The following is a 55,562-nucleotide window of genomic DNA, read 5'->3' as shown; positions in this document are numbered from 1 at the left end:
CGCCCCTGCCGCCCTCCCCCAGGACGCCCAGGCCGTGGGCGTCGTCGACGACGAGTCCGGCGCCGTGCTCCCGGCAGGCGCGGGCCAGCTCCGTGAGCGGGGCGGCGTCGCCGTCGACCGAGAAGACGGTGTCGGACACGGCGATCGCGGGGCCGTCGTGGGTCATGAGTGCCTTGCGCACCGCGTCCGGATCGCCGTGGGCGGCGACCTGGGTGGTGCCGCGGGCCAGCCGGCAGCCGTCGATCAGGGAGGCGTGGTTGCCGGCGTCGGAGACGATCAGGGAGCCGTGCGGGGCGAGCGCGGTGACGGCGGCGAGGTTGGCGGCGTAGCCGGAGGAGAAGACCAGGGCCGCCTCGGCACCGCAGAAGTCGGCCAGTTCGCGTTCCAGCTCGGTGTGCAGTTCGGTGGTGCCGGTGACGAGCCGGGAGCCGGTGGCGCCGCCGCCCCAGGTGCGGGCGGCCCGGGCCGCGCCCTCGACCACCTCGGGGTGGTGGGCCAGCCCGAGGTAGTCGTTGCTCGCCAGATCCAGCAGGGGCGAGTCGGCCGGACGGGGGCGCAGCGTCCGGACGAGTCCGGCGCTGCGGCGCCGCTCCGCCTGCTCGTCGAGCCAGCCGAACGCCATGGGTGGTCCTCCGGGGAATTTGTAGGCAGTGCACAGACACTAGCCGGACGACCAGCGGGTCACTGTGTGGCAATACCCACACGTCGAACCCGATTGCTTGTGTGAAGTCTCCTTGGCCCGGAGCGGGTGCGTAGGACAGGATCGGCTCTCATGGACCTGCTGAACACGCTGGTGGACAAGGGGCTTCGGCGCGAGACGCCGACCCGTGACGAGGCACTTGCCGTCCTTCGGACGTCCGACGACGATCTGCTCGATGTGGTGGCCGCGGCCGGGAAGGTGCGCCGGCACTGGTTCGGCCGGCGGGTGAAACTCAACTATCTCGTCAACCTGAAGTCGGGCCTGTGCCCGGAGGACTGCTCGTACTGTTCGCAGCGGCTCGGCTCGACGGCCGGGATCCTGAAGTACACGTGGCTGAAGCCGGATCAGGCGTCCGACGCGGCGGCGGCCGGAGTGGCCGGGGGCGCCAAGCGGGTGTGCCTGGTGGCCAGCGGGCGGGGCCCGACCGACCGCGACGTGGACCGGGTCTCCGAGACGATCAGGACGATCAAGGAGAACAACGAGGGCGTCGAGGTGTGCGCCTGTCTGGGACTGCTCTCCGACGGCCAGGCGGAGCGCCTGCGCGAGGCGGGAGCGGACGCCTACAACCACAACCTGAACACGTCCGAGGCGACGTACGGGGACATCACCAGCACGCACACCTACGCCGACCGTGTCGACACCGTGAACAAGGCGCACGCGGCGGGGCTGTCCGCCTGCTCCGGGCTGATCGCCGGCATGGGCGAGAGCGACGAGGACCTGGTCGACGTCGTCTTCTCCCTGCGTGAACTGGACCCGGACTCGGTGCCGGTCAACTTCCTGATCCCGTTCGAGGGCACGCCGCTCGGCAAGGAGTGGAACCTGACCCCGCAGCGGTGTCTGAGGATCCTCGCGATGACGCGGTTCGTCTGCCCGGACGTGGAGGTCCGGATCGCGGGCGGGCGTGAGGTGCACCTGCGCACCCTGCAGCCGCTGGCCCTGCACCTGGCCAACTCCATCTTCCTCGGCGACTACCTCACCAGTGAGGGCCAGGCCGGCAAGGCCGACCTGGAGATGATCGCGGACGCCGGGTTCGAGGTGGAGGGCACGGACCAGGTGACGCTGCCCGAGCACCGGGCCGGAGGCGGCTGCGGGAGCGGTGGCGGCTGCGGTTCCGAGGGGGCCGAGGGCGCGGGCGGCTGCGGTTCCGGGGCGGCAGAGGGGGCCGGTGTGTGCGGTTCCCATGCGGCCGACGGGGCGGACGCGTGCGGTTCCGACGGGGCGGGTGTGTGCGGTTCCGCGCCCGCCGCCGACACCGCCCGGCCCGCCGCCGCGACCGGTGGCCCCCGTACGGATCTGGTCGCCGTGCGCCGCCGGGGCGCCGGGACGGACCTCGCGCCCAATGCCTGAGCTGTCGGTCCCCGAGCTGCTGGAGCTGGACCGGCGGCACGTCTGGCACCCGTACGGTCCGATGCCCGGACGGCAGGAGCCGCTCGCCGTGGAGTCGGCGAGCGGGGTGCGGCTGCGGCTGGCCGACGGCTCGGGCGAGCTGATCGACGGGATGTCCTCCTGGTGGTCGGCGATCCACGGGTACAACCACCCGGTGCTCAACGAGGCCGCCCGCGAGCAGCTCGGGCGGATGAGTCACGTGATGTTCGGCGGGCTGACGCACGAGCCCGCCGTCCGTCTGGCCAAGCTCCTTGTCGACATGTCGCCCGACGGGCTGGAGCACGTCTTCCTCGCCGACTCCGGGTCGGTGTCCGTCGAGGTCGCGGTCAAGATGTGCCTGCAGTACTGGCGTTCCCTGGGGCGCCCCGGCAAGCGGCGGCTGCTGACCTGGCGCGGCGGCTACCACGGGGACACCTGGCAGCCGATGTCGGTGTGCGACCCCGAGGGCGGGATGCACGAGCTGTGGAGCGGGGTGCTCCCGCTCCAGGTGTTCGCCGGCCCGCCCCCGGCGGAGTTCGACGAGAGCTACGCCGAGCACCTGCGCGGGCTGATCGCCGGGCACGCCGACGAGCTGGCGGCGGTGATCGTCGAGCCGGTGGTGCAGGGCGCGGGCGGCATGCGGTTCCACTCCCCCGCCTACCTGCGGGTGCTGCGCGAGGCGTGCGACGCGCACGACGTGCTGCTGGTGTTCGACGAGATCGCCACCGGCTTCGGCCGTACGGGCGCGCTGTTCGCGGCGGAGCACGCGGCGGTCGCGCCGGATGTGATGTGCGTCGGCAAGGCGCTGACCGGCGGCTACCTGACCATGGCGGCGACGCTGTGCACCGGGCGGGTGGCCGACGGCATCTCGCGCGGCGAGGTCCCGGTGCTCGCGCACGGCCCGACCTTCATGGGCAACCCGCTCGCCGCCGCGGTGGCCTGCGCCTCGATCGAGCTGCTGCTCGGGCAGGACTGGCTCGCGGAGGTGAAGCGGATCGAGACCGGTCTGCGCGAGGGGCTGGCCGCGGCCCGTGAGCTGCCGGGCGTGACGGACGTACGGGTCCTGGGCGCCATCGGCGTGGTGCAGCTGGACCACGCCGCGGACATGCAGGCGGCGACGGAGGCGGCCGTGCGCGAGGGCGTGTGGCTGCGGCCGTTCCGCGATCTGATCTACACGATGCCGCCGTACGTCACGGGCGACGCGGACCTGGCGCGGATCGCGCGGGCCGTGTGCGCGGCGGCTCGGGAGGGGTGACATGCCGGTACTGGTGATCACGGGCACGGGCACGGAGGTCGGCAAGACCGTCGTGACCGCCGCCGTCGCCGCCGCCGCGCTGGCGGCGGGCCGTACGGTGGCCGTGCTGAAGGCGGCGCAGACGGGTGTGCTGCCGGACGAGGCCGGGGACGCGGCGGAGGCCGCCCGTCTGGCGGGCCCGGTGACGACGGCCGAACTGGCCCGGTATCCCGATCCGTTGGCCCCGGCCACCGCGGCCCGCCGGGCCGGCCGGGACCCGGTGCGCCCGCACGAGGTCGCGGAGGCCGCGGCCAAGCTGGCCACCGAGCACGACCTGGTGCTGGTGGAGGGCGCGGGCGGGCTGCTCGTACGGTTCGACGCGGACGGCGGCACACTGGCGGACGCGGCCGGGCTGCTGTCGGCGCCGGTGCTGGTCGTGGTGCAGGCGGGGCTCGGCACGCTGAACACCACGGAGCTGACGGCCCGTGAGCTGGGGCGGCGCCGCCTGGACCTGGCCGGGATCGTGATCGGGAGCTGGCCCGCCGAGCCGGACCTGGCCGCGCGGTGCAATCTCGCGGACCTTCCGGAGGTCGCCGGGGCACCCCTGCTCGGGGCGGTCCCCGAGGGGTCGGGGACCCTGTCCCCCGCCGTGTTCCGGGCGTCGGCGCCGGGGTGGCTCGGACCGCGTCTGGACGGCACGTGGGACGCGGCGGCCTTCGAAACCCGGGAGGCGCCCCGGCCGGCATGACGTGCCAGGGGCTGACCGTTGCGGTGGGCGCGGCGGTGAAACCGCTCACGGGTGTGAGCGCGTGTGGACGTACGCGGGCGATCATGCTCCGATCCCCGCATCCGCCGCTCCGTCGCTCGTCCGGAAGGACCACCGTGCACGCCCGACCTTCAACCCCCTCCCGCCGTACCGCCCTCACCCTGGGTGCGGCCGCCGCCCTCGCGCTGGGCGGCGGCACGGCCCGGGCAGCGACCGGCGCCGGTGGTGCCACCGCGCGGCTGAGAGAGCTGGAGCGGGAACACACGGCACGCCTCGGGGTGTACGCGCGGAACCTGCGCACGGGCCGGACGGTGGTGCACCGGGCCGACGAACGCTTCCCGATGGCCTCGCTGTTCAAGACGCTGGCCGCCGCAGCCGTCCTGCGCGACCTCGACCGCGACGGCACGTTCCTGGCCCGGCGTGTGCACTACACGCAGGACTACGTGACGAGGTCCGGCTGGTCCCCGGTCACCGAGAAGCACGTCGCCACCGGGATGACCGTCGGCGAACTGTGCGACGCCACCATCCGGTTCAGCGACAACACGGCCGGCAATCTGCTGCTGGTGGAGCTGGGCGGGCCGGTGGCCGTCACGCGCTTCGCCCGCTCGGTCGGTGACCGCGTGACGCGGCTCGACCGCTGGGAGCCGGAGCTGAACTCGGCCGAGCCGTGGCGCGAGACCGACACGACTTCCCCGCGGGCCATCGGCCTCACCTACGCGCGTCTGGTGCTCGGCGACGCGCTGAACCGGCGTGACCGGGCACGGCTGACGGACTGGATGCTCCGCAATACCACCAGCGGCGAGAAGTTCCGCAAGGCGCTGCCCGCCGGCTGGCTGATCGCCGACAAGACCGGAGGCGGGCGCCACGGCGGCAACAACGACGTGGGCGTCGTGTGGCCGCCGGGCGGTGCGCCCCTCGTGCTGTCGGTCCTCACCACCCAGCCGGAGGAGGACGCCCCCGCGGACAACCCGCTGGTGGCCCGGGCGGCGGCCTTGGTGGCGGCGGAACTCGCCTGAGGGCCCGGGACCGCTTCCCCCCGGCCCGCGACCGCGGACGCCCGCCGGACCACGCACTCCCGCCGGGACGGAAAGGGGTGTGCCGCCTCCGCGCGGGGGAGAATCCCGGTGAGGCCCGCCTCGTGAGGGAGGTCCCCCATGCCGCTCCGTTCCGGCAAGGCGCCGCGGGACGCCGTGCACCACCCGCTGTTCGCCCGCTGCTACGCCCGGGTCAGCGTCACCGCGGAGACCAGGATGGGCATGGGGCGGGTCCGCGAGCGGCTGCTCGCCGGGCTGTCCGGGCGGGTGATCGAGATCGGCGCGGGCAACGGCCTGAACTTCTCGCACTACCCGGGCACGGTCGCGGAGGTCGTCGCCATCGAGCCGGAGCGCCGGCTGCGGCAGCTGGCGGTGGAGGCGGCGCTGCGCGCGGACGTCCCGGTGGACGTGGCGCCCGGGGTGGCGGAGGCGCTGCCGGTGAAGAGCGAGGGCTTCGACGCGGCCGTGGTGTCGCTCGTGCTGTGCAGCGTGCGGGACGTGCCCCGGGCGCTGGGGGAACTGCGGCGGGTACTGCGGCCGGGCGGTGAGCTGCGGTTCTTCGAGCACGGGCGGGGCGGCGGCCGGGCCATGGCCGGCGCGCAGCACGTCCTGGACCGGACGGTGTGGCCGCTGGTGAGCGGCGGCTGCCATGTGGCCCGGGACCCGGTGCGGGCGCTGCGGGAGGCCGGCTTCGAACTCGGCCCCTACCGGCGCCTGCTGATGCCGGAACAGGGCCCGGTCCTGCCCACGTCGTACTGCGTCCTGGGCACGGCCTGGCGCCCGGCCGACGACGCCTGACGGCCCAGCGACGGCTGACGCCCGACCGGCGCCTCACGGGCGACCGGCGCCTCATGTCCGCCCGGCGCCTCATGTCCGCCCGGCGCCTCACGGGCCACCGGCGCCTGAGGACTCACGCCCGACGGCCGGCACCCGACGGGACGGCCGACGGCGGCGGCCCGACCCGAAGAGCCGAGCGAACCGGCGCGGAGAGAGGCCGGCACCGATGACCGTGCAGAATGACGAATGTGGGGCAGCTCACATACCCTCGGCGGGGACGACGTAGGGCCGGGGGGACGTGCCCGGACGGGTGCGGTGCGCGTGCCCGTGTCACCTGAGGAGGCGCCTTGTCCACACCTGCTGCGGAGCACGCTCCCGGTCTCGCGCCGGCCGACGGGATCGCGGCCCGGGCCCGCGCCCTGACGAAGGCGTACGGCTCCGGCGAGACGGCCGTGCTCGCGCTGGACTCCGTGGACGTGGACATCGTCCGCGGCCGGTTCACCGCGGTCATGGGCCCGTCGGGCTCCGGCAAGTCCACGCTGATGCACTGCCTGGCCGGGCTCGACACGGTCTCGGCCGGTCAGGTGTGGCTCGGCGGCACGGAGATCACGGGTCTGAAGGAGCGGGACCTCACCCGGCTGCGCAGGGACCGGATCGGGTTCATGTTCCAGTCGTTCAACCTCATCCCCACCCTGAACGCGCGCGAGAACATCACCCTGCCCATGGACATCGCGGGCAAGCGGCCCGACGAGGAGTGGCTGGACCGGGTGATCGACACCCTGGGTCTGCGCGACCGGCTGGGGCACCGCCCGTCGCAGCTGTCGGGCGGGCAGCAGCAGCGCGTGGCGTGCGCGCGGGCGCTGGCGTCCCGGCCGGAGCTGATCTTCGCCGACGAGCCGACGGGCAACCTCGACTCCCGGGCCGGCCTCGAAGTGCTGGGCTTCCTGCGGGAGGCGGTGGACCGGCTGGGACAGACCGTCGTCATGGTGACCCACGACCCGGGCGCCGCCGCCCACGCCGACCTCGTGCTCTTCCTCGGCGACGGCCGGCTCGTGGACGAGATGCCGCGGCCGACGGCGGACGCCGTGCTGGAGCGGATGAAGCGGTTCGACGTGGTCCGCTCCCGGTCCGGGGACGCCCCGGCGGCCGGCCCGGGGAACTGACACCGTGCTCAAGGCGACCCTGAGGAGCTTCCTGGCCCACAAGGGGCGGCTGCTGCTCTCGGCGCTCGCCGTGCTGCTGTCCGTCGCGTTCGTGGTGGGCAGCCTGATCTTCTCGGACACCGTCGGTCACACCTTCGACCGGCTGTTCGCCTCCACCGCCGCCGACGTCACGGTCAGCCCCCGGGAGGGCCTCGACGAGGCGGTGCCCTCGGGGCGGACGGCCACCCTCCCGGCGTCGCTGGCCGAACGCGTGCGCCGGGTCGACGGGGTCGCCGCGGCCCGGGCCGACGTCGAGGTCTCGGGCCTCACGGTCGTCGACCGGGACAAGGAGGCCGTGAGCCCGACCACCGGCGCGCCCGCGCTGGGCGGTGCCTGGACCCCCGACGAGCGCAGCCCGGTGGAGCTCACCTCCGGCCGCGCCCCGCGCGGTCCCGGCCAGGTGCTGGTCGACGAGGAGACCGCGAGCCGCAGGGACGTGCGCATCGGCGACACCCTCACGGTGATCGCGCCCCCCGGCTCGTTCGAGGCCCGGGTCGTCGGGATCGTCGGCTTCACCACGACCAACGCCGGAGCCGCCCGGTTCTACTTCGACACCCCGACCGCGCAGACGAGACTGCTCGGCCGGCCGGGACTCGCCACCAGCGTCTCCGTCGACGCGGCGGCCGGAGTCGGTGACGAGCAGCTCGAACGCCGGGTCGCCGCCGCGCTCGGCCCGGGCGCCTACGACATCAGGACGGCCGGCGAGCAGGCCAAGTCCGACGTGGAGAAGCTGGGCGGGTTCCTCGACGTCATCAAGTACGTGATGCTGGGCTTCGCCGGGGTCGCCGTCCTGGTGGGCGTGTTCCTGATCGTCAACACGTTCAGCATGCTCATCGCGCAGCGCACCCGGGAGCTGGGGCTGCTGCGGGCCCTGGGGGCGGACCGGCGCCAGGTCCGCCGGTCCGTGCTCACCGAGGCCCTGCTGCTCGGCCTGGTCGGCTCCACGCTGGGGCTGGCCGCGGGCATCGGGCTGGCGGCGGGGCTGATCGCCCTGCTGGGGCTGCTGGGCACGAACATCGACGCCGGCGAGATGCAGATCGGCTGGGTGACGCCGGTGTCGGCGTACGCCGTCGGTCTCGGGGTCACCTTCGTCGCCGCGTACCTGCCGGCGCGCCGGGCCGCGAGCGTCTCGCCGATGGCGGCGCTGTCGGACGCCGAGGTCGCCGGGGTGGGCCGGCCGCTGCGGGTGCGGGCGGTGGCGGGCGCGGTGGTCGGGGTGGCCGGGGCGGCGGCGCTGGTGGGCTGCGCGGTGGCGGACCGGACGGCGTCGGCGGCGTCGCTGCTGGGCCTCGGGGTGGTGCTGAGCCTGGTCGCGACCGTGATCGCCGGTCCGCTGCTGGTCCGCCCGGTGATCCGCGTGCTCGGCGGCGCGTTCCCCGCCCTGTTCGGTCCGGTCGGCCGGATGAGCCAGCGCAACGCGCTGCGCAATCCCCGGCGCACCGGTGCGACCGCTGCCGCGCTGATGGTGGGGCTCGCCCTGGTCGGCGGGATGTCGGTGGCCAGCGAGTCGATGACGGCCTCGTTCGACCGGCAGATCGACCGGACGCTGGGTGCCGACTTCGTCGTGCAGAACACCAACTTCCTGCCGTTCCCGGAAGAGGTCACCGACGCCGTGCGCGGCACCGAGGGCGTCGGCCTGGTGGTGCGCGGCCGGTTCACGCCGGTCGCGGTGCGCCTGCCGGACGGCGATCGCGTGGAGACCACGGCGGCGGCCTACGACCCCCGGCTCGACGACGTCGCCGACATCACCTACACGCGGGGCGACTCGGCCGCCGCGCTCGCCCCCGGGTACCTGGCCATGGACCGCGACTTCGCCCGCGACCACGGCGTGCGGGCCGGCAGCATCCTGCCGGTCGAGTTCCAGGGCGGGCGCCGGGCCGAGCTGACGGTCGGCGCCCTCACCGACCAGGACGCCGCCGAGGGCTTCGGCACGCAGGGCGGGCTCTACTTCGGCCTCGGCACGCTGGAGCGGTACGCGCCGGGCGGCCAGGACTCCGCCCTGTACGTCAACGCCGCCCCGGGCACCGGTGACGACGAGCTGCGCGCGAACCTGGAGAAGACCCTCGACCCCTATCCCCAGGTGCAGGTGCGGGACCTGGCCGACTACAAGCAACTGGTCCGCGACCAGATCGCCGTGCTGCTGTACCTCGTGTACGCGCTGCTGGGGCTGGCGATCGTCATCGCGGTGCTCGGTGTGGTCAACACGCTGGCCCTGTCGGTCGTCGAGCGGACCCGGGAGATCGGGCTGCTGCGGGCGATCGGGCTGGCCCGGCGTCAGCTGCGGCGCATGATCCGGCTGGAGTCGGTGGTGATCGCGGTGTTCGGCGCCGTGCTGGGGCTCGGCCTGGGGCTGGTGTGGGGTGTGTGCACCCACGAGGTGCTCGCCCTGCAGGGCATGACGGTCCTCGCGATCCCGTGGTCCACGATCGTCGCGGTCGTGGTCGGTTCGGCGGTGATCGGGGTGGTGGCCGCGCTGCTGCCGGCACTGCGGGCCTCGCGCATGAACGTGCTGGCGGCCATCGCGCACGACTGACCGCCCGCACGAGGGCGGCCGGGGCGGCGAAGGCGTCCGGGACCGGCGAGGGCGTCCGCATCGTGAAACGGCCTGTCGGTGCGGGTCGTTCCTGCTGGGATCGTCCGCATGGACGAGTTGCGCATCAGGGCGGCGACCCGGGACGACCTCGACGCCGTGCTGGCCTTCTGGAGGACGGCCGCCGAGGGCACGAGCATCAGCGACGACCGCGACGGCGTGGAGCGGCTCCTGGCCCGTGATCCCGGGGCGCTGCTCCTGGCCGAGACCGGTCAGGGCACGGCGGGCACGGTGATCGCCGGGTTCGACGGCTGGCGCTGCCACCTGTACCGGCTGGCCGTGCACCCCCGCCACCGCCGCCGGGGCGTGGCGACGGCCCTGCTCGCCGCCGCGGAGGAGCGGTTCGCGGCGCTCGGCGGGCGTCGGGCGGACGCGATGGTGCTGACCCGGAACGAGACCGCTCACCGCGCCTGGGAGGCCGCCGGGTACGCCGCCGAGGAGCAGTGGCGGCGCTGGGTGAAACCCCTCGCCGACGGGTCCGTCTGAGCACCTCCCGCGGACTTTGCACATCCTTTACTCTTGACGGGCCACTCGGTTCTGCATGAAAGGTTGTGAGCGTCCGCCCATGGGCGAGCCTCCCCGCGCGTACACCGCCGTCCTGGAGAACCATGGAACGGGGGTGAACCGATGACGGAAGTGCTTCTGCTCCTGGCGGCGATCGCCCTGTCGCTGGCCTGCGGCGCCTTCGTCGCCGCCGAGTTCTCCCTGACCACGGTCGAGCGCGCCGAGCTGGAACGCGCCGCGGAGCGCGGCGAGCGCGGCGCGCAGGGCGCGCTGAAGGCCGTACGGAACCTGACCTTCCAGCTGTCCGGGGCGCAGCTGGGCATCACCGTCACGAACCTGGTGGTTGGCATGCTCGCCGAGCCGTCGATCGCCGCACTGATCTCCGGGCCGCTGGAGGACCTCGGCATCTCCGCGTCGGCCTCGCGCAGCGTGGCGCTGGTGATCGGCACGGCCCTGTCGACGGTGTTCCTGATGGTGGTCGGCGAGCTGGTGCCCAAGAACTGGGCGATCTCCTCGCCGCTGGCGGTGGCCAAGACGGTCGGCAACGCCCAGCGCGGGTTCAGCGCCGTGTTCCGGCCGTTCATCACCCACCTGAACAACACCGCGAACCGGGTCGTGCGGCGCATCGGTGTGGAGCCCGCCGAGGAACTGGCCTCGGCGCGCGGGCCGCAGGAACTGGCGGCGCTCGCCCGGCACTCCGCGAAGGAGGGCGCCCTGGAGCCGGACACCGCCGAGCTGTTCGTGCGGACCCTGAACCTCGCCGATCTGACCGCCCAGAACGTGATGACACCCCGGGTCCAAGTGGTCGCGCTGGAGGTGCAGGCGACCCTGGAGGACGTGGCGAACGCGACCCGGGCCACCGGGCTGTCCCGCTTCCCCGTCTACCGCGGCACCCTCGACTCGGTCGTCGGGACGGCCCACGTCAAGGACGTGCTGGCGGTGCCCGCCGAGCGCCGCACCCGGATCCCCGTCTCGGAGCTGATGCGCGAGCCGCTGCTCGTGCCGGAGAGCCTCACCGTCGACCGGCTGCTGGACCGGCTCTCCGGCAAGCGCACGATGGCCGTGGTGATCGACGAGTACGGCGGCACCGCGGGCGTGGCCACGCTGGAGGACATCGTCGAGGAGGTCGTCGGCGAGGTGCGCGACGAGCACGACCCGCACGAGACGCCGGACCTCGCCCCCGCCGGGACGGACGAGAGCGGGCACGCCCTGTACGCGGCCGACGGCGCCGCCCGCGTGGACCATCTGGAGCGGGTGGGCCTGCGCGCCCCGGAGGGGCCGTACGAGACGCTGGCCGGGCTGGTGGCCGCCACCCTGGGCCGGATACCGGCCCCCGGCGACCTCCTCGAGGTCGCGGGCTGGCGGATGGAGGTCCTGGACGCGACGGGCCGCCGGGCGGCCCGGGTCATGCTGCGCGCGCCCCTCGACGACGAGAAGCCCGAGGAGAAGGGGGCGGAGCTGTGACCGCCGTGCAGTTGCTGATCGGCCTGGCGACGCTCGTCGTCAACGCGTTCTTCGTCGGGGCCGAGTTCGCGCTGATCTCGGTGCGCCGCAGCCAGATCGAGCCGTACGCCGACCAGGGCGACCGGCGGGCCAAGAGCGTGCTGTGGGGCCTGGAGCACGTGTCCGCGCTGATGGCGGCGGCCCAGCTCGGCATCACGCTGTGCACGCTGGTGCTGGGCGTGGTCGCCGAGCCCGCGATCGCGCACCTGCTGGAGCCGGTGTTCCACGCGGTCGGCGTCCCCGAGGGGGCGGGGCACGCGGTGTCCTTCGTGATCGCCCTGGCGCTGGCGACGTACCTGCACATGCTGCTCGGCGAGATGGTCCCGAAGAACATCGCGCTCGCCGAGCCGGTGCGCAGCGCGCTGGCGCTCGGTCCGCCCCTGGTGGCGCTGTCCCGGGCACTGCGGCCGGTGATCTTCACCGTGAACGCCTTCGCCAACGCGCTGCTGAAGCTGTTGCGGGTGGAGGCCCGGGAGGAGGTCTCCGCCTCCTACTCGGACGCGGAGATCGCCCAGATCGTGAAGGACTCCGGCGAGGCCGGACTCATCGACGACCGTGCCCAGGAGCGGCTGCGCGACGCCCTGGAGCTGGGGCGGCGCCCGGTGCGCGACGTGGTGATGCCACTGGAGCGCGTGGTGTACGCGAGCGTGGGCATCACGCCCGACGGGCTGGAGCGGCTCTCCGCCGAGTCCGGGTTCTCCCGCTTCCCCGTGGTGGACGAGGGGCGGCGGATCGTCGGCTACCTGCACGTCAAGGACGCCCTGGAGGCGGTCGGGCGGGACGTGCCGTTCCGGCTGCGGGACATGCGGCCCATCGCGCGCGTGCGGGAGGCGACCCCGCTGGACGACGTCCTCACGGCGATGCGGGGCAGCCGCACGCACCTCGCGGCGGTCCTCGGCACGGACGGCCGGCTGGCGGGGCTGGTGACGATGGAGGACGTGCTGCGGGAGCTGTTCGGACAGCGGACGTGAGGCGACGGCCGGGCGTGCCCTGACGCCACGCCGGCTCGATGCCGGTGGTACGCCGGCGGGAGCCGGCGGGAAGCGGCCAGGCGGGAGGCCGGCACGGAGGGCGACCGACTGCTGGGTATGTGCACGGGATACCATTTCCGTCGCCATGCAGACGAACCCCACCCACACCAGCCTGGTCGCGCTCGGCGACTCCTTCACCGAGGGCATGTCGGACCTGCTGCCCGACGGCACCTACCGCGGCTGGGCCGACCTGCTCGCCGGCCGGATGGCCGCCCTCACGCCCGGCTTCCGCTACGCCAACCTGGCGGTCCGCGGGAAGCTGATCCGGCAGATCGTCGAGGAGCAGGTGGACGTGGCGGCCGCCATGCAGCCGGACGTCATCACGCTCGTCGGCGGTCTCAACGACACCCTGCGGCCCAAGTGCGACATGGGCCGGGTGCGCGGGCTGCTGGAGGAGGCAGTGGAGAAGCTGGCCCCCTCGTGCAAGCAGCTCGTGCTGATGCGCAGCCCGGGTCGCCAGGGGCCCGTGCTGGAGCGGTTCCGCCCGCGCATGGAGGAGCTGTTCGCCTGCGTCGACGACCTGGCCGCGCGGCACGGCGCGCTCGTCGTCGACCTGTACGGGGCGCGCTCGCTGAGCGATCCGCGGATGTGGGACGTGGACCGGCTGCACCTGACGGCCGAGGGACACCGCCGGGTCGCGGAGGCCGTGTGGCAGGCGCTGGGCTACGAGCCGGAGGACGCCGACTGGCACGCGCCGATGCCGGCCACGCTGCCGCCGGGGTGGGTCATGCGCCGGGTGGCGGACGTGCGCTTCGCGCGGCAGCACCTGCTCCCCTGGATAGGCCGCCGTCTCACGGGCCGCTCCTCGGGCGACGGCCTGCCCCCGAAGCGGCCCGACCTGCTGCCGTTCGAGGACCTGACGTAGCACCGCGGCGCCCGCCGGAGCGGGGGCGGCCGTCGCGCGGTCGCCCGCTGTGGCGCGGATCTCGTAGGTTCCGACGAAGGCACCCGTGGCGCTGGCCTGCACGAATCGCCAGTAGAATCCGTGCACGTGACTTCCGCTCCCGCCAAGCCCCGCATCCCGAACGTCCTCGCCGGACGCTACGCCTCCGCCGAGCTCGCCACGCTCTGGTCGCCCGAGCAGAAGGTGAGGCTGGAGCGGCAGCTCTGGCTCGCCGTGCTGCGCGCCCAGAAGGACCTCGGGATCGAGGTGCCGGACGCGGCGCTCGCCGACTACGAGCGGGTGCTGGACACCGTCGACCTGGCCTCCGTCGCCGAGCGCGAGAAGGTCACGCGCCACGACGTGAAGGCGCGGATCGAGGAGTTCAACGACCTCGCCGGGCACGAGCACGTGCACAAGGGCATGACCTCCCGCGACCTCACCGAGAACGTCGAGCAGCTGCAGATCCGGCTCTCGCTGGAGCTGATGCGCGACCGCACGGTGGCGGTCCTGGCCCGGCTCGGCAGGCTGGCCGGCGAGTACGGCGAGCTGGTCATGGCCGGCCGCTCCCACAACGTGGCCGCACAGGCCACCACCCTCGGCAAGCGCTTCGCGACCGCCGCCGACGAGCTGCTCGTCGCCTACGGCCGCGTCGAGGAGCTGCTGGGCCGTTACCCGCTGCGCGGCATCAAGGGCCCGGTCGGCACCGCGCAGGACATGCTGGACCTGCTGGGCGGCGACGCCGCGAAGCTCGCCGACCTGGAGCAGCGGATCGCCGCGCACCTGGGCTTCTCGCAGGCCTTCACCTCCGTCGGCCAGGTCTACCCGCGCTCGCTGGACTACGAGGTCGTCACCGCGCTGGTGCAGCTGGCGGCGGCCCCCTCCTCGCTGGCCAAGACCATCCGGCTGATGGCCGGGCACGAGCTGGTCACCGAGGGCTTCAAGCCGGGCCAGGTCGGCTCCTCGGCGATGCCGCACAAGATGAACACCCGTTCCTGCGAGCGCGTCAACGGCCTCATGGTCATCCTGCGCGGCTACGCCTCGATGACCGGCGAGCTGGCCGGCGACCAGTGGAACGAGGGCGACGTGTCCTGCTCGGTGGTGCGCCGCGTCGCGCTGCCGGACGCCTTCTTCGCCCTGGACGGCCTGCTGGAGACCTTCCTGACGGTGCTGGACGAGTTCGGCGCGTTCCCGGCGGTCGTCGCCCGGGAGCTGGACCGCTACCTGCCCTTCCTCGCCACGACCAAGGTGCTCATGGGCGCCGTGCGCGCGGGTGTCGGCCGGGAGCTCGCCCACGAGGCGATCAAGGAGAACGCCGTGGCCTCCGCGCTGGCGATGCGGGAGCAGGGCGCCGAGCGCAACGAACTGCTCGACAAGCTGGCCGCCGACGAGCGCATTCCGCTGGACCGCGGTCAGCTGGACGCCCTGATGGCGGACAAGCTGTCCTTCACCGGCGCCGCGGGCGACCAGGTCGCCACCGTCGTGGCGCGGGTCGAGGAGATCGTGAAGCAGCACCCCCGAGCCGCCGGCTACACCCCCGGCGCGATCCTGTGACGCGCCGCCGCTGATGCCGCGCTTCACCCCCGAGGAGCTCCAGGCCGCCCGCGACCGTGTCGTGCCCGACGTGGTCGCGGAGGGCCTGCACGTGCTGTTCTGCGGCATCAACCCCGGCCTCATGACCGCCGCGACGGGCCACCACTTCGCCCGCCCGGGCAACCGCTTCTGGCCCGCGCTGCACCGGTCCGGCTTCACGCCGCGGCTGCTGAAGCCGGCCGAGCAGGAGGAGCTGCTGTCGTACGGGCTGGGCATCACCAACGTCGTGGCGCGGGCGTCCGCCCGGGCGGACGAGCTGAGCGCCGAGGAGTACCGGGAGGGCGGGCGGCTGCTCGCCGCCAAGGTGGAGCGGCTGCGCCCGCGCCTGCTGGCGGTGGTGGGCGTGACCGCGTACCGCGCCGCGTTCGACGACCGCAAGGCCCGGGTCGGGCCCCAGGACCGGACGATCGGGGACACGCGCGTGTGGGTGCTGCCCAACCCGAGCGGGCTCAACGCGCACTGGACGCTGGAGACGATGGCGCAGGAGTTCGCCCGGCTGCGGGAGGCCGCCGGGCTCCCGTCGGCCACCGCGGATCCGTCGCCGTAGGCCCTGCCGATCCGCCGGGGTGGTTCCCGCCTCACGCGGATCCGCCTCCGGGCATCGCCCCTGCGCGGATCCGTCTCGTGATCCGTCCCTACGGAGGATCCGTCTCCGTGACCAGCGCGAGGAGCCGGACCGCGTCCGACGGGTCGCGGTCGGCGACCGCCACGGCGACCCAGCGTCCGGTGCCCTTCACCTCCCACAGGTGGGCCGCGCCCGCCCGCTGGCTCAACTCGGCCCACGGCCGGGGTATCTCCTCCCGCTCGGTGCGCAGCAGGACCGTGAGCAGGTTGTACGCGTCCGCGTCACCCCAGCGGGACGCCAGGACCTCGTGCACGGCGTCGCGGTCCTTCTCGAACTGGCCCACCGTCACCGCCCGCAGCGCCGGGTCGCCGTCCGGCGCGGTCGCCAGCACCGCCGTGTGGTGGCCGGGTCCGGAGACGCCGACGTCCGACGGGCCGTGCTCCGCCGGGAAAGGGCGGTGGCACAGCTCGTCGATGAGGGCGATGTGCTGTGCGATGTCCATGGCTCCAGTAAACCCGCCGCCACTGACAGTTGGCGGGGCGTCATCCGGCCGTCCGGGCACTTGGCGGCGAACTCCGGCGCGAGGGCGGCGACTTCGCTGTCCGGCGTGGCGACCTCGTGCCGCCCGCCCTGCGGCTGTTCGCCGGTGAGTCCGGGCGTGGTGGGCCGTGGCGCGGCGGCGGTGCTGCTCGGGCGGGGGGTCCGCAGCCCCGCCGGACCCGCGCAGGCCGGGACCGCCGCCCGGGAATCGGGGTGCGTCACGCAGAGCGGGCCACAGCATCCGGGTGCCCTCCCCTCGCCGGGGCGGGCCGGGCCAAGTACGATCCGGCCAACACGCGCACGACCTGGGAGGACGGACGGTGGGGCGGCTGACCGGCGGGGACCCCTCGCTGCTGCGCAGGATCAACTCCGCGGTGGTGCTGCACGCGTTGCGTGCCACGGACTGCGCGACGCTGACCGAGATCACCCGGGTGACGGGCCTGTCCCGGCCGACCGTCGAGGGCGTCGTGGAGGGACTGATCGAGGCCGGGCTGGTCGTGGAGAAGGCGGCCGAGGAGGGTGCCGCGCGGCGGCAGGGGCGGCCCGCGCGGCGGTTCCGGTTCCGGGCCGAGGCCGGGCACCTGCTCGGGCTGGAGATCGGGGCCCGCCGGGTGGCCGCGCTGCTGGCGGACCTGGACGGCCGGGTGATCGGCTCCCAGGCCCGGGACGTCCCCGAGACCGCGGAGGCCGACGAGCGGCTGGAGCGGCTGCGCGGAGCCGTCGCCGAGCTGCTGCGCCGGGCAGGGGTGGCCCGCGGCTCGCTGCGGGCCGTCGGGGTGGCGACGCCCGGCATCGTCGAGGCGGACGGGACCGTGCGGCTGGGCACCGCGCTGCCGGGCTGGACGGGGCTGCGGCTGGGCGAGCGGCTGGGCCGGTCCTTCAAGTGCCCGGTGCTGGTGGAGAACGACGCCAACGCGGCGGTCGTCGCCGAGCACTGGAAGGGCGCGGCGGCCGAGACGGACGACGTGGTCTTCGTCCTGGCCGGTCTGAGCCCGGGCGCCGGCTCGCTGATCGGGGGGCGGCTGCACCGCGGCTACGGCGGAGCCGCCGGGGAGATCGGCGCGCTGCACCTGCTGGGCCGTGAGGTCACCCCCGAGACGCTGCTGTCGACCACCGACGAGCCGCTGCCGCCGCTGGACGAGCAGGCGGTCGCCGGGGTCTTCGCCCAGGCCCGCGAGGGCGACCAGCGGGCCCGGGCGGCCGTCGACCGCTTCCTGCAGCGTCTGGTCCACGACGTGGCGGCCCTGGTCCTCGCCCTCGATCCCGAGCTGGTCGTCATCGGCGGCTGGGCCGCGGGGCTGGACGGTGTCCTGGACCCCCTGCGCCGGGAACTGGCCCGGTACTGCCTGCGCCCGCCGCAGGTGGCGCTGTCCCGGCTGGGTGACGCGGCGGTGGCGACGGGGGCGCTGCGGCTCGCCCTGGACCACGTGGAGGAGCAGTTGTTCAGCGTGGAGGGCACGACCACCCCGCGCCGCTGACGGACGGGGCGGGGGCGGGCCGGGAGCGCCGCCGGCTTCAGGAGGCCTGGCGTTGCGGGCCGTCGTGGATCTCCACGCGCCCGGTGTCCCCGAAGGTGAGCCGGCAGGTGTCGGCCCGGTAGGTGGCGACGGACAGCGCGGCCGTGCGCCCCGCCGTGACGAACCTGGTCGTCACCACCAGGACGGGCGCCCCGGGCAGCCGGTCGAGCTCCCGGGCGTCGTCCGCCCCGGCCGATCCCAGCTCCACCGCGTTCTCCTGCCGGTCGAGCTCCAGGCGCTGTAGTTCGCGCAGGACCGCACGCGCGCGGGCGGCCCCGGAGGGCGCGTCGATGCCGGAGAGCTCCGGCACCGAGGACTCGGGGATGTAGAGCAGTTCGGCCGCGACCGGGCGGCCGTGGGAGACGCGGAAGCGGCGCACGACGTGCACGGGCTCGTCGTCGCGGGTCTCCAGGGTCCCGGCGACGGAGGCCGGGGGTACCGCGGCCGTGCAGTCGACGGGCTGCCAGGCGTCGTCGGGGCCGCCCGGCCAGGTGTGCGGGCCCGTGCCGAGGGAGACGCCCATGCGGGGCGGTGCGACCGTGGTGCCAACCCCGCGGCGGCGCTGCAGCCTGCCTTCCAGTTCGAGCTGCTCCAGGGCCTGCCGGAGCGTGGCGCGGGCGACGCCGAAACGGGCCGCGAGATCACGCTCGTTGGGCAGGATCTCCCCCACCGCGAACTCCGAGTCGAGCGCTTGGCTGAGCACGGTCTTGAGGTGCCAGTACTTCGGCTCCGGCACCGGTTCCAACTGCGTGGTCCCCACCCTGTCCTCCGCAATTCGCCGTGGTCGGCTTCGTTTTAGCGCCCTTGTTTATTAAAGGTTGTTGCACTTATCTGCGACCATAGGACGGCCCTGATACTTGGTCAAGACCAATGCCGGGAACGTTCACGGCGCGTTGACACTCGGCGCGCCGGGGCCGTCCGGCGCCCGTTAGGCCGGGGGCAGGGTCCGCAACTTGTCGGGATTGCGCACCACGTAGACGGCCTGGACGCGGCCGTCGGCCACGTCGAGCTGGAAGACCGAGTCGGGCCTGCCGCCGGACAGCACCAGCACCGCCGGGCCGCCGTTGAGTTCCAGGAGGCGGACCGAGAAGTCCTCGACGCCCTTGCGCGCGGCGCCGACGAGGAACCGGCCGACCTTGTCCGCAGTGTGCAGCACCCGCAAGGGGGCCCGGGACTTGCCGCCGCTGTCCCCGACGAGCCGGACGTCCGGGGCGAGCAGGGCCATCAGCCCGTCCAGGTCGCCGTCGGCCGCGGCGGCGAGGAACCGTTCGGTGAGGTCACGGCGCTGGGCGGGGTCGACCCGGTAGCGGGGCCGGCGTTCCTCCACGTGCTTGCGGGCCCGCCCGGCCAGCTGGCGGACGGCCGGTTCGCCCCGGTCGAGCATGGCGGCGATGTCGGCGTACGGGAACCCGAAGGCCTCGCGCAGCACGAACACCGCGCGCTCCAGCGGGGAGAGCGACTCCAGCACGACGAGGACGGCGAGGGAGACCGAATCGGCGAGCACGGCCCGCTCGGCGGTGTCGGGCACGGTGTCGCCGAAGTCGGTGACGTACGGCTCGGGCAGCCAGGGGCCGACGTAGGTCTCGCCGCGGGACTTGATCTGGCGCAGCCGGTCGATGGCGAGGCGGGTGGTGATCCGCACGAGGTAGCCGCGGGGCTCGCGCACGTCACCGCGGTCGGCGCCCGACCAGCGCAGCCATGCCTCCTGCACGACGTCCTCGGCGTCGGCCACGCGCCCCAGCATGCGGTAGGCGACGCCCAGCAGGACGGGCCGGTGCGTTTCGAAGACGTCGGTCGCGGTCTCGGTCGTCACGGTCCCATCCCAGCCCACCGCCGTTGCGCTGTCCAGGCGGAACCCGTCCTTCCCGGACAGAATGGCCGACAGGAGGCAGGTGATCGGCACAACGGGTTCCTGGAGGCGGTCATGCGGTACGCGGTGCTGGGCACGGGCCAGGTCGGGCGGACGCTCGGCGGACGGCTGGTCGAGCTGGGGCACGAGGTGCGGCTGGGTTCCCGCACACCCGACAACACGGCCGCGGTGCAGTGGTCCGCCGCGGCGGGGCCCCGGGCGGGCGCGGGGACGTTCGCGCAGGCGGCGGCGTTCGGGGAGGTCGTGGTGAACGCGGTGGGCGGACGGGTGGCGCTCGCCGCCCTGGAGGCGGCCGGTGCGGCGAACCTCGGCGGAAAAGTCCTGGTCGACGTCTGCAATCCGCTGGCGTTCGAGGAGGGGGAGCTGCGGCTGTCGCCCGTCGAGTCGGACAGCGTGGGCGAGCAGATCCAGCGGGCGTTCCCGCACGCGCGCGTGGTCAAGGCCCTCAACACGGTCAACTGCCGGGTGATGGTGGAGCCCGGTCTGGTGCCCGGGGAGCACCAGGTCTTCGTCTGCGGGGACGACGCGGACGCCAAGCTGCGGGTGACGGGGCTGCTCGGCGAGTTCGGCTGGCCGGCGGACCGGGTGCTCGACCTCGGCGGCATCCGGGCGGCCCGGTCGGTGGAGATGTACCTGCCCCTGTGGGTGGACCTCATGCGGAAGCTGGGGCACGCGGAGTTCAACGTGGAGGTGCGCACGGCCCGTTGAGTCCTTCACGGGGTCCCGGAGACGGAGACCGCTGGGGGCTACCCGTCGGTAGCAAGTGCTGCCAAGCTGTCCGCAGCGTCCGTCAGCGAGCACAGCCGAGGAGCACCCCATGTCCGCCACCGTCTCCTTCGACGTCGCCACCCCGCGCGGCGAGCGAACCGTGACCCTGTCGTACACCCGCAAGGGCAGCGGCGACCCGCTGCTCCTGCTGCACGGCATCGGGCACCACCGGCAGGCGTGGGACCCGGTGATCCCCGCCCTCGCCGCCGAGCGGGACGTGATCGCCCTGGACCTGCCGGGCTGCGGCGCGTCGCCGGCGCTGCCGGACGGCATGGCGCACGACCTGCCCACGATGAGCGCCGTCCTGAAGGCCCTGTGCGGCGCGCTCGACATCGAACGGCCCCATGTGGCGGGCAACTCGCTGGGCGGCCTGCTCGCCCTGGATCTGGCCCGGGCCTCCCTGGTGCGGTCCGTCACCGCCCTGTCCCCCGCCGGGTTCTGGAACGACATCGAGCGCCGCTACGCCTTCGCCGTGCTGACCGCCATGCGGGGCATCGCCCAGCGCATGCCCCTGCCGGTGGTGGAGCGGCTGGCCCGGCCCGCACTCGGCCGCACCCTGCTGACCAGCAGCATCTACGCCCGGCCGGGGCGCCGTGCACCCGAGGCGGTGATCGCCGAGACACTCGCCCTGGCCCGGGCCCAGGGCTTCTTCGAGACGCTCCACTCGGGCCGGACCGTGCGGTTCACGCACGACGTGGTCGGCACGCCCGTCACCGTCGCCTGGGGCGACCGGGACCGGCTGCTGGTCCCGCGCCAGGGCGTGCGCGCCAAGACCGTCATCCCCCAGGCCCGGCTCGTACGGCTGCGGGGCTGCGGCCACGTCCCGATGAACGACGATCCGGCGCTGGTGGCCCGGGTGGTGCTGGACGGCAGCCGCTGACCTCGCGCCGCGGCGAGCGGCGGCCGCGCGGGCATCCGCGGACGGGCGGGCGACACCCCGGGCCGCCCGGCGGGGCGGGCGCAGCCTCTAAGGTCTCCCCTCATGAGGTCAGCACACAGTGATCCGGGCGGCGGCAGCGCGTCCGCCGCCTGGGAGCTGCTGCTCCCCGCCGCCGCGGCTCCCGCGCGCACCCGGGGCCGCTCGCTGCAGGCGGCGCTGCGCGAAGCGGTCCGCTCCGGACGGCTCGCCCCGGGCACGCGGCTGCCGTCGAGCCGGGACCTGGCCGCGGACCTGGGTGTCTCCCGCGGGCTGGTCACGGAGGCGTACGAGCAGCTCACGGCCGAGGGCTATCTGCGCAGCGGCCGGGGTGCCGGGACCTGGGTGGGCGACGCCGTGCGGTCCGCCCGGCCCGGGGCGCGTGACCTCGCGCCCCGCTCCCCCGGCACCCGGGCCGACTTCGTGCCCGGCACACCGGACCTCGCGTTGTTCCCGCGCTCGGCCTGGGCGGCGGCGCAGCGCGGAGTGCTGGCGGAGCTGCCCCACCGGGAGCTGGGCTATCCCGATCCGCGCGGCCTGCCCCGGCTGCGGACGGCGCTGGCCGAACTGCTCTCCCGGCGGCGGGGCGTGGTGGCCGACCCGGAGCGGATCGTCGTGGTCTCCGGGGTGGCCCAGGCGACCACCCTGATCGGGTACGCGCTGCACGCCCGCGGCATCCGCACCGTCGGTGTGGAGGACCCCGGCAGCCCCCAGCACGACGCGCTGTACGGCTCGGCCGGCGTCACGGCCGTGCCGCTGCCCCTCGACGACGAGGGCATCGCCCTGGAACCGCTGCGGGCCTCGGGCGTCCGGTCGCTGGTGACGACACCGGCCCACCAGTTCCCCACCGGCATCGCCTGCTCGGCCCGCCGCCGCGCCGCACTGCTCGACTGGGCCCGGTCGGTCGACGGGCTCGTCCTGGAGGACGACTACGACGGCGACTTCCGTTACGACCGCGCCCCCGTCGGCGCGCTCCAGGGCCTCGATCCCGACCGCGTGGCCTACACCGGCTCGGTCAGCAAGTCCCTGGCTCCCGGACTGCGGCTGGGCTGGCTGCTGGTGCCGGAGTCGTGGACGGAGGAGGTCGTGGAGCGCAAGCGCACCATGGACCTCGGCCACCCGGCCCTCGACCAGGCCCTGTTCGCCCGTTTCCTGGAACGCGGCGACTACGACCGCCAGTTGCGCCGCTGCCAGCGCGCCTACCGAGAGCGCCGGGACGCCCTGGTCGCCGCGCTGGACGCGCACTTCCCCGGCTCGGCCGTCTCGGGCATCGCGGCCGGGCTGCACGTGATCGCCGCGCTCCCGGAGCGTTACGGGCCCGAGTCGCGGTTCCTCGCCGGGGTGGCGCGGGCCGGGGTGGCGGTGCGCCCGCTGTCGGCGTACGCGCACGCACCCGGCACCGGTGACGGGGCGAAGGAGGTACGGCTGGTCCTGGGCTACGCCCATGTGCCGCCCGCCCGGATCCACGAAGGCGTACGGCTGATGGCGGAGGCGGTCGCCGGCTGAGGGCGACGCCGGCCGGGGCGGGTGCCGCCGCGCCGGTCGGCGCCGGGGCGCACGACGCCGCGGCGGACGGGCAGCCGAGAGGCGCGGCCCGGAACGCCCGCGTGGGGAGGCCCTGTTCCCTCACCCTGCGGTCAGTTGTTCACTTGGGGTTCGTGCGGCCGCTGCGGCGTGCCAGTAGGTGTGGCTCTGCACACTGGCCGGATCCCGTCCCTGGAGGCGCATCCATGTCCCACAGTCCGTTCCCCCGGCGTCGCAGTGTCCTGCGCGGCACCCTCGCCGCGTCGGCGGCCCTGTCCCTGCCCACCGCGCTCGGCGCCGCTCCGGCCTTCGCGCGGTCCGGGCGCCCGAACGCCGCCTGGGGCGTGCAGACGGGTGACGTGACCGCCGACTCGGGGCTGGTGTGGGTCCGGTCCGACCGGCCGGCCCGGATGGTCGTGGAGACCTCGGCCACCGAGTCGTTCCGCGACGCCCGACGGTGGCACGGCCCCCTGCTCGGCCCGGGCACGGACTTCACCGGCACGACGCGGCTGCGCGGCCTGCCCTCCGGCGAGCAGATCCACTACCGCGTCCTGCTGGCCGACCCGGACGACCCGCGCCGCACCGGCGAGCCCGTCACCGGCACCTTCCGCACCGCCTCCGGCCGGCGCCGCGACGGCGTGCGGTTCGTCTGGTCCGGCGACCTGGCGGGCCAGGGCTGGGGCATCAACCCGGAGTTGGGCGGCTACACGATCTACAACGCCATGGCCGCCCTCGACCCCGACTTCTTCCTGTGCAGCGGGGACACCGTCTACGCCGACGGCCCCATCGGCGAGACCGTGGCCCTGCCCGACGGCCGCACCTGGCGGAACGTCACCACCGAGGAGAAGTCCAAGGTCGCCGAGACGCTCGCCGAGTTCCGCGGCAACTTCCGCTACAACCTGCTGGACGCGAACCTGCGGGCCTTCAACGCCCGGGTGCCGTCCGTCGTCCAGTGGGACGACCACGAGGTCACCAACAACTGGTACCCCGGTGAGATCCTCACCGACGGGCGCTACACCGAGAAGCGCGTCGACGTGCTGGCCGCTCGCGCCCGCCGGGCGTTCTCCGAGTACTTCCCGGTCTCCACGCTGCGCCGCCCCGGCGGGCGGGTCCACCGGGTGCTGCGCCACGGCCCGCTGCTGGACGTGTTCGTCCTGGACATGCGCACCTACCGCAACGCCAACTCGCCGGGCGACCAGGCCGTCGACGAGCAGGGCATCCTCGGCCGCGAGCAACTGGAGTGGCTCAAGCGCGAGCTGTCCCGCTCCCGGGCGGTGTGGAAGGTGATCGCCTCCGACATGCCGATCGGCCTGGTCGTGCCGGACGGGGCGACGGCCGTCGAGGCCGTCGCCCAGGGCGACCCGGGCCGGCCGCTCGGTCGGGAGCTGCAGATCGCCGAGCTGCTGCGGCACATCAAGCACCGCCGGATCACCGGCACCGTGTGGCTGACGGCCGACGTGCACCACACCTCGGCCCAGCACTACCTGCCCTCGCGGGCCGCGTTCACCGACTTCGAGCCGTTCTGGGAGTTCGTCTCGGGCCCGCTGAACGCCGGTGCCTTCCCGGCGAGCGCGCTCGACGGCACCTTCGGCCCGGACCGGGTGTTCGTGAAGGCCCCGGCCACGGGCAACGTCTCCCCGGCCGGCGGCTACCAGTTCTTCGGCGAGGTCGCCATCGACGGGCACAGCGGGGAGCTGACGGTGCGTCTGCGCGAGCAGGACGGCGCGGTGCTGTTCACGAAGGTGCTCCAGCCCGGGCGGATCGGCCAGTGAGTACGCAGCGCAACGTTTGAAGCGTCGACAAAAGGGGGAAAATAGACCCTTTACCCGCCGGTCACAATCCGTTCTCGATCGCGCAACACCGTTCCGTCACAGTGGGTGCATGACGCGTGATGTGAGCGAACCGACCGACGACCGCAACGACGACTGCCGCAGCACGACGGCCTGGCAGCGGGCCAGGGCGGCCTTCCACGGACGCTTCAGTCGGCGCCACGAACACGCGCCGCCGACGAGCGATACCGGGTCCCCGGCACCGCAGCAGGTGCCGGGGGCGGACACCCTGTGGCGGATGCGGACCACGGTGAAGGACGAGCCGGGCTCGCTGGCCGCGCTGTGCACGGCCCTCGCCGTCCACCGGGTGGACATCCTCAGCCTGCAGACGCATCCGCTGGCCGAGGGCACGGTGGACGAGTTCCTGCTGCGGGCCCCGGCCGGGCTGCTCGCCTCGGACCTCGCCGCGGCGGTCGCCTCGGCCGGCGGTACCGACACCTGGCTCGAACGGGCCGACGCCCACGATCTGGTCGACGCGCCGACCCGGGTGCTCGGGCTCGCCGCGCGCACCGCGCTCGACGCGGCCGAACTCCCGCTGGCTCTGCGGCAGTTGCTGGGCAGGTGCACCATCCGCTCGCAGCCCGCCCCGGCCGGCGGCGGCCGGTCGCCGGGCGGTGCGCCGGTGGAAGGGGCGCTCGACGACACGGTGATGCGGCTGCGCGTCCCCGAGGGCGGTTCGATCACCGTCGAGCGGCCGTACCTGCCCTTCACCCCGACCGAGTTCGCCCGGGCCAGGGCCCTGGTGGAACTGGACGCCCGGCTCGGCCCGCGGGTGCCGCAGGGCGCCGACGTGCTCACCCTCGCCGAGGGCAGCGACATCACCGTGCGGCGGGCCGATCCGCGGGACCTGCCGGCGGCGCGGGCGATGCACGAGCGGTGCTCCCCGCAGACGCTGAGGCTGCGCTACCACGGGCCCGTCGGCGACGCCGACCGGTACCTCAACCACCTGCTCAGCCCGCGCCACGGGCGCACCCTCGCCGTGCAGACCGCCTCCGGGCGGATCGTCGCGCTCGGTCACCTGCTATGGGACGGGGACGAGACGGAGGTCGCCCTGCTCGTCGAGGACGCCTGGCAACGGCGGGGCGTGGGCGCCCAGTTGCTCGCCCGGCTGGTGGGCCTGGCCGCCGAGGCCGGCTGCGCCGGCGTGTACGCGGTGACGCAGGCGTCCAACACCGCGATGGTCGCGGCCATGCGGGGTCTGGGACTGCCCCTGGACTACCAGGTCGAGGAGGGCACGCTGGTGATCACGGCGCGGCTGGACGAGACGGCCGTGCCGGCGGGTGCGGAGGAACTGGGCAGCACCTCCGCACCGTAGGCCGCCTGTCAGAGCGCGGGGGCGGGGACGCGCGAGCCGTGCGCGCGGCCCGCCGCGTCCCCGGCCGGGCCGGGTAGCGCCCGGTCCAGGTCCGCCCAGAGGTCCTCCACGTCCTCCAGGCCGACGGACATGCGCAGCAGCCGGTCGCCGACCCCGGCGCCCCGGCGGTCGTCGGCGTCGACGATGCGGTGGCTGATGGACGCCGGGTGCTGGATGAGGGTGTCCACGCTGCCCAGGCTCACCGCCGGGGTGATCAGGCGGACCCCGGCGATGACCTCGTGCGGGTCGCCGTGCACCTCGAAGGCGACCATGCCGCCGCCGATGCGCGGATAGTGCACCCGGGCCACCCGCGGGTCGGCGGTGAGGCGGCGGGCCAGTACGGCGGCCGTGGCGGAGGCGGCCCGGACCCGGACCGGCAGGGTGGACAGGCCGCGCAGCAGCAGGTAGCCGGCCAGGGGGTGCAGGACACCGCCCGTGGCGAAGCGCACCTGGCGCAGCCTCCCCGCGAACTCCTCGTCGCAGGCGACCACACCGGCCAGGACGTCGCCGTGCCCGCCGAGGTACTTGGTGGCGCTGTGCAGCACCAGCCGGGCCCCGTGCTCGGCGGGGCGCTGGAGGACCGGTGTGGCGAAGGTGTTGTCCACGAGCAGCGGCACCGAGCCGCAGGCGTGGGCGACGGCCCGCAGGTCGACCTCGGTGAGCGTGGGGTTGGCCGGGGACTCGACCATGACCAGCCCGGTGTCGGGGCGCAGCGCGTCGGCGACTCCCGCCGGGTCCGTCCAGGTGACCTCCGAGCCCAGTACCCCGGCGGTCAGCAGGTGGTCGCTGCAGCCGTACAGGGGGCGTACGGCGACCACGTGGCTCAGGTCCGCCGCGCCGCGCGCCAGGAGGACGGCGCTCAGCGCGGCCATGCCGCTGGCGAAGGCGACCGCCGCCTCGGTGCCCTCCAGCCGGGCCAGCGCGGTCTCGAAGCGGGCCACGGTCGGATTGCCGAGCCGCCCGTAGACGGGCGGTCCGTCCGGTTCGGCGCCGGTGGCGGCGAAGGCGTCGATCCGAGCCGCCTCGGCACGGCTGTCGTAGGAGGGATAGGTGGTGGACAGGTCGATCGGCGGGGCGTGCAGCCCCTGCCGGGCGAGATCGTCCCGGCCGGCGTGCACGGCCTCGGTGGCGAGGGCTCGCGGTGCCGTGCGTCCTGTTCGCGGTGGGGTGCGTACGTCGTTGTGGGCGCCCATGCTCGCTGTGTCCATGACGGAAGGGTGAACACCGGCCGGGTACGCGGCGGCGAACCCCGTGCTACGTTCGGCCGATGGCCGAATCAGTCGTACTGGACCCGGTTGATCTTCATCTTCTGCGGCTGTTGCAGAACGACGCCCGGGCGACGTACCGGGATCTCGCGGCGCAGGTCGGGGTGGCGCCGTCCACGTGCCTGGACCGGGTGACCCGGCTGCGGCGCTCGGGGGTGATCCTCGGGCACCGGCTGGAGCTGGATCCGGCCAGGCTGGGGCGGGGACTTCAGGCGCTGCTGTCGGTGCAGGTCAGACCGCACCGGCGGGAGCTGGTCGGCCCGTTCGTGGAGCGGATCCGCGCGCTGCCCGAGTCCCGGAGCGTCTTCCATCTGACCGGCCCGGACGACTACCTGGTCCATGTCGCGGTGGCCGACATGGCGGACCTGCAGCGGCTCGTACTGGACGAGTTCACCGCGCGGCGGGAGGTGGCGCGGGTGGAGACCCGGCTGATCTTCCAGCAGTGGGAGTGCGGCCCGCTGCTGCCGCCTTCGCCCTCGGCTCAATCCGGGTGACGCGCGCGGTCCGCCGTACCAGGATGGACCGCATGTCTGAGATCACCAGCGCGCTTCCCCGAGAGGTCGCCGACGCCTACGTCGACGAGCTCGTCGCCCTCGACCCGATCACCGGCACGTTCCTCGGCGACAAGGCGAGTTCGAACCGGCTGCCCGACACCTCGCCCGCCGGCCAGGAGGCGCTGGCGGAGCTGGCCCGCCGCACGCTGGCCCGGCTGGACGAGGCGGAACGGCTGCCCGGGGCGGACAGCGACATCGAGCGCCGCTGCGGGCGGCTGCTGCGCGAGCGGCTGACGGCCGAACTCGCCGTGCACGAGGCCGACGAGGGCCTGCGCTCCGTCAGCAACCTGAGCTCGGTGGCGCACGCGGTCCGGCAGGTCTTCACCGTGACGCCGGCGCAGACCGAGGAGGACTGGGCGGCGATCGCCGAGCGGCTGCGCGGGGTCCCGGCCGCGCTGGAGGGCTACCGGGAGTCCCTGGCGCTCGGCCTGGACCGCAAGCTGTACGGCGGGCCCCGCGCGACCGCCACGTTCGTCGGGCAGCTCGGCGAGTGGGCCGACGCGGACGGTTCGGGTCGCGGCTGGTTCGAGGCCTTCGCGGCCGCGGGCCCCGATTCCCTGCGCTCCGACCTGGACACGGCCGCCCGGGCCGCCACCGAGGCGGTCGCACGGCTGCGCGACTGGATGCGGGACGTGTACGCACCGGCCGTCGAGGGCGCGCCGGACGTGGTGGGCCGGGAGCGGTACGCGCGCTGGGTGCGCCAGTACAACGGCACGGACCTCGACCTGGACGAGGCCTACGCCTACGGCTGGTCCGAGTACCACCGCCTGCTGGGCGAGATGCGGACCGAGGCCGAGAAGATCCTCCCCGGTGCCGCGACCCCCTGGGAGGCGCTGGCCCACCTCGACGAGCACGGCACCCACATCGAGGGCGTCGACGAGGTCCGCGACTGGCTGCAGGGCCTGATGGACGAGGCGATGGACGCCCTCGACGGCACCCACTTCGACCTGGCCGAGCGGGTGCGCAGGGTCGAGTCGCGCATCGCCCCTCCGGGCAGCGCGGCGGCCCCCTACTACACGCCGCCGTCGGACGACTTCTCCCGCCCGGGCTGCACCTGGCTGCCGACCATGGGGGCGACGCGCTTCCCGGTGTACGACCTGGTGTCGACCTGGTACCACGAGGGCGTGCCCGGCCACCATCTGCAGCTGGCCCAGTGGAAGCACGTGGCGCAGGACCTGTCCCGCTACCAGGCGAGTGTCGGCATGGTCAGCGCGAACGCCGAGGGCTGGGCGCTGTACGCGGAGCGGCTGATGGACGAGCTGGGCTTCCTGACGGACCCGGAACGCCGGCTGGGCTACCTGGACGCGCAGATGATGCGGGCGGTGCGCGTCATCATCGACATCGGCCTGCACCTGGAGCTGACGATCCCGGACGACTCGCCGTTCCATCCCGGCGAGCGCTGGACGCCGGAGCTGGCGCAGGAGTTCTTCGGCTCGCACAGCAGCCGCCCGGCCGACTTCGTGAAGAGCGAGCTGACCCGCTACCTGTCCATGCCGGGCCAGGCCATCGGCTACAAGCTCGGCGAACGGGCCTGGCTGCTGGGCCGGGAGAAGGCCCGCGAGCGGCACGGGGACGCCTTCGACGCGAAGGCGTGGCACATGGCGGCGCTGTCGCAGGGGTCGCTGGGGCTCGACGACCTGGTGGACGAACTGTCGCGGCTGTAGTTCCGGCCCCGCCGTCCCGCCGTCCCGCCGTCCCGCAGGGCCGGCGGGACGTGCGCGGGCGGAGGTGCAGGGTCGACTCGCCCCGGTGGACGGGGGGTTCAGCAGCCGCAGTCGGCAGCGTCCACGGGCGCCGTGAGCGGGTCCGGGTCCCGGCGGGCACCGCCCTGCCAGGTCTCGAACGCCAGGCCCTCGCGCACCCAGTACTCGAACCCGCCGAGCATCTCCTTGACCCGGTAGCCCCGTTCGGCGAGGGCGAGCGCGGCGCGGGCCGCGCCGTTGCAGCCGGGGCCCCAGCAGTAGGTGACGACGGGCACGGACGGGTCGAGGAGCCGTGCGGCCTGCTCGGGGACGAGCGCGGTCGGCAGGTGGAGCGCGCCGGGGACGTGCCCCTGCTCCCAGGCCTCGGTGGAACGGGAGTCGACGAGGACGAAGCCCGGGTCGCCGCCGGCCGCCAGCGCGGCGGCGACGTCGGACACGTCGGTGTGGAAGGCCAGAGCGGCCCGGAAGTGCGCGGCGGCGTCGGCCGGTGCGGCGGGAGCGACCCGCAGGACGGGGTTCACTGCGGTGGTCCTGGACGTCGTGGTCATGGACAAGAAACTACGGGCGTCGACCCGGCCGCTGAAGCGGTGATCCCCGGCCTCGGCCTTGATCCGCCGGGGAATGCCCTGCTATTTCTCGGGGATGACCGAGTATTCCCCGGACAGTACCGACTGGCGCATCCTCGACGTCCTCCAGCGGGACGGCCGGGTCAGTTTCGCCGAGCTGGCCCGGGCCGTGTCGATGTCGGCGAGCGCGGTCACCGAACGGGTGCGGCGCATGGAGGAGGCCGGGGTCATCCGGGGCTACGGGGCGGTCGTCGACCCGGAGCGGCTGGGCCTGCCGATCCTGGCGTTCGTCCGGCTCAGGTACCCGACCGGCAACTACAAGCCCTTCCACGACCTGGTGGCCGTCACGCCCGAGATCCTGGAGGCGCACCACGTCACGGGCGACGACTGCTTCGTCATCAAGGTCGCCGCGCGCTCCATGCGGCACCTGGAGGAGGTGTCCGGGAAGATCGGCGCCCTGGGGTCGGTCACCACCAGCGTCGTCTACTCCTCACCGCTCCCCCGCCGCCCCCTGGGCCGCTGACCTGGGGCCGGTCGTTTGGATCTTGGCGCAAGGCATCGGCAGCACAGGTGAACGCCGGTGAGCGGGGTCTGGTGCGTGCAGCTGCAAGGCGGAGGAGGGAGTCGATGCGGAGCGTCGGCGAGTGACGACAACGCGGCAGATGCGCGTGCCAGGCCCCGCGTCTGCGTCATGATCCGAACGACCGGCCCTACCCGGCTGCCCGTTGCCGCAGGGCCGATCCCGAGCGGCCCTTGACGACCTCCAGCTGGGCGTGGATCCGCCGTCGCAGGTCGGCCACGTGGCTGACGATGCCGACGCTGCGGTCGCGCTCGCGCAGGGAGTCGAGGACGTCGAGCACCTCGTCGAGGGTCTGGTCGTCGAGGCTGCCGAAGCCCTCGTCGATGAAGAGGGTGTCGAGGCGCACCCCGCCCGCCTCGTCGGTGACGACGTCCGCGAGGCCGAGGGCGAGGGCGAGGGAGGCGAAGAAGGTCTCCCCGCCGGACAGCGTCGCCGTGTCGCGTTCGCGGCCGGTCCAGGCGTCGACCACGTGCAGCCCGAGGCCGCTGCGGCCGCGGCCGGTGCGGTCGTCGGAGTGGACGAGGGTGTAGCGGCCGGACGACATGCGGCGCAGCCGCACGGTCGCGGCGGCGGCGACCTGCTCCAGCCGGGCCGCCAGCACGTACGACTCCAGGCGCATCCGGCGTTCGTTGTCCGCGGAGGTGCCCGCCGCGAGTCCCGCCATGCGCGCGACCCGGTCGTACTGCTCGCGCAGCGGGGCCAGGCGGCGCACCGCGGTGCCGGCGCGGGCGGAGAGCCGGTCGAGTTCGGCGCAGCGCCGCCGGGCGGCGTCGTGGGCGGAGGCGGCCTCCCGCACTCTGCGGGCCGCCTCGTCGGCGGTCCGCTGGGCCGCGCCGAGGTCGGCGGGCGGCAGGGCGGCGGCGTCCGCGGTGTCCGCCTCGGCCAGGACGGCCCGGACGGCGGCCTCCTCGTGCTGCCAGGCGTCCAGCCGGCGCTGCAGTTCCCGGTGGGAGGCGTCGTCCAGGAGGGCGGCGGCCGCGGCCTGCGGGGTCTCGAAACCGGCCCGGAAGGCGGCGTCCGCGAGCCGGGCGTCGGCCTCCTTGAGGCGCCGGGCGCTGTCCTCGGCGGCGCGGGCGGCGTCGGCGGCGTCCTGCAGCCGTGCGGTGCGCCGCTCCAGCTGTGCCGCACGGGCCGCGACGCTGTCCAGGTCGCCCCGCGCCCGGTCCAGCTCCTCCTGGAGGGCGGCGCGTTCCCGGTCGAGGCGCTCCCGGTGCCCCACCCGCGAGGCGGACCGTACGGCGGCCTCCTGGCGGGCGGTGACGCGCCGTTCGTGCTCCAGTCCGGCCTGGCGCAGCCGCTCCTGGGCGGAGTGCAGTTCGGCGGCGGCGCCCCGGGCGTGGGCGTACTGCTCCTCCAGTTCCTCCGCCTCGGCGGCCAGCCGGGCGGTGGGTGTGTCGCCGGCCTCGGCGGTGGCGGCGGCCAGGGCCTCCCGGACGGCACCGAGGCGGCGCTCGTGCTCGGCGCGCTGCTCGTCGGCGCGCTGGTGGGCGGCGAGAGCGCGCTCTTCGGCCTCGCGGTCGACGTGCCCGGCGACCTTGCGGGCCGGGGCGGGGTGCTCGGTGGCGCCGCACACCGCGCAGGCTTCGCCGTCGGCGAGGTGCGCGGCGAGTTCGGCGGCGATGCCGGCCAGCCGCTGCTCCTTCAGCTCGAGCCAGTGCTGCTTGGCCCGCAGCGCCTCCGCCTGTGCGGTGCGGACCTGCGCGGCGGCCGCCTCCGTGTCCGCGGCGAGCCGGTCGCGCAGCCGGGCCGCCGCCAGCCGCTGCCGGGCGGGCTCGCGCCGTACGGCGAGCTGCTCGGCGAGGGCGGCGGCCTGCAGGGCGCCGTCCACACGGCTCTGGAGGGAGGTGCGGGTCTCCTCCCACTCGTCGAGCCAGGCTTCCGCCTCCTGGAGGAGGTCGGCGTCGGCGCGTTCCTGGCGGTCCAGGCCGCCGCGTTCGGCGAGGAGTTCGGTCAGCCGGTGTTCGGCGCGGCGGGCCGCGTCCAGTCCGCCCAGTTCTTCGGCGGCACGGCGGGCCGCGGTGGCGAGTCCGGCGGCTCCCGCGTCGGCGAAGCCGTCGGGCAGCAGGGCGCGGGCGCGCGCTTCGGCGGCTGCCGCGCTGCGGTGCTCGGCCTCGGCGCTCTCGCGCAGGTCCAGGGCGGGGGCGACGGACTCGGCCTTGCGGGCCCGCTCCATGAGCGACTGCGCCTCCCGGAAGGCGCCGGCGCCCTCCTCTAGCCGCGCCGCCCGCTGCCGTGCCTCGGTGAACCTGCGCTGCAGCCGGTCGAGTTCGCGTACGGTCTCCAGGGCGCTGTCGGCGGCCCGCTGCGCGGACTCGGCGGCGGCGAGCGTGCATGCGGCGACCGTGAGCTGCTCGCGGGCGGTGCTGCGGGCCACGGCGGCGGCACCCAGCACGGCCTCGGCGAGCCCGGGTTCGCCGGGGGCCAGGTCGGGCAGCTCCATGGTGTCGCCGGCGGCCTGCTGCATCCGGTGGGCGTCGGCCAGCAGGTCGGCGTCGCCGTCGCGCACCTGGGTCTCGGTGGCGCGGCGGCGTTCGGCCAGGCGCTTCTCGACGTCGGCGAAGCGGCGGGTGTCGAAGAGGCGGCCCAGCAGTTTTCCGCGGGCCTCGGCGTCGGCGCGCAGGAATCGGGCGAAGTCGCCCTGCGGCAACAGGACGACCTGGCAGAACTGCTCCCGGCTCATGCCGAGCAGCTGGGTGATCTCCTCGCCGATCTCCTGGTGGGAGCGGCTGAGGTCCTTCCAGGTCCCGGCGGGTGGGTCGTACTCGCGCAGCCAGGTCTGGGCCTTGTCGACGGTGGTGCCGGTGCCGCGCTTCTTGGGGCGTTCCCAGGGCGGCTGGCGGGTGATCCGCAGGCGGCGTCCGGCGACGGTGAGTTCGAGGCCGACCTCGGTGCGGGTCGCGGGGGCGGCGTGGTCGCTGCGCAGGCCGGTGCCCTGTCCGCTCGTCTGCCGGGCGCCCGGCACCGAGCCGTAGAGGGCGTAGCAGACGGCGTCGAGGACGGAGGTCTTGCCCGCGCCGGTCGGTCCGTGCAGCAGGAACAGCCCGGCGGCCGACAGGTCGTCGAAGTCGACGGTCTGGGTGCCGCCGAAGGGCCCGAACGCGGTGATGTCGAGCCGGTGCAGCCTCACCGGGCCACCTCCCGCACGGTGTCGTCGGCGCGCACCGCGTCGAAGGCGTCGCGCAGCACCCGCTGTTCGTGGGGATCGGGACCGGTGCCGCGCACGTGGGCGACGAAGTCCTCGGCGATCTGCTGGTCGCTGCGTCCGGCCAGGCGCCGGGCGTAGGACACCTCGGTCTCCTCGCGTTCGCGGTCGGGGTCGAAGACCAGGCTGAGGGTGTGCGGGAAGCGCTCGATGAGCCGGGCCATCGGGTCGGCCGGGCGGACGGGGTCGGTGAGCGTGGCCTCGACCCATGCCTGTTCGTGCCGGGTGAGGCCCGGGTCGGCGAGCAGGCCGTCGAGCGTGCCCCGGATGCGGGCCAGTGGTCGCGGCACGGGGCAGTCGACGCGCTCGGCGCCGACCGTGCCGTCGGCGGCCAGGTCGATCAGCCACATGCTCTTGCGGTGGTCCGCCTCGGAGAAGGAGTACGGCAGCGGGGAGCCGGAGTAGCGGATCCGGTCGGTGAGGGTCTGGCAGCCGTGCAGATGCCCGAGGGCCACGTAGTCGACGCCGTCGAAGACCGCGGCGGGCACGGCGGCCACTCCGCCGACGGTGATGTCGCGCTCGCTGTCGCTGGGTGCGCCGCCCGTGACGAAGGCGTGCGCGAGGACGACGGAGCGCGTGCCGGGGGCGCGGCCGGCCAGGTCGGCGCGGACCCGGTCCATGGCGGCGGCGAGCACGCTCTCGTGCCCGGCCTTGTCCACCCCGAACTCGTCCTTGACGAGGGCCGGTTCGAGGTAGGGCAGGCCGTAGAAGGCGACGTCCCCGTGGGTGTCGGCCAGCACCACCGGGGTGCCGGCCGCCGACGGCTCGGTGCGCAGGTGGACGCCGGCCCGGTCGATCAGCCCGGCGCCGACGCCCAGCCGGCGGGCCGAGTCGTGGTTGCCGGAGATCATGACGGTGGGCACACCGAGGGCGGCGAGCCGGTGCAGGGCGTCGTCGAACAGCTCGACCGCGGCGAGGGGCGGCACGGCCCGGTCGTACACGTCTCCCGACACGACCACCGCGTCCACGGCCCGCTCCCGCACGGTCGCGACGAGGTGCCCGACGAACTCGGCCTGGGCACCGAGCATGTTGACCCGGTGGAAGGAGCGGCCCAGGTGCCAGTCGGAAGTGTGCAGCAGTCTCATGATCCCCCGAGACTAACCGCCGGTCCTGACATCACGGGTGGTTACTCCCGTATCGCCCGTCATCAGCGGGCGCGTTCCGGCCCGTTACGCCCGCTTCGTCCGGGATGTTCAGGCGTCGCCGTACGCCTCGCCGCCCTCCTCGAAGCGGGCCGTGCCGGAGGTCACGTCGGCGAGCCAGGCACGGAAGGCGTCCAGCTCGGCGTCCGGGAGCGCGATCTCCAGGGCCACGTCCTCCGCGTACCGCACGCCGCGCACCTCGCGACCGGTGGTGCGCAGGTCGTTCTCCAGCTTCCCGGCCCGCTGGTGGTCGACGGTGACCGTGGCCAGGCGGTACCGGCGGCGGGTGCGGGTGCCGACGGCGTCCAGGGCCTCGCCGACCGCTCCGCCGTAGGCCCGGATGAGGCCGCCCGCGCCGAGCTTGACGCCGCCGAAGTAGCGGGTGACGACGGCGACCACGAAGCGCATGTCGCGGCGCAGGAGCATCTGGAGCATGGGGACGCCGGCGGTGCCGCCGGGTTCGCCGTCGTCGCCGGCCTTCTGCACCGAGGCGTCGGCGCCGATGACGTAGGCCCAGCAGTTGTGGTTGGCGTCGGCGTGCTCCTTGCGGACCGCGGCGATGAACTCCTGGGCCTCCTGCTCGGTGGCCGCCGGGGCCAGGGCGCACAGGAAGCGGGAGCGGTTGACCTCGGTCTCGTGCACGCCCGCCCGGGCGACCGTGCGGTATTCGTCCTGCATCGGGCCAGCCTATGCGTGGGGCCCGTGGTGCTTCTTCGCGCCCCGGGCCACGGTCACAGAGGTGAGCAGCGCGCTGCCGGGGGTGAGGGCGTGCCAGGCCGTGCCGTGCCAGGACAGGACGGCGACGGCCGCGGTGGGGAACTTCGTGCGCACCCTCTCCAGCGTGTCGTCCAGTCCGTCCCCGGCGAGGGCCAGGACCAGTTCCTCCAGGCCGGGGTTGTGCCCGATCAGCAGCAGCGTCTCCACGTCGTCGGGCACCTCGTGCACCACGGTCAGCAGGCCCTGGGGTGCGGCGGCGTACAGCCGCCTGTCGTGGCGGACGGGCGGGGGTGAGCCCCACTCGGCGGCGGCCAGGTCCCACGTCGCGCGGGCGCGTACGGCGGTGGAGCACAGCGCGAGGTCCGGCAGGCAGTCCGCCTCGGCCAGGACACGCCCGGCGGCGGGTGCGTCCCGGCGGCCGCGGGGGGCGAGGGGGCGTTCGTGGTCGGCGACGTCCACGGGCCAGGCGGACTTGGCGTGCCGCAGCAGGACCAGGCGGCGCAGCGGGCCTCCTCCCGCACGGGCGATCACGAGGCGGATCCCAGGCCGGCGGTGAGGTCGAGGCCGAGGAGGCGGTCGGCGTAGGCGTAGGTCTCGAAGCGGGCACCGTCCGGCACGTCGGGTCCGGTCTCCACCCGGCGCAGTACGGCCAGTGCCTCCGGCACGCCGAGGTCGTCCTCCCAGGCGCCGCGCAGCCGGCGGCGCACGTCCTCGGGCACCGGGCGCGAGGGGCTGCGGGCCCAGCGGGCGACTGCGGTGCGCCAGCGCGCGAGCGTGGCGCCCGCCTCGTCGAGAGCGGCCGGATCCAGCCGGGCGGCGGTGCGGTGGTGGCGGCTGATCAGGGCCAGGCGCAGGGCCGCGGGGTCCGGCAGGTCCGCCGGGGCGGGACCGCTCGCGGGCGCCACCGCGACGCGCGGCCCGTCCGGCGCTTCGCCGCCCTCGGGGGTGACATGGACCACCCGGGTGCCACCGAGGCCCGTGGCGGGGCCGTCCTCGAAGGGCCGCACCCCGAGGGCCGCGGCTCCCGCCCGCAGCTCCGGCCGCGGCTGCCCCTCGCCCGACGACGCCCACACCGGGGTGCCGTCGATCTCCAGGGCCCGCACGAGCAGGTCGGCCACGACCAGCACGCGCAGGTCCGTCAGGCCGGAGCCGGCGGCGTGCACCTGGACACGGGTGAGTCCGCGGCGGGCCGGGGCGGCGTCGGCGGGCTCGCCGGTACGGGCGTCGATGATGCGCAGCACAGGGCGAGCGTAGGCCGGTGGGCGGGCCGGCGCGGCGTGTTCGCGTCGGCGTGGCGGCGCCACGGCCGCGGGGGGCGCACGCGGGGCCGGCCGCAGGGTGCCGAGGAAGCGGACGCAGGTCGAGCAGATCGAGGTTCGCCCACCGGATCGCTTCGGTGGGCCATCGCGCGGGTGCGGGGAATCACCGGGCGGCCGGGGTCGTTGACCGGGGCACAGTTCTTCCGCGACTGACCCGAGGAGGTCACCGGTGTACGGCGACGAGGCAACGGTCCGCAGGATTCTCACCGGGCTCGGCGACACCTGGGCCGTGGTGGGCCTGTCGTCGAACCGGCAGCGCGCGGCGTACGGCGTGGCCGCGACGCTGCAGCGCTTCGGCAAGCGTGTCGTGCCGGTGCACCCGAAGGCGGAGGCGGTGCACGGCGAGCAGGGGTACGCCGGCCTGGCCGACATCCCCTTCGAGGTGGACGTGGTGGACGTCTTCGTGAACAGCGACCTGGCCGGCGCGGTCGCGGACGAGGCCGTCGCCAAGGGCGCGAAGGCCGTCTGGTTCCAGCTGGGCGTCGTCGACGAGGCGGCGTACGAGCGGACGCGTGCGGCGGGTCTGGAGATGGTGATGGACCGCTGCCCGGCCATCGAGATCCCCCGTCTGGGAGGCTGACTCGGCCGCCCCCGGCCCATGATCCTCGGGGGCGTTCCCGCGGCCGGGTCCGCCCCCGTGATGAGCCGCCCGCTACTGGACGGGGGCTCCGAGGCCCTCCAGGACCACCGCGCCCGGCAGTTCCGCGAAGGCCTTGCCGGGGACCAGCAGCTTGCCGCGCCGCCGGCCGCTGCCGACCAGGACGTAGGGCAGGTCGACCACGGCCGCGTCCACCAGGACGGGCCAGCCGGCGGGCAGTCCGATCGGGGTGATGCCGCCGTACTCCATGCCGGTCTCGCCGGTCGCCGTGTCCATCGCGGCGAAGGACGCCTTGCGGGCGCCCAGTTGGCGGCGCACCACGCCGTTGACGTCGACCCGGGTGGTGGACAGCACGACGCACGCGGCGAGTGAGGTGTCACCGCCCCGCTTGCCCGCGACGACCACGCAGTTCGCGGAGCGCTCCAGCAGGTCCTGCCCGTAGTGCTCGACGAACGTCGCCGTGTCGGCCCACGCGGGGTCGGTCTCGACGTAGACGATCTGATCGGCGGGGACACTGCCCCGCCAGTGGCGTACGGCGTCGGCGACCGGGGCGGTCAGCTCGTCGAGGCAGGCGGGGGCGGGTCGGGCGTCGTCGAAGTGTCCGAGGGGTGCGTGCATGGCCGCACGCTAACAACGGCGGACGGCCCGCCGCCCGGGCGTCTCAGGAGACGGGCGGCACCGAGACGGCCATGACCATCTCCAGTGGCACGTCCCCGGTGTTGCCGTAGGTGTGCGGGACGTCGGCCTCGAAGTGGACGCTGGCGCCGGCCGGCACCCGGTGCTCGGCCCCGTCGACGGTGAGGGTCAGCTCCCCCGCCGTGACGTGCAGCAGTTCCGTTGTGCCGGCGGGGTGCGGGTCGGAAGGGCTGCTCTCGCCCGGCATCAGCCGCCAGTCCCACATCTCCAGCGGCCCCGGCGCCTCGGTGCCGGCGAGCAGCCGGTTGTAGCTGCCGGCGTCGGTGTGCCAGAGCCGGACGGCTTGGTCGGCGGGGACGATGCGGACGTTCGGGCCCTGTTCGTAGTCGAGCAGGGTGGTGATGCTGACGCCCAGCGCGTCGCCGATCTTCACGACGGTGCCCAGGCTGGGGTTGGTGCGGGCCTGCTCGATCTGGATGAGCATGCCGCGGCTGACTCCTGCGCGGGCGGCGAGCACGTCCAGCGTGAAGCCGCGTACCGCGCGCCAGTGCTTGACGCTGCGCGCCAGGGACTGGGTCAGCAGCTCGAGGTCCGACACGTTCCGTCCAATATTCTGTATGACACAGTGCAGTGAGTTGCACTATGGTGTGGTTGACCTGTTCGTTCACTGAACTGTACTGCGAGGCATCCGTCCCATGACAGCGCTCTTCGCCCTGGCCACCAGCCTGCTCTGGGGCCTGGCCGACTTCGGCGGCGGACTGCTGACCCGCCGCACGCCCGCGCTCACCGTGGTCGTGGCCTCGCAGTCGATCGCGGTCGCCGTCCTCGGCGCGATCGTCGTGGCGACCGGCGGCTGGAGCGAGGCCGGACCGCAGCTGTGGTTCGCCGTGGCCGCCGGTCTGGTCGGGCCGGTGGCGATGCTGGCCTTCTACAAGGCCCTGGCGCTCGGGCCGATGGGCGTGGTCTCACCGCTGGGGTCGATCGGCGTGGCCGTACCGGTGGGCGTGGGCCTGGTCCTGGGCGAACGCCCCGGCCTGCTGCAGTTCGCCGGCATCCTCGTCGCCGTCGCCGGGATCTGCCTCGCCGGCGGGCCGCAGTTCCGCGGCGCGCCCGTGCAGCGCCAGGCGATCGTGCTGACCCTGGTCGCGGCGTTCGGCTTCGGCGCCGTGATGGCCCTGATCGCCGAGGCGTCGAGCACCCTGACCGGGCTGTTCCTGGCGCTGTTCGTGCAGCGGGTGACCAACGTGGCCGCGGGCGGGGCGGCCCTGTACGTCTCGGTGCGGCGCGGCGCCCCCGCGCTGCCGGCGGAGGGCTTCCCGTGGCGCTCCCTGCCCGCCCTGGCCTTCGTGGGCCTGGCGGACGTCGCCGCGAACGGCACCTACTCGATCGCCGCCCAGCAGGGCCCGGTCACGGTGGCGGCCGTGCTCGCCTCGCTCTACCCGGTGGTGACGGCGGTGGCCGCGCGCGGCGTGCTGCGCGAGCGGCTGCGGGGGGTCCAGGCGGCGGGTGCCGGGCTGGCCCTGGTGGGTACGGTCCTGCTGGCCTCGGGCTGAGCCCCGGGCCGGGGGGCGTGCCCGGCGGCTCAGGGTCCCGGTTCCAGCTCCGCCAGCCCGGACCCCGCCTCCTCGTCCAGCCGGGCCAGCCGGGCCGCGGTCTCCTCGTCCAGTTCCGACAGTGCCCGCAGCTGCTCGGGCGTGACCCCTTCCGGGATGGGCACCGGCGGCGGGGTGCGCAGCGGCGGCTGCCAGCCGTCGGCGGGTGTCCAGCGGCGTACGACGCGGGCCGGCGCGCCCGCCACGACGGAGTGGTCGGGGACCGCGCCCCGCACGACCGCGCCCGCGGCGACCACCACGTTCCGCCCGATCCGGGCACCGGGCAGGATCACCGCGCCGGTGCCGATCCAGCAGCCGGGCCCGATCTCCACCGGCTCCATGCGCGGCCACTGCTTGCCGATCGGCTGGTGCGGGTCGTCGTAGGAGTGGTTCGTGGAGGTGACGTAGACGTAGGGGCCGAAGTAGCAGTCGCTGCCGATGGTGACCGTCGTGTCGGCGATGACGTGGCTGCCGCGGCCCAGGACCACGCCGTCGCCGATCCGCAGGATCGGATCGGGTCCGAGGTCGAGGTCGGGCATCAGGCCCGCGGTGAGGGTGACCTGCTCGCCGATGATGCAGTGGGAGCCGAGACGGATCCACGGCTCACCGAAGACCGTGCCGAGCGGGAAGGCGAGCCTGGTACCGGTTCCCATGGCGCCGAAGCGGTACCGGCCGGGGTGCTCGGCGGTCACGGAGGCCGTCCGCTGCAACCAGGCCCAGCCCGCGTGGACGGCGCGCTGCGTCAGGCCCCGCCGCCAGGATGAGAACGTGTTCTTGCGCTTCGGCACGGAAGTCACCGTACTCAGCCGGGCGAGCGCCCATGAGGGAGAGGGCCTGTGATCTTCGCCCCACGGCGTGGGCTACGGTGCGGATCATCGACGACGTCAGTGGAGGCGGGCATGGGACAGCGGGCGATGATCACGGGGATCGGCGGCCGGGAGCCGGAGATCGACGGGACGGCGTTCGTGGCGCCGACGGCCTCCGTCATCGGCGGTGTCACCCTGGGCGCCGGGGCGAGCGTCTGGTACGGGGCCGTGGTGCGCGGCGACGTGGAGGCGATCTCCGTCGGGGCGAGCAGCAACGTCCAGGACAACTGCACCCTCCACGCCGACCCGGGGTTCCCGGTGCGGATCGGTGAGCGGGTCAGCATCGGCCACAACGCGGTGGTGCACGGGGCGACCGTCGAGGACGACTGCCTGATCGGCATGGGGGCGACGGTCCTGAACGGCGCGGTGATCGGGGCGGGTTCCCTCGTCGCCGCGCAGGCGCTGGTGCCCCAGGGGATGGTCGTGCCGCCCGGCTCGCTCGTGGCCGGGGTGCCCGCGAAGGTGCGGCGTGAGCTCTCGGACGAGGAGCGGCAGGGCGTCACCCTCAACGGCACGATGTACGCCGAGCTCGCGAAGGCGCACCGGGACGCGCACACGTAGGGCGTCGGCGGGAGCGACGCTCCCCCCGGGGGCCGGTCGGCCTCGCGCCCCTAGGAGGTCTGCGCCCCGGTCGCTTCCAGGTGCCGGCCGGCCTTCTTGGCCTTGCGCTTGAGGACCAGCATGGAGGTCAGGCCCACCAGGACCGCCGCCACCAGGCCCAGCCACGAGAAGCGCTTCAGCCACGACTCGGCGACGATGCCGACGTAGTAGATGACGGCCGTCGTGCCGCCGGCCCAGAGGATGCCGCCGAGGACGTTGGCGAGGGCGAACTTCCAGTACGGCATGCGCAGGACGCCCGCGAGGGGGCCGGCGAAGATGCGCAGGAGGGCGACGAAGCGGCCGAAGAAGACCGCCCACATGCCCCACTTCTCGAAGGACCGCTCGGCGGTGGCGATGTGGCCCTCGCTGAAGTGCCGGGGGAACTTCCTGCCCAGCCAGGCCAGCAGGGGCCGTCCGCCCTTGCGGCCGATGGCGTAGCCGATCGAGTCGCCGATGATCGCCCCGGCCGTGGCGCAGGCGCCGAGGACGACGGGGTCGATGTCGCCGTGCTGGGAGGCGAGCAGCGCGGACGAGACCAGGATGATCTCGCCCGGCAGCGGGATGCCCAGGCTTTCCAGGCCGATGACCACGCCCACCAGCGCGTAGACGGCGACCGCGGGTACGGTTTCGAGCCACTCCTGGACGTGCAACGCCGGTTCCTTTCCCTGAGCCTCCCTGCGTGCCCGGGAAGCCTACCGGCTGGGAGGACGTCCCTCGTGCCTCAGGCGTTCCAGCTCCACTCGGCGATGTACGCGGCCAGGGAACCGGATACACGGCTCACGGATGTGGCACGACCGCGCGAACCGGACAGCGGGACAGCGCACAGGGGCGGGCGCGGGGCCGGCGGACGCAAATCGCGGGCGCGGGGCCGGCGGACGACGCAGGGCCGATGCACCAGGCGCGGCCAGGGCCACCCGGGCGGACGCTCCTCCCGGTCCGGCGCGCGACGCACGAGAGCCCCGGCACGGGGCCGGGGCCCGGACGTCGTGCCGACGGGACGCTCAGCCGTTGGGCCGCAGGGTCCACACCACGGTCATCTCCCCGGTCACGGCGCCGTCGGCGCGCCGGATGGCGATGGCGACCGGGAACTCGGGCCGCTCACCGGCGTCGAGTTCGGCGACGACCTCGGCGGCCGGGCGGCCGAGGGTGGCCGTGGCCGTGACGGCGCCCATCGCGAGCTTCTTGTAGGCGATCTCGGCGCTGACGGCCAGCGGCACGGCGCGCGCGAGCTGGTCCCCGAACGCGGCCAGCACGATCGCCCCGCTCGCGGACTCGCCCAGCGTGAACATCGCGCCGGCGTGCGGGCCGCCCACGTGGTTGTGGAACTCGCCCTGGTCCGGCAGGGAGACGACCGCCCGCTCCGGCGAGGTCTCGAGGAACTCGAGGTTCAGGGTCCGGGCCATGGGCACCGTGGCGGCGAGCATCTCGCCGATGGACATCTGGTCTGCGCTCATGACCGCATGTTACTCACGAGTAGACTCGTCTGACCAGGCCCGTGTGAGCACCGCCGCACACGCCGCCGCCGCACGTCCCGCACGTTTCCGCCCCCGGGTTGCTACGTCCCCGTCCACGGGCGGTGACCGAATCGTGTCCGAAGCGCGGCTAGGGTGACTGCCCATGTGGCCAGGACAGCAGCCGCCCGGGGGCGAGCAGAACCCGCAGACGAACAACCCCTACCAGCAGCCGGGGTACCAGCAGCCGAATCCGTATCAGCAGCCGGGCTACCAGCAGCCCAACCCCTACGGACAGCAGCCGCAGTGGGGCACGCCCGCGCCGGCGGGTGCACCGCAGCCGCCGCAGGGCGGTGGCGGGAACCGGACCAAGCTCGTCGCGATCATCGCGGCGACGGCGGTCGTGGTGGCCGCCGGGGTCACCGGCTTCCTGGTGCTGGGCGGCGACAAGGACGACACCGCGGACGGGACGAACGGCAAGAAGAAGCCGTCCCCGACCGCCTCCGAGGACCCCTCGGCCGACCCGAGCGCCTCGGGCGGCGGGGACAACCCGCGCGGCGGCGGGCCGGAGAAGGCGACCGTTCCCGGCTGGAAGGTCGTCGTCAACCCGCGGTTCGGCACCAAGTTCGACGTGCCCTCCGACTGGGAGATCGAGACCCCCGACACCAGCGTGGGCTTCGAGTGGGAGAAGAAGGACGGCGAGCTGGACCGCACCACCGTCACCGCCCCGGCGTACTTCAAGTCCAAGTGGTGCACGAGCGACGACGACAAGGACGGCCGCGACGAGGACACCGCGCTGGCCGTCGCGGGCACCCGCGGTGAGAACGGCGCGAAGAACACGGACATGGCGGCCGAGACCCGCGTCCCGTGGTGGATCTTCGGCGGCTACACCCAGCCCGACAAGAAGAGCGTCAAGTACACCAAGCCCAAGCCGTACACCACCAAGTCGGGCATCAAGGGCAGCGTCGCGACGGCGCGCTCGGAGAACACCCCGCAGAACGGCAAGTGCGACAGCGAGGGCAAGGCGATCACCTTCGCCTTCAAGAACGGCGCCGGCGACTTCGTGACGTGGAACCTGTACGGGGCCAAGGGCGTCAAGGACGAGCTGCCCGAGGCGACCGTCCAGAAGATCCTGAGCACGGTGCGCCTCACCGAGGAAGCGCCCACGGAGTCCTGACCGGGCGGGGCCGGCCCGCGCCGTTTTGGCAAGCCGGCCCCTTCCCGTGGATAGTCACGGGGTGCCGATCACCCTCTCGCGCCGCCCCGCCTGGGCGGGCCGCAACTACTCCCTGCTGACCGCCGCCGCGGTCGTCACCAGCCTGGGCAGCAACGGCGCCCTCGTCGCCGCGGCCTTCGCCGTCCTCGAAGCGGGCGGTGACGGCGGCGACGTCGGACTGGTGGCGGCGGCGCGGACACTGCCGCTGGTGCTGTTCCTGCTGATCGGCGGCGCCGTCGCCGACCGGCTGCCCCGGCACCGCGTGATGGTCGCGGCCAACGCCCTGAACTGCCTGTCGCAGGCCGTGTTCGCCGTTCTCGTGCTGACCGGCGACCCCCTGCTGTGGCAGATGATGCTGCTGGCCGCCCTCGGCGGCACCGGTCAGGCCTTCTTCGGCCCGGCCGCCGAGGGCATGCTGATGTCCTCGGTCCAGGGCGAGCAGGCGGGCCGCGCCTTCGCGGTGTTCCGGATGGCGATGCAGGGAGCCGGCCTCGGCGGGGCCGCGCTGGGCGGCGCCATGGTCGCCGCGATGGGTCCGGGCTGGGTGCTGGCCGCGGACGCGGCAGCGTTCGCCGTCGCCGGGGCGCTGCGGGCCTTCCTCGACGTGGGGCACATACCGCCCCGGGCGCCGGGCGGCGGCCTGCTCTCCGATCTGCGCGAGGGCTGGCGGGAGTTCGCCGGCCGGCCCTGGCTGTGGGGCATCGTCGTGCAGTTCTCCGTCGCCAACGCCGTGGTCGCCGCCGCCGACGCCGTCTACGGCCCCCTGGTCGCCCGCGACCACCTGGGCGGGGCGGGCCCCTGGGGTCTGGCCCTGGGCGCGTTCGGCGCGGGCACCGTCGCCGGCGCCCTGCTGATGACCCGCTGGAAGCCGCGCCGGCTGCTGCTGGCCGGGACCCTGTGCGTGTTCCCCCTGGCGCTGCCCTCGGCCGCCCTGGCCGTCCCGGTGCCGATCGGCGTGCTGTTCGCGGTGATGTTCGTCGCCGGGGCGACGGTCGAGGTGTTCGGCGTCTCCTGGATGACGGCCCTGCACCAGGAGATCCCGGAGGCGAAGCTCTCGCGGGTCTCGGCGTACGACTGGTTCGGCTCCGTGGCGTTCGTGCCCCTGGCCACCGCCGCGGCCGGACCGGCCGAGGACGCCTTCGGCCGCACCGCGGCCCTGTGGGGCTGCGCCGGCCTGGTGGTCCTGGTCACGGCGGCCGTGCTGTGCGTGCCGGACGTGCGCAACCTGCGCCGCAGGACCACACCGGTGGCGAAGGGCGTCACCGGTGAGGCCGCCGGAAAGCCGTCAGCCGATGCCGAACGCCCCGTCGGGGGGCTCGGGTGACGGGACGGCGTCCTCGTCCCGCACGGGCCGCGCGGCACCGGTGAACTCCCGCAGCGCGGCGCCGTGCACCACCCGGGCCGGGAAGGCGTCGGCGGCGGCGAGCCGGGCCAGGGCGGCGACGTCGACGGGCGCGTGCGCGGCGACGAGCACCGCGTTCCCGAACCGCCGCCCGCGCAGCACCCCGGGTTCGGCGATCAGCACGATCTCCTCGAAGGCGGTCGCCAGGGTGGCGAGTTGGGAGCGCAGGAAGGCGAAGGGCGCCGCGTCGGGCAGATTGGCGAGGTAGACCCCGCTGCCCCGCAGCACGCGGGCGGCCTCGCCGACATGGCCCACCGAGGTGAGGTGAGCGGGGACCCGGGAGCCGCCGAACACGTCGGCGACCACGACGTCGGCCGAGTCGCCGGGCGCCTCCTCCAGCCAGCGCCGCGCGTCCGCCGCGTGGAGTGTCACCCGGGCCCCCTCGGGGAGCGGCAGGTGCTCGGCGACCAGTTCCAGCAGTGCCCTGTCGGCCTCGACGACGTCCTGCCGTGAGCCGGGGCGCGTGACGCACAGGTACCGGGGCAGGGTGAGCGCCCCGCCCCCGAGGTGCACCACGTCCAGCGCCCGCCCCGGCTCGGCCACGACGTCCAGCGCGTGCCCGAGCCGGCGCGCGTACTCGAACTCCAGGTGCGCCGGGTCGTCCAGGTCGACGTACGACTGGGGCGCCCCGTCGACCGTGAGCAGCCAGGCCCGCTCCCGGTCGACGTCGGGCATGAGCTTGGCGAACCCGTGATCGACGGGCCGGGCGACGGGGAGGGCTTCGTTCACCCCTCGATTGTGCCGGGGGCGGGCACGCGGGCGGGGCGGGGGCTGCGCCCCCGTGCGGTGGCTCCGCACGGGGGCGGCCCGTGGCGCGGTCCCGCGCCGCTCAGCCCACCGTGGTCACGGTCCCCGCCCCCACGGTCCTGCCGCCCTCGCGGACGGCGAACCCGAGGCCCGCCTCCAGCGGCACGTCCCGCCCCAGTTCCACGCTCATGACGACGGTGTCCCCGGGCCGGGCCACCGCCCGCTCGCCGAGGTCGACGACCCCGACCACGTCCGCGGTGCGGAGGTAGAACTGCGGCCGGTACCCGGTGGCGACGGGCGTGGTCCGCCCGCCCTCCCGGGCGGACAGCACGTACACCTGGGCGGTGAAGCGGCGGCCGGGCGCCACGCTCCCCGGCGCGGCCACCACGTGCCCCCGCCGGACGGCGTCCCGCGGCACACCCCGCAGCAGCAGCGCCACGCTGTCCCCGGCCTGCGCCTCCTCCATGGGCTTGCCGAAGGTCTCCAGCCCGGTCACCACGGTCTCCACACCGGCCCCGAGCACCTCCACCCGGTCGCCCGCGCGCACCACGCCCCGCTCGACGGCCCCGGTCACCACGGTGCCCCGGCCGGTGATGGTGAGCACGTTCTCGACGGGCATCAGGAACGGCGCGTCCACGTACCGCTCGGGCATCGGCACGTACGTGTCGACCGCGTCGAGCAGGGCCTCGACCGACGCCGTCCACCGCGGGTCGCCCTCCAGCGCCTTCAGCCCGGAGACCCGGACGACGGGCACCGAGTCGCCGCCGTAGCCGTGCGCGGTGAGCAGGTCGCGGACCTCCAGCTCGACCAGGTCGGTCAGCTCCTCGTCGCCCGCGTCGGCCTTGTTGAGGGCGACGACGATGTGGTCGACGCCCACCTGCCGGGCGAGCAGGACGTGTTCGGCGGTCTGCGGCATGATCCCGTCGAGCGCGGAGACCACGAGGATCGCCCCGTCGAGCTGGGCGGCGCCGGTGACCATGTTCTTGACGTAGTCGGCGTGCCCCGGCATGTCGACGTGGGCGTAGTGCCGGGTGTCGGTCTCGTACTCGACGTGCGCGATGTCGATGGTGATGCCGCGCGCCGCCTCCTCGGGCGCCCGGTCGATCCGGTCGAGCGGCACGAACGCGCCGGTGCCGCGGTCGGCGAGGACCTTGGTGATCGCGGCGGTCAGGGTCGTCTTGCCGTGGTCGACGTGGCCCATGGTGCCGATGTTGAGATGCTGTTTCGTGCGGATGTAGGCCGTTTTGGGCATGGCTGTACCTCGAAGCGTCTGGCCGGGGGCGCGGTGCGCGCGTCGGCGAAAAGAAAAAATCCGGGACCCCGAGGCGCTGCCCGACCCTCCCCTCGCGGGGCCCGCCGGACGAACCGGGGAGGGTCAGCTTCGGGCGCCGTCCGCGACGGCCGCGACAGTGACGACGGCAGCCTTCGGAGCGCCCTTGACCAGGGCTGCAGCGAGAGCGAAGGCGTGCCGGAACATGGGGTCGATCCTCGCCGACAACACCCCGCGCGTCGAATGGTTTTCCCCCGGCCCGGGCACGGCGCGCCCCCGGGGTCCTGTGACGCTCGTGAGACGAACCATACGGCGATCACACACATTTGTCGGTTAGTGTCACCGGATGCTCGATGCCACCACCCGCTCTGGGGGCACCGCAACGGCCTCTCCCCGGGCCACCACCGCGGAACTCGCCGTCGCCGCTCCCCGGGCCACGACCGCCCCGTCCACCGCACCCTCCGGTTTCGCCGCCCGCTGCACCAGAGTGCTGTTCTCCCCGTGGTCGAGGCTGTCCCTGCTCGTGGCGCTGCTCGGCGCCGGCGCCGGCGCGGTGCTGCTGTTCGAGCCGCAGCGGCTGCTGACGGAGGGCTGGCCGCCCTACATCGGCGGCGCCATGGCGGCCGTGGTGTTCGCGGCCGCGTACGGCGTGTGCACCGTGGCGTTCGTGCCGAGGCCGCTGCTCAACCTCGCGGCGGGTGCCCTGTTCGGGTCGCAGCTCGGTCTCGGGGTGGCCCTGTCGGGCACGGTGCTGGGCGCGGGGATCGCCTTCTGCCTGGGCCGGGCGCTCGGCCAGGACGCCCTGCGGCCGCTGCTGCGGGGGCGCTGGCTGAAGGCCGCCGACGGCCAGCTCAGCCGGCACGGCTTCCGCTCGATGCTGGCGGTGCGGCTCTTCCCGGGTGTGCCGTTCTGGGCGTCGAACTACTGTGCCGCCGTCTCCCGGATGGGCCTGGCGCCCTTCCTGCTGGCGACGGCCCTCGGCTCGATCCCGAACACCGCGGCCTACGCCGTCGCCGGTGCCCGCGCCTCGACGCCGACCTCCCCGGCCTTCCTGATCGCCCTGGCCTGCATCGCCCTGCCGGCGCTGGCGGGCGTGGTGGTGGCCTGGCGCAAGCGGCACCGCCTGCGCCGGCTCTGACCGCGCCTCAGCCGGCCGGACTCACACCCTTTCCAGCACCATGGCGTTGGCGAGCCCGCCCGCCTCGCACATGGTCTGCAGTGCGTAGCGGGCGCCGCGTTCGCGCATGGCGTGGACCAGTGTGGTGGTCAGCCGGGTGCCGCTGGCGCCGAGCGGATGGCCGAGCGCTATGGCGCCGCCGTGCACGTTGACCCGCCGCAGGTCGGCCCCGGTCTCCTGCTGCCAGGCCAGGACGACACTGGCGAACGCCTCGTTGACCTCGAACAGGTCGATGTCGTCCAGGGTCAGGGAGGCCCGGCGCAGCACCTTCTCGGTGGCCGGGACGACGCCCGTGAGCATGAGCAGCGGGTCGGAGCCGGTGACGGCGAAGCTGTGCAGCCGGGCGAGCGGGCGCAGCCCGAGCCGGGCCGCGGTCTCGCTCGACGTGATGAGCACCGCGGAGGCGCCGTCGTTGATCGGGCTGGCGTTGCCGGCCGTGATGTTCCACTCGATCTGCGGGAAGCGCTCCGCGAAGCGGGGGTCGTGGTAGGCGGGCCTGAGGCCGGCGAGGGTCTCCCTCGTGCCGCCGGGCCGGACGCACTCGTCGCGCGTGACGCCCTCCAGGGGCGCGACCTCGGCGTCGAACAGCCCGGCCTCCCAGGCCGCCGCGGCCTTGCGGTGCGAGGAGAGCGCGAAGTCGTCCATCCGCTCCCGGGTGAGGGACCACTTGGCGGCGATCAGCTCGGCGCTGATCCCCTGCGGCACCAGCCCTTCGGGATAGCGCTCGGCGACGCCCGGCCCGAACGGGTCCTTGCCCTCCGGCACGTTGGACCACATGGGGACCCGGCTCATCGACTCGACCCCGCAGGCCACGACGAGGTCGTAGGCCCCCGCCAGGACGCCCTGGGCGGCGAAGTGGACGGCCTGCTGCGAGGAGCCGCACTGGCGGTCCACGGTCGTGGCGGGCACCGACTCGGGGAAGCCGGCCGACAGGACGGCGTAGCGGGTGGTGTTCATGGCCTGCTCGCCGACCTGGTCGACCGTGCCGCCGACGACGTCGTCGATCAGTGCCGGGTCGACTCCGGAGCGCTCGACGAGGGTGCGCAGGGTGTGGGCGAGGAGTTCCACGGGGTGGACGTGCGCGAGGGCGCCGTTCGGCTTGCCCTTGCCGATCGGGGTGCGCACGGCTTCGACGATGACTGCGTCACGCATGGCGGGCCTCCACGGCTACCAGGGAGCTACCAGTGAGTAGGAAATCCGAACTCACAGTAGACCGGAGAGTTGGAAAATCCAACCCTCTCGTAGACTGGCCCCATGGCCGCCACCAAGGACTCGCGTCCCTGCTCCATCGCCGACACCCTGGCGCTCGTCGGTGAGAAGTACTCCCTGCTCGTCCTGCGCGAGGTCTGCCTGGGCAACGGCCGCTTCGACCGGCTCGTGCGCAACATCGGCGCGCCGCGCGACATCCTCGCCACCCGGCTGCGCCGGCTCGTCGACGCCGGGCTCCTGACCCGGCGGCCGTACAGCGAGCGCCCGCAGCGCTTCGAGTACCGGCCGACGCAGGCGGGGCTGGAGCTGGAGCCTGTGCTGTGGACCCTGATGGCCTGGGGCGACCGGCACCTCCACGCCGACGGCGAGCGCCCGATGCTCCTGGAGCACACCTGCGGCGGGACCCTCGACCCCGCGGTCACCTGCCGGTCCTGCGGCGGCGAGGTGCGCCACGAGGACCTCACGGCCCACCCGCAGGCACCGGGCTGGACCGTCACCGGGCCCGCCGCGGCCCGGGCGGACTGAGCAGCTCACGGTGCCGGAGCCCGGCCTGTCAGGTGTCCCGCCCCGGCACGCATGCCGGCGTGCCGGGGCTGGTGCGGCGGGTGGTCACCGGCCGGATGCGTGCGAGGCGAAGTCCGACCGTCCGGCCGGCGCGTGGCCGCTGAGGACGAGCTCCTTGGCCCGGCGGAACTCGTCCTCGGTGATGGCCCCGCGGTCCCTGATCTCCGACAGCCTGGCGAGCTCGTCGACGCTGCTGGTGGGGCCCGCCGTGCCCGCGGCCTGCCGGATGCGGGCGTCGAAGGCCTCCTGCTGGGCGCGGGCCTGCGCGATCTCACGGCGCCCCATGTTCTTGCCGCGGGCGATCACGTAGATGAAGACGCCGAGGAAGGGCAGCAGGACGGTGAGCACGAGCCAGCCCGTCTTCGCCCAGCCGCTGAGGTCGTCGTCCCGGAAGATGTCGACCACGACGCGGAAGAGCAGGATGAACCACATGATCCACAGGAAGAACAGGAGCATGCTCCAGAAGACGCTCAGCAGGGGGTAGTCGTACGCCAGATACGTCTGCGCGCTCATCGTTTCCTCATTTCGCCGTCACCGCTCGACGTGCTGCCGGCGGTGCCCCCAGCGTGCGCGCGCCGGGGCCCGGCCGGCCTCACCCGAAGTGGGTGAGCGCACCCGGCTGGGCGCTGCCCGCCGACGCGCGTGCGGGCCCGGTCACGGGTGGCGGCCGCGGGTGGTGCGGAACGCGGCCCGGTACCAGGTGGTGGAGGCGAGGTACTCCCCCAGGGCCAGGCCGGAGACGGCCACGAGGAAGACCGCGATGAGCCAGGACAGGAAGCTGAACACCGGGCCCAGCGGGCCGAACTCCCGCAGGCTGCGCTCCATGGCACCGGGCACGACCAGGCGGGCCGCCAGACTCATCAGGACCGTGCCCATACCGGCCAGCACCGCCCCCGGCAGCAGGCTCCGCCAGCCGACCCGCCCGCCCAGCAGCAGATGCTGGGACCACCACCACAGCAGCGTGGCCGAGAGCAGGGACAGCAGCAGGCCGATCGCCGCGCCGGCGCCGAACCCGTGGCGCAGCGGGGCCTGGACGAGCAGGGAGGCCAGCCAGACCACCAGCCAGAGCAGCCAGCGCCACAGGGCTGCGCGGATCGGCGCGCGCGGCAGGCGCCAGCAGCGTTCGCACACGGCCTGCAGGGCGCGGCTGAACGCCGTCGCGGACAGCAGGGTCACGACGATGCCGAGGATTCCGGCGGTGGTGCGGGTCGGGCCCGTCGCGGAGAAGACCCGGCGCAGTTCGTCGAGGGTGTCGCCGCGTATGCCGAGCACCGCCCGCAGGGAGTCGGCCAGCAGGTCCTGCATCCAGCCCGGCGCGAACGCGGCGACCGTCATCAGCAACGGGAGCGCCGTGAGGAAGGCCTGTGCGGCCAGCCGTACGGCCCCCTCGACGATGTTGAGCGACGCCAGACGGGACAGCAGCCGAGCCCGGTGCGCCGACTGGAGGAGGACCAGGGGGTGGGCTCCTGCGTGCCGGCGGCCGCCCTGCCGGTTCCCGGATGTCGCGGTCATGGCTCAGGTGGCCGCCCGGCGCCCGGCCGGGTCCGCGCCCCGGCCGGGCGGCCCGGCGGCGGCGAGGACCGCCGAGACGATCAGCACGGCCAGGGCGATGCCGAGGACCAGGGCGACGGCCCCGGCACTGGGATGGTTCCAGAGCAGCAGCGCCAGTGCCCCACCCGCCAGAACGGCGCCGGTGATCCACTTCCGGTGGCGGGCCAGCCAGGACCCGAGCGCACCGGTGTGCACTCCTGCGCGTCCGAGGGCCCGGCCGGCGGCGGAGGTGCTGCGGTCCGCCGTGCTCCGGACGCCGCGGGCGAGCCGTCCGGGGCCGTAGAGGTACGCGATCAGTGCGGTGACCACCGCCACCACCAGCAAGGTGAGTGCGCTGTCGCGCAGGAAGCGGACGAAGGTGTCGAAGACGGCGGCGGCGGCGTCGGCGGGCAGGGCCGCGGGCGGCACCGAGTCCAGGTAGACCCGCCGGACCACGGCCAGGGCGACGAGCAGCACCGCCATCATCACGGCGACGCCGGCCGCGGTGATCAGCAGCATGACCCGGTGGGCCGGCGCGGTCCACACGGCCAGCGCGGCCAGGACGACGGTGAGGACGGGCAGCCAGGCACCGAGGACGTCCAGCAGCCGCATGGCGTCCTGGGCCTTGCCCAGTTGCTCGCTCTCGAACAGCGTGACGGTGCGGTCGGTGTCCGGGATGGCGGCGGCCTTCTCGAACCCCGCGTCGACGAGCCGCTGCTGCACCTGGTCGACGACCTCGCCGACGTTCAGCCGGACGGTGCCGTTCTCCTCGCTCAGAGCGCCCTCGCGGTCACCCGTGAGCATGTTCACCACCGCGGCGTGCGAGCGCCGGTTGGCGCCCTCCCAGACCTGCTGGAAGGCATCGCTCGTGATCACCCCGGCGACGACGCGGTCCACGGCCGTCCGGACCGCGTTCTGCAACGGTGCCTCCAGGGCTGCGGCCCCGTCGACGACACGGGGTGGCGCGCCCGCGTCCTGAAGGGTCCGCGCCAGCGAGTCCGTCACCGCTTCGACGTCGATGCCGTCCACGACACGATCGGTGAGACGCTCCGTCAGAACCGCCTGCACGGCGGGGTCGGACGCCAGCGGGGCGACCGTGCTCACGTATCTGTCGGTGTCGGACACCGTGTCCTCGACCCACGCGGCCACGACGGCCAGCGGGGCGAGCAGCAGGGTCAGCAGGAGCAGGACGGACGCCCCGGCCGTGCGCGATCGCCGGTGGCGCACGGCCGCCCGACGGCGCAGCCGCTCGTAGTCCGACCTCTCCCCTGCGCTCAGGGGCTGCCGGCTCCGCGCGGCGTCGCCAGGGCCGGGCGGGCCGGGGTCCGCGACGTTGTCCATGGATGCGCCCTCCGACGTTCCGCCGACCGTTGCACTGCCGTGCCCAGGACCGCGGAGATCGCCTCGCGCCCCGGTACGGCCGTCCCACTCTCGCGCCGTGCAGGGCTGCCGGGATCACCCACCGTGGGTGAACCTGCGGGGAGGGTCACGCCGGCGGACACCTCACTCCGGCGTGGGGCGCATCTCCACGACCCGCAGGCCGAGCGACTGGCAGCGTGCCAGCAGCCCGTACAGGTGCGCCTCGTCCACGACGTGGCCGTACAGGACCGTCTGCCCGGCCATCACGACGTGTCCCAGCTCCGGGAATGCCTTGGCCAGGGTCTCCGACAGGTGGCCCTCGACGCGGATCTCGTAGCGCACGAGCTTCCTCCCACGGTTGCCCGGGACAGGCGGACGGCGCCCTGTCAGTCATCCTCCGGCCTTGTGCGGTGCGACACCTCACCCGGAGGAGGTGAGCCGCCGCGGACGGCCGCCAGCCGCGGTCGGTCCGGTCGGCCACGGCGCCGCACGCCCTCCGCGCCCGAGGCGTTGAGGCGTCGAGGCGTCGCGGCATCGAGGCGGAGGAGCGTGCCGGCCGGACTCCGGGACGGTCAGGCTCTCGACCGTCTGTGAGCCATCGGCCGTCCCTGGGCCCTGGGTCCGCGACGGCTCGGGGGGGGAGCCCCGCCCTTGTCGGAGAGGCTCACAGCGGCCGCCTCACGAGCGGCCCCGCTTCAGGGAATCCCGGACGCCCCGGACCCGCTGCATGACATCGGTGACCGCCTCGCCGGCCGCGGCCTTGGCCTGGTCGGTCCTCCCCTCGGCCCTGAGCCGGTCGTTCCCGGTGAGCTTGCCGGCCATCTCCTTCAGCTTCCCCCTGGCTTTGATCACGGCGTGGTTCATGACGGTTCTCCCTGCGACGGCTCCTGCCCGGCGTGACGGGCGGGAGGGCGGACGGACGTTCTCGATGGCCCACTCGGGGCGCTCATCGACGCGGTGGGGTGCCGCCGTCGTCGATGCGGACGAAGGGGGGCTCGCGGACCTAGCGTGGCGGGCCGGGTGTCCGGGCCCGGTCGGCGGTGTCCGGTCTTCGCGGCCGGCTTCCCTTGGCGGCCGGCAGGTTCGGGGTGACGAGGAAGCCGGCCGCAGCGATGCCCCCGGTGGCCAGGATGGCCGCCTTCAGGCCCTGCAGTTGGGCCGAGGCATACGAATCCGCCACGGCCTCGACCTCCGCCGGCGGCAGCCCCGCACGTTCCGCCGCCGCGCGCACCTGGTCCGTGGGGACGAAGGTGACCCCGGCCTCGAGGGCGACACCGACCTCCTCCCGCGTGGCCGCCGACAGTTGCGGGTCGTCCTCCACCCGGGTGGTGAAGGCGTGGGCCAGCGAGCCGATGAGCAGGGATCCGATGAGTGCCGTGCCCAGCGCGGACCCCAGGTTCTGCGCGGTGAACTGGAGGCCGCCCGCCTCGCTGCGCTCCGCCTCCCCCACGCTCGACTGCACGACGTTGCCCAGCTGGGAGGCCAGCAGGCCCATCCCCACTCCGAGCACGGCCATGGCCCCGGCGAACTGCGCGTCGTCGATGGCCGGGTCGATGGTGGCCAGCAACCACACGATGGCCACCACGAGGGTGAACAGGGCCAGCCGGACCACCCGGCGCGGCCCCAGCCTCCGCCCGAGTGCGGAGGCGGCCAGCGAGGTGACCAGCATGGTGGCCGACACCGGGAGCAGACGCAGTCCCGTCTCGAAGGCGTCGAAGCCCTGGACCACCTGCAGATACAGCGGAATGGTGAAGAAGAGCCCCAGCAGGACGAGGTTCTGGCTCAGCAGCGCCAGCAGACCGGACCGCAGGACGGGCCGGCTGAGCAGGTCCAGGTGCACGAGCGGATCGTCGCCCCGGTGGGAGCGGCGCCGCTCCCACCACCGGAAGACGGCCAGGACGGCCCCGCCGGCCCCGATGACGAACAGGGTCGGGGCGAAGCCGAGGACGGTGAAGGGCGGGTTGCGGGGCTGCACCCATCCCCAGGTGCTGCTCTGCAGGACGCCGAGGACGCCCAACCCCAGTCCGGCCGCGGAGAGGAGTGCGCCCACCACGTCCAGCTGCGGGCGTGCGCCCTGGACGGGCGCCGCCCTGATCGCGCGGCGGCACAGCAGCACGGCCGCGACGATGACGACCTCGCCGGCGAAGACCAGCCGCCAGGTCAGATAGGTCGTCACCCAGCCGCCCAGCAGCGGGCCGACCGCGATACCGGCCCCCGCCAGGCCGCCGATCACCG

54 protein-coding genes (2 of these 54 running past the window's edge) are annotated in these 55,562 nt (G+C 74.4%); 29 read left to right on the top strand and 25 right to left on the bottom strand.

The genetic code is table 11. From position 1 onward, the window contains the following. Positions 1 to 622, bottom strand: partial view of an 8-amino-7-oxononanoate synthase gene (locus ACFYWG_RS06025; protein ID WP_389199602.1) — the 5' portion only. 506 nt of this gene lie to the left of the window's left edge; the window shows 622 of its 1,128 coding nt (coding positions 1-622); it begins with the start codon at positions 620 to 622; its stop codon lies beyond the left edge, outside the window. A gap of 150 nt (positions 623 to 772) precedes the next feature. On the opposite strand from ACFYWG_RS06025, the gene bioB reads away from it, so the two are divergent. From bioB to mug, 13 genes are all read left to right on the top strand, one after another. Further along, a complete protein-coding gene (gene bioB, locus ACFYWG_RS06020; RefSeq protein WP_383501304.1) occupies positions 773 to 2,047 on the top strand; it encodes a biotin synthase BioB in 1,275 nt (424 codons plus the stop codon). Next, positions 2,040 to 3,320, top strand: coding sequence for an adenosylmethionine--8-amino-7-oxononanoate transaminase (locus ACFYWG_RS06015; protein ID WP_389199599.1), 1,281 nt, complete (start codon positions 2,040 to 2,042; stop codon positions 3,318 to 3,320). Before bioB ends, ACFYWG_RS06015 begins: the two co-directional genes overlap by 8 nt. 1 nt (position 3,321) lies before the next feature. Beyond that, positions 3,322 to 4,047, top strand: a complete 726-nt coding sequence (gene bioD / locus ACFYWG_RS06010; protein WP_383501298.1) for a dethiobiotin synthase — start codon at positions 3,322 to 3,324, stop codon at positions 4,045 to 4,047. A 134-nt stretch (positions 4,048 to 4,181) separates the two neighbouring features. Continuing rightward, positions 4,182 to 5,081, top strand: a complete 900-nt coding sequence (bla, locus tag ACFYWG_RS06005; RefSeq protein ID WP_389199597.1) for a class A beta-lactamase — start codon at positions 4,182 to 4,184, stop codon at positions 5,079 to 5,081. 138 nt (positions 5,082 to 5,219) lie between these two features. Then, positions 5,220 to 5,897, top strand: a complete 678-nt coding sequence (locus ACFYWG_RS06000) for a class I SAM-dependent methyltransferase (protein WP_376326168.1) — start codon at positions 5,220 to 5,222, stop codon at positions 5,895 to 5,897. Positions 5,898 to 6,223: 326 nt separating this feature from the next. Beyond that, positions 6,224 to 7,039 carry an ABC transporter ATP-binding protein gene (locus tag ACFYWG_RS05995; protein ID WP_376326166.1) on the top strand — a complete coding sequence of 272 codons (816 nt, stop codon included), beginning with the start codon at positions 6,224 to 6,226 and terminating at the stop codon, positions 7,037 to 7,039. Positions 7,040 to 7,043: 4 nt separating this feature from the next. Then, entirely contained in the window at positions 7,044 to 9,611 is a 2,568-nt protein-coding gene (locus ACFYWG_RS05990) for an ABC transporter permease (protein WP_385421053.1), read from the top strand. 108 nt (positions 9,612 to 9,719) lie between these two features. Further along, complete coding sequence (locus ACFYWG_RS05985) at positions 9,720 to 10,154, top strand: GNAT family N-acetyltransferase (RefSeq protein WP_376326162.1); 435 nt, start codon at positions 9,720 to 9,722, stop codon at positions 10,152 to 10,154. Between the two features lie 141 nt (positions 10,155 to 10,295). Further along, on the top strand, positions 10,296 to 11,636 hold the full coding sequence (locus ACFYWG_RS05980) for a hemolysin family protein (RefSeq protein ID WP_376326161.1): 1,341 nt from the start codon (positions 10,296 to 10,298) through the stop codon (positions 11,634 to 11,636). After that, a complete protein-coding gene (locus ACFYWG_RS05975) occupies positions 11,633 to 12,646 on the top strand; it encodes a hemolysin family protein (RefSeq protein WP_383501283.1) in 1,014 nt (337 codons plus the stop codon). Before ACFYWG_RS05980 ends, ACFYWG_RS05975 begins: the two co-directional genes overlap by 4 nt. 145 nt (positions 12,647 to 12,791) lie before the next feature. Continuing rightward, a complete protein-coding gene (locus tag ACFYWG_RS05970) occupies positions 12,792 to 13,571 on the top strand; it encodes an SGNH/GDSL hydrolase family protein (protein WP_383501280.1) in 780 nt (259 codons plus the stop codon). Between the two features lie 126 nt (positions 13,572 to 13,697). After that, a complete protein-coding gene (gene purB / locus ACFYWG_RS05965; protein WP_333929859.1) occupies positions 13,698 to 15,140 on the top strand; it encodes an adenylosuccinate lyase in 1,443 nt (480 codons plus the stop codon). 13 nt (positions 15,141 to 15,153) lie between these two features. Further along, complete coding sequence (gene mug, locus ACFYWG_RS05960; RefSeq protein WP_383501276.1) at positions 15,154 to 15,726, top strand: G/U mismatch-specific DNA glycosylase; 573 nt, start codon at positions 15,154 to 15,156, stop codon at positions 15,724 to 15,726. A gap of 88 nt (positions 15,727 to 15,814) precedes the next feature. On the opposite strand, the gene ACFYWG_RS05955 is transcribed toward mug, so the two are convergent. Beyond that, positions 15,815 to 16,246: a hypothetical protein gene (locus ACFYWG_RS05955; protein ID WP_376326153.1), complete on the bottom strand. Its 432-nt coding sequence runs from the start codon at positions 16,244 to 16,246 to the stop codon at positions 15,815 to 15,817. 358 nt (positions 16,247 to 16,604) lie between these two features. On the opposite strand from ACFYWG_RS05955, the gene ACFYWG_RS05950 reads away from it, so the two are divergent. Beyond that, positions 16,605 to 17,762, top strand: a complete 1,158-nt coding sequence (locus tag ACFYWG_RS05950; protein WP_376326152.1) for an ROK family transcriptional regulator — start codon at positions 16,605 to 16,607, stop codon at positions 17,760 to 17,762. 37 nt (positions 17,763 to 17,799) lie between these two features. Here the strand turns inward: ACFYWG_RS05950 and ACFYWG_RS05945 are convergent, their stop codons facing one another. Both ACFYWG_RS05945 and ACFYWG_RS05940 read right to left on the bottom strand, forming a co-directional pair. Further along, positions 17,800 to 18,561 carry a GntR family transcriptional regulator gene (locus ACFYWG_RS05945; RefSeq protein ID WP_376326150.1) on the bottom strand — a complete coding sequence of 254 codons (762 nt, stop codon included), beginning with the start codon at positions 18,559 to 18,561 and terminating at the stop codon, positions 17,800 to 17,802. 168 nt (positions 18,562 to 18,729) lie between these two features. Beyond that, positions 18,730 to 19,614: an RNA polymerase sigma-70 factor gene (locus ACFYWG_RS05940; protein ID WP_385421058.1), complete on the bottom strand. Its 885-nt coding sequence runs from the start codon at positions 19,612 to 19,614 to the stop codon at positions 18,730 to 18,732. Positions 19,615 to 19,725: 111 nt separating this feature from the next. On the opposite strand from ACFYWG_RS05940, the gene ACFYWG_RS05935 reads away from it, so the two are divergent. The 5 genes from ACFYWG_RS05935 (at position 19,726) to ACFYWG_RS05915 (ending at position 26,023) form a co-directional block, all read left to right on the top strand. Then, positions 19,726 to 20,379 (top strand): NADPH-dependent F420 reductase, encoded by a 654-nt coding sequence (locus ACFYWG_RS05935; RefSeq protein WP_383501264.1) that lies wholly within the window; start codon positions 19,726 to 19,728, stop codon positions 20,377 to 20,379. A 109-nt stretch (positions 20,380 to 20,488) separates the two neighbouring features. Next, positions 20,489 to 21,319, top strand: coding sequence for an alpha/beta fold hydrolase (locus ACFYWG_RS05930; protein WP_383501261.1), 831 nt, complete (start codon positions 20,489 to 20,491; stop codon positions 21,317 to 21,319). Positions 21,320 to 21,421: 102 nt separating this feature from the next. Continuing rightward, on the top strand, positions 21,422 to 22,861 hold the full coding sequence (locus tag ACFYWG_RS05925) for a PLP-dependent aminotransferase family protein (protein ID WP_389199589.1): 1,440 nt from the start codon (positions 21,422 to 21,424) through the stop codon (positions 22,859 to 22,861). Between the two features lie 224 nt (positions 22,862 to 23,085). After that, positions 23,086 to 24,651, top strand: a complete 1,566-nt coding sequence (locus ACFYWG_RS05920) for an alkaline phosphatase D family protein (protein ID WP_389199586.1) — start codon at positions 23,086 to 23,088, stop codon at positions 24,649 to 24,651. A 109-nt stretch (positions 24,652 to 24,760) separates the two neighbouring features. Then, positions 24,761 to 26,023, top strand: coding sequence for a GNAT family N-acetyltransferase (locus ACFYWG_RS05915; RefSeq protein ID WP_389199583.1), 1,263 nt, complete (start codon positions 24,761 to 24,763; stop codon positions 26,021 to 26,023). An 8-nt stretch (positions 26,024 to 26,031) separates the two neighbouring features. Here the strand turns inward: ACFYWG_RS05915 and ACFYWG_RS05910 are convergent, their stop codons facing one another. Further along, positions 26,032 to 27,255, bottom strand: a complete 1,224-nt coding sequence (locus ACFYWG_RS05910; protein ID WP_389200719.1) for a trans-sulfuration enzyme family protein — start codon at positions 27,253 to 27,255, stop codon at positions 26,032 to 26,034. Between the two features lie 74 nt (positions 27,256 to 27,329). On the opposite strand from ACFYWG_RS05910, the gene ACFYWG_RS05905 reads away from it, so the two are divergent. Both ACFYWG_RS05905 and ACFYWG_RS05900 read left to right on the top strand, forming a co-directional pair. After that, complete coding sequence (locus ACFYWG_RS05905) at positions 27,330 to 27,821, top strand: Lrp/AsnC family transcriptional regulator (RefSeq protein ID WP_376326140.1); 492 nt, start codon at positions 27,330 to 27,332, stop codon at positions 27,819 to 27,821. Positions 27,822 to 27,853: 32 nt separating this feature from the next. Continuing rightward, positions 27,854 to 29,545 carry a DUF885 domain-containing protein gene (locus ACFYWG_RS05900; RefSeq protein ID WP_389199580.1) on the top strand — a complete coding sequence of 564 codons (1,692 nt, stop codon included), beginning with the start codon at positions 27,854 to 27,856 and terminating at the stop codon, positions 29,543 to 29,545. Positions 29,546 to 29,643: 98 nt separating this feature from the next. Here ACFYWG_RS05900 and ACFYWG_RS05895 read toward each other — a convergent pair whose 3' ends face one another. After that, positions 29,644 to 30,132, bottom strand: coding sequence for a rhodanese-like domain-containing protein (locus ACFYWG_RS05895; RefSeq protein ID WP_389199578.1), 489 nt, complete (start codon positions 30,130 to 30,132; stop codon positions 29,644 to 29,646). A gap of 94 nt (positions 30,133 to 30,226) precedes the next feature. Between ACFYWG_RS05895 and ACFYWG_RS05890 the strand changes: the two genes are divergently transcribed. Further along, complete coding sequence (locus ACFYWG_RS05890; RefSeq protein WP_389199576.1) at positions 30,227 to 30,673, top strand: Lrp/AsnC family transcriptional regulator; 447 nt, start codon at positions 30,227 to 30,229, stop codon at positions 30,671 to 30,673. 187 nt (positions 30,674 to 30,860) lie between these two features. On the opposite strand, the gene ACFYWG_RS05885 is transcribed toward ACFYWG_RS05890, so the two are convergent. The 5 genes from ACFYWG_RS05885 to ACFYWG_RS05865 form a co-directional block, all read right to left on the bottom strand. Next, a complete protein-coding gene (locus ACFYWG_RS05885; RefSeq protein ID WP_389199574.1) occupies positions 30,861 to 33,857 on the bottom strand; it encodes an AAA family ATPase in 2,997 nt (998 codons plus the stop codon). Next, a complete protein-coding gene (locus ACFYWG_RS05880) occupies positions 33,854 to 35,017 on the bottom strand; it encodes an exonuclease SbcCD subunit D (RefSeq protein WP_389199572.1) in 1,164 nt (387 codons plus the stop codon). The genes ACFYWG_RS05885 and ACFYWG_RS05880 overlap by 4 nt, the downstream gene beginning before the upstream one ends. Positions 35,018 to 35,125: 108 nt before the next feature. Continuing rightward, positions 35,126 to 35,752, bottom strand: coding sequence for a YigZ family protein (locus ACFYWG_RS05875; RefSeq protein ID WP_389199570.1), 627 nt, complete (start codon positions 35,750 to 35,752; stop codon positions 35,126 to 35,128). Positions 35,753 to 35,761: 9 nt separating this feature from the next. Beyond that, a complete protein-coding gene (locus ACFYWG_RS05870) occupies positions 35,762 to 36,322 on the bottom strand; it encodes a SixA phosphatase family protein (RefSeq protein WP_389199568.1) in 561 nt (186 codons plus the stop codon). Further along, positions 36,319 to 37,032, bottom strand: coding sequence for a hypothetical protein (locus ACFYWG_RS05865; RefSeq protein ID WP_389199566.1), 714 nt, complete (start codon positions 37,030 to 37,032; stop codon positions 36,319 to 36,321). The genes ACFYWG_RS05870 and ACFYWG_RS05865 overlap by 4 nt, the downstream gene beginning before the upstream one ends. 247 nt (positions 37,033 to 37,279) lie before the next feature. Here ACFYWG_RS05865 and ACFYWG_RS05860 point away from each other — a divergent pair, with 247 nt between their 5' ends. Further along, positions 37,280 to 37,690 (top strand): CoA-binding protein, encoded by a 411-nt coding sequence (locus ACFYWG_RS05860; protein ID WP_389199564.1) that lies wholly within the window; start codon positions 37,280 to 37,282, stop codon positions 37,688 to 37,690. Positions 37,691 to 37,762: 72 nt separating this feature from the next. Here ACFYWG_RS05860 and ACFYWG_RS05855 read toward each other — a convergent pair whose 3' ends face one another. Together ACFYWG_RS05855 and ACFYWG_RS05850 are read right to left on the bottom strand one after the other, a co-directional pair. Further along, on the bottom strand, positions 37,763 to 38,326 hold the full coding sequence (locus tag ACFYWG_RS05855) for a YbaK/EbsC family protein (protein WP_385421081.1): 564 nt from the start codon (positions 38,324 to 38,326) through the stop codon (positions 37,763 to 37,765). A 43-nt stretch (positions 38,327 to 38,369) separates the two neighbouring features. Further along, positions 38,370 to 38,942, bottom strand: a complete 573-nt coding sequence (locus tag ACFYWG_RS05850; RefSeq protein WP_376326121.1) for a helix-turn-helix domain-containing protein — start codon at positions 38,940 to 38,942, stop codon at positions 38,370 to 38,372. A gap of 97 nt (positions 38,943 to 39,039) precedes the next feature. Between ACFYWG_RS05850 and ACFYWG_RS05845 the strand changes: the two genes are divergently transcribed. Beyond that, positions 39,040 to 39,897 carry an EamA family transporter gene (locus tag ACFYWG_RS05845; RefSeq protein WP_389199561.1) on the top strand — a complete coding sequence of 286 codons (858 nt, stop codon included), beginning with the start codon at positions 39,040 to 39,042 and terminating at the stop codon, positions 39,895 to 39,897. A 29-nt stretch (positions 39,898 to 39,926) separates the two neighbouring features. On the opposite strand, the gene ACFYWG_RS05840 is transcribed toward ACFYWG_RS05845, so the two are convergent. Beyond that, on the bottom strand, positions 39,927 to 40,724 hold the full coding sequence (locus ACFYWG_RS05840) for an acyltransferase (RefSeq protein ID WP_389199559.1): 798 nt from the start codon (positions 40,722 to 40,724) through the stop codon (positions 39,927 to 39,929). A 111-nt stretch (positions 40,725 to 40,835) separates the two neighbouring features. Here ACFYWG_RS05840 and ACFYWG_RS05835 point away from each other — a divergent pair, with 111 nt between their 5' ends. Then, entirely contained in the window at positions 40,836 to 41,363 is a 528-nt protein-coding gene (locus ACFYWG_RS05835; protein ID WP_389199556.1) for a gamma carbonic anhydrase family protein, read from the top strand. Positions 41,364 to 41,413: 50 nt separating this feature from the next. On the opposite strand, the gene ACFYWG_RS05830 is transcribed toward ACFYWG_RS05835, so the two are convergent. Both ACFYWG_RS05830 and ACFYWG_RS05825 read right to left on the bottom strand, forming a co-directional pair. After that, positions 41,414 to 42,052 (bottom strand): DedA family protein, encoded by a 639-nt coding sequence (locus ACFYWG_RS05830; protein WP_383501216.1) that lies wholly within the window; start codon positions 42,050 to 42,052, stop codon positions 41,414 to 41,416. 351 nt (positions 42,053 to 42,403) lie between these two features. Further along, entirely contained in the window at positions 42,404 to 42,841 is a 438-nt protein-coding gene (locus ACFYWG_RS05825) for a DUF4442 domain-containing protein (RefSeq protein ID WP_385421116.1), read from the bottom strand. 178 nt (positions 42,842 to 43,019) lie between these two features. On the opposite strand from ACFYWG_RS05825, the gene ACFYWG_RS05820 reads away from it, so the two are divergent. Next, positions 43,020 to 44,030 (top strand): hypothetical protein, encoded by a 1,011-nt coding sequence (locus ACFYWG_RS05820; protein WP_376326113.1) that lies wholly within the window; start codon positions 43,020 to 43,022, stop codon positions 44,028 to 44,030. A 25-nt stretch (positions 44,031 to 44,055) separates the two neighbouring features. Next, positions 44,056 to 45,393: an MFS transporter gene (locus ACFYWG_RS05815; RefSeq protein WP_389199553.1), complete on the top strand. Its 1,338-nt coding sequence runs from the start codon at positions 44,056 to 44,058 to the stop codon at positions 45,391 to 45,393. Here ACFYWG_RS05815 and ACFYWG_RS05810 read toward each other — a convergent pair. Then, the gene (locus ACFYWG_RS05810; RefSeq protein ID WP_383501210.1) at positions 45,355 to 46,200 is read right to left on the bottom strand and encodes a spermidine synthase; all 846 of its coding nucleotides are present in this window, start codon (positions 46,198 to 46,200) and stop codon (positions 45,355 to 45,357) included. The genes ACFYWG_RS05815 and ACFYWG_RS05810 overlap by 39 nt on opposite strands. Positions 46,201 to 46,300: 100 nt before the next feature. Continuing rightward, on the bottom strand, positions 46,301 to 47,470 hold the full coding sequence (tuf, locus tag ACFYWG_RS05805; protein WP_389199550.1) for an elongation factor Tu: 1,170 nt from the start codon (positions 47,468 to 47,470) through the stop codon (positions 46,301 to 46,303). Between the two features lie 364 nt (positions 47,471 to 47,834). On the opposite strand from tuf, the gene ACFYWG_RS05800 reads away from it, so the two are divergent. After that, on the top strand, positions 47,835 to 48,626 hold the full coding sequence (locus ACFYWG_RS05800) for a TVP38/TMEM64 family protein (protein ID WP_389199548.1): 792 nt from the start codon (positions 47,835 to 47,837) through the stop codon (positions 48,624 to 48,626). 21 nt (positions 48,627 to 48,647) lie between these two features. Here the strand turns inward: ACFYWG_RS05800 and ACFYWG_RS05795 are convergent, their stop codons facing one another. After that, positions 48,648 to 49,817, bottom strand: a complete 1,170-nt coding sequence (locus ACFYWG_RS05795; RefSeq protein WP_385421089.1) for a thiolase family protein — start codon at positions 49,815 to 49,817, stop codon at positions 48,648 to 48,650. Between the two features lie 102 nt (positions 49,818 to 49,919). Between ACFYWG_RS05795 and ACFYWG_RS05790 the strand changes: the two genes are divergently transcribed. After that, a complete protein-coding gene (locus ACFYWG_RS05790) occupies positions 49,920 to 50,399 on the top strand; it encodes a winged helix-turn-helix transcriptional regulator (RefSeq protein ID WP_383501199.1) in 480 nt (159 codons plus the stop codon). Positions 50,400 to 50,483: 84 nt separating this feature from the next. Here the strand turns inward: ACFYWG_RS05790 and ACFYWG_RS05785 are convergent, their stop codons facing one another. The 6 genes from ACFYWG_RS05785 to ACFYWG_RS05760 all read right to left on the bottom strand — a co-directional run. Next, positions 50,484 to 50,951, bottom strand: a complete 468-nt coding sequence (locus tag ACFYWG_RS05785) for an SHOCT domain-containing protein (protein WP_376326102.1) — start codon at positions 50,949 to 50,951, stop codon at positions 50,484 to 50,486. A 141-nt stretch (positions 50,952 to 51,092) separates the two neighbouring features. Next, positions 51,093 to 51,950 carry a ribonuclease BN gene (locus ACFYWG_RS05780; protein WP_389199545.1) on the bottom strand — a complete coding sequence of 286 codons (858 nt, stop codon included), beginning with the start codon at positions 51,948 to 51,950 and terminating at the stop codon, positions 51,093 to 51,095. Between the two features lie 3 nt (positions 51,951 to 51,953). Further along, positions 51,954 to 53,309 (bottom strand): hypothetical protein, encoded by a 1,356-nt coding sequence (locus ACFYWG_RS05775; protein ID WP_389199543.1) that lies wholly within the window; start codon positions 53,307 to 53,309, stop codon positions 51,954 to 51,956. 162 nt (positions 53,310 to 53,471) lie between these two features. After that, positions 53,472 to 53,669 carry a hypothetical protein gene (locus ACFYWG_RS05770; RefSeq protein ID WP_376326096.1) on the bottom strand — a complete coding sequence of 66 codons (198 nt, stop codon included), beginning with the start codon at positions 53,667 to 53,669 and terminating at the stop codon, positions 53,472 to 53,474. A 336-nt stretch (positions 53,670 to 54,005) separates the two neighbouring features. After that, on the bottom strand, positions 54,006 to 54,191 hold the full coding sequence (locus ACFYWG_RS05765; protein WP_383501187.1) for a CsbD family protein: 186 nt from the start codon (positions 54,189 to 54,191) through the stop codon (positions 54,006 to 54,008). A gap of 139 nt (positions 54,192 to 54,330) precedes the next feature. Further along, positions 54,331 to 55,562: the 3' portion of an MFS transporter gene (locus ACFYWG_RS05760; RefSeq protein ID WP_383501184.1), read on the bottom strand. The gene runs 397 nt beyond the window's last position; the window shows 1,232 of its 1,629 coding nt (coding positions 398-1,629); its start codon lies beyond the right edge, outside the window — the gene reads right to left on this strand; the stop codon is at positions 54,331 to 54,333.

The organism is Streptomyces sp. NPDC003456, assembly GCF_042878735.1.
Lineage (GTDB): Bacteria > Actinomycetota > Actinomycetes > Streptomycetales > Streptomycetaceae > Streptomyces.
Note: the sequence above shows the minus strand (reverse complement) of the source record. Positions and strands in the feature narration are given on the sequence as shown.

Coding starts and splice junctions, on each gene's coding strand:
- bioB (WP_383501304.1), top strand. CDS start 773: ATGGACCTGCTGAACACGCTGGTGGACAAGGGGCTTCGGCGCGAGACG.
- ACFYWG_RS06015 (WP_389199599.1), top strand. CDS start 2,040: ATGCCTGAGCTGTCGGTCCCCGAGCTGCTGGAGCTGGACCGGCGGCAC.
- bioD (WP_383501298.1), top strand. CDS start 3,322: ATGCCGGTACTGGTGATCACGGGCACGGGCACGGAGGTCGGCAAGACC.
- ACFYWG_RS06000 (WP_376326168.1), top strand. CDS start 5,220: ATGCCGCTCCGTTCCGGCAAGGCGCCGCGGGACGCCGTGCACCACCCG.
- ACFYWG_RS05985 (WP_376326162.1), top strand. CDS start 9,720: ATGGACGAGTTGCGCATCAGGGCGGCGACCCGGGACGACCTCGACGCC.
- ACFYWG_RS05980 (WP_376326161.1), top strand. CDS start 10,296: ATGACGGAAGTGCTTCTGCTCCTGGCGGCGATCGCCCTGTCGCTGGCC.
- ACFYWG_RS05970 (WP_383501280.1), top strand. CDS start 12,792: ATGCAGACGAACCCCACCCACACCAGCCTGGTCGCGCTCGGCGACTCC.
- mug (WP_383501276.1), top strand. CDS start 15,154: ATGCCGCGCTTCACCCCCGAGGAGCTCCAGGCCGCCCGCGACCGTGTC.
- ACFYWG_RS05955 (WP_376326153.1), bottom strand. CDS start 16,246: ATGGACATCGCACAGCACATCGCCCTCATCGACGAGCTGTGCCACCGC.
- ACFYWG_RS05935 (WP_383501264.1), top strand. CDS start 19,726: ATGCGGTACGCGGTGCTGGGCACGGGCCAGGTCGGGCGGACGCTCGGC.
- ACFYWG_RS05930 (WP_383501261.1), top strand. CDS start 20,489: ATGTCCGCCACCGTCTCCTTCGACGTCGCCACCCCGCGCGGCGAGCGA.
- ACFYWG_RS05925 (WP_389199589.1), top strand. CDS start 21,422: ATGAGGTCAGCACACAGTGATCCGGGCGGCGGCAGCGCGTCCGCCGCC.
- ACFYWG_RS05920 (WP_389199586.1), top strand. CDS start 23,086: ATGTCCCACAGTCCGTTCCCCCGGCGTCGCAGTGTCCTGCGCGGCACC.
- ACFYWG_RS05915 (WP_389199583.1), top strand. CDS start 24,761: ATGACGCGTGATGTGAGCGAACCGACCGACGACCGCAACGACGACTGC.
- ACFYWG_RS05910 (WP_389200719.1), bottom strand. CDS start 27,255: ATGGGCGCCCACAACGACGTACGCACCCCACCGCGAACAGGACGCACG.
- ACFYWG_RS05905 (WP_376326140.1), top strand. CDS start 27,330: ATGGCCGAATCAGTCGTACTGGACCCGGTTGATCTTCATCTTCTGCGG.
- ACFYWG_RS05900 (WP_389199580.1), top strand. CDS start 27,854: ATGTCTGAGATCACCAGCGCGCTTCCCCGAGAGGTCGCCGACGCCTAC.
- ACFYWG_RS05895 (WP_389199578.1), bottom strand. CDS start 30,132: ATGACCACGACGTCCAGGACCACCGCAGTGAACCCCGTCCTGCGGGTC.
- ACFYWG_RS05890 (WP_389199576.1), top strand. CDS start 30,227: ATGACCGAGTATTCCCCGGACAGTACCGACTGGCGCATCCTCGACGTC.
- ACFYWG_RS05880 (WP_389199572.1), bottom strand. CDS start 35,017: ATGAGACTGCTGCACACTTCCGACTGGCACCTGGGCCGCTCCTTCCAC.
- ACFYWG_RS05875 (WP_389199570.1), bottom strand. CDS start 35,752: ATGCAGGACGAATACCGCACGGTCGCCCGGGCGGGCGTGCACGAGACC.
- ACFYWG_RS05855 (WP_385421081.1), bottom strand. CDS start 38,326: ATGCACGCACCCCTCGGACACTTCGACGACGCCCGACCCGCCCCCGCC.
- ACFYWG_RS05845 (WP_389199561.1), top strand. CDS start 39,040: ATGACAGCGCTCTTCGCCCTGGCCACCAGCCTGCTCTGGGGCCTGGCC.
- ACFYWG_RS05835 (WP_389199556.1), top strand. CDS start 40,836: ATGGGACAGCGGGCGATGATCACGGGGATCGGCGGCCGGGAGCCGGAG.
- ACFYWG_RS05825 (WP_385421116.1), bottom strand. CDS start 42,841: ATGTCCATCGGCGAGATGCTCGCCGCCACGGTGCCCATGGCCCGGACC.
- ACFYWG_RS05820 (WP_376326113.1), top strand. CDS start 43,020: ATGTGGCCAGGACAGCAGCCGCCCGGGGGCGAGCAGAACCCGCAGACG.
- tuf (WP_389199550.1), bottom strand. CDS start 47,470: ATGCCCAAAACGGCCTACATCCGCACGAAACAGCATCTCAACATCGGC.
- ACFYWG_RS05800 (WP_389199548.1), top strand. CDS start 47,835: ATGCTCGATGCCACCACCCGCTCTGGGGGCACCGCAACGGCCTCTCCC.
- ACFYWG_RS05795 (WP_385421089.1), bottom strand. CDS start 49,817: ATGCGTGACGCAGTCATCGTCGAAGCCGTGCGCACCCCGATCGGCAAG.
- ACFYWG_RS05790 (WP_383501199.1), top strand. CDS start 49,920: ATGGCCGCCACCAAGGACTCGCGTCCCTGCTCCATCGCCGACACCCTG.
- ACFYWG_RS05785 (WP_376326102.1), bottom strand. CDS start 50,951: ATGAGCGCGCAGACGTATCTGGCGTACGACTACCCCCTGCTGAGCGTC.
- ACFYWG_RS05780 (WP_389199545.1), bottom strand. CDS start 51,950: ATGACCGCGACATCCGGGAACCGGCAGGGCGGCCGCCGGCACGCAGGA.
- ACFYWG_RS05775 (WP_389199543.1), bottom strand. CDS start 53,309: ATGGACAACGTCGCGGACCCCGGCCCGCCCGGCCCTGGCGACGCCGCG.
- ACFYWG_RS05765 (WP_383501187.1), bottom strand. CDS start 54,191: ATGAACCACGCCGTGATCAAAGCCAGGGGGAAGCTGAAGGAGATGGCC.